The sequence below is a fragment of the Ramlibacter sp. genome (assembly GCF_013697775.1).
GTDB lineage: Bacteria > Pseudomonadota > Gammaproteobacteria > Burkholderiales > Burkholderiaceae_C > Ramlibacter.
Window position 1 is genome coordinate 1 of the sequence record NZ_JACCWG010000435.1, and the last position, 47,082, is coordinate 47,082.

The window sequence follows — 47,082 nt, forward strand, 5'->3', positions numbered from 1 at the left end:
GGTCCAGGCCGCGCAGCCGGCCGGGTCCAGCGTGCTGGAGCCCAGCTTGCCGCCGCGCGTGCACACCTGCCCGTCGCGGTACTGGCGCGCGTCCAGCAACACCAGGCGCGCCAGCCGGCCGTAGGCCTGGCGCGTGTAGATGCGCATCTCGGCGCCCGCCGCGAGCCCGGCCAGCGCGCGCGTCAGCACCGACGCGCGCAGCGGCATGTGCTCGTAGTAGGCCTGGTAGGCGCCAGCGCGGCGCGCGGCGAAGTCGGCGACCTCGGGGCCCGAGTTGCCGGCCTGCAGGCCGGCATAGTCGTTCTGCACCTCGTGGTCGTCCCAGGTGAACAGCCAGGGGCAGGCGTGGTGCATGGCCTGCAGGTCGGGATCGGTCTTGTACAGCGCGTAGCGGCGGCGGTAGTCGTCCAGCGTCAGCACGTCGTTGCCGCCGGGCGAGCGCACCTGGCTGGTGGCGCCGGGGTATTCGTAGATGTAGTCGCCCAGGAACAGCACGGCGTCCGGGTCGTCCTGGCGCATCTGGCGATAGGCGTTGAAGTAGCCGTGCTCCCAGCGCTGGCAGGAGGCATAGGCCAGCCGCAGCCGCTGGGGCATGGCGTCGGCCGCGGGGAAGGTGCGTGTGCGGCCGACCGGGCTGGTCCACTCGCCCGCGATGAAGCGGTAGAAGTAGCCGCGCTCCGGCTCCAGGCCGGCCACCTCCACGTGCACGGAATGCGCAAGCGCCGCCACGGCGCGCGCTTCGCCGCGCTGCGCGATGCGCGCGAAGCGCTCGTCGTGCGCCACTTCCCAGCGCAGGCCGACATCGCCGCCTTCCAGCGCCTGCGCACCGGCGCCGACCAGGCGCGTCCACAGGACGACGGAGTCGTGCGCCGGCGAGCCGCTGGCCACGCCCAGCGCGAACGGGTTGTCGGCGAGCCTGGGTTGCGCGCCGGCGGGCAGCACGAGGCCGCAAGACACGGCGGCGGCCAGCTGCAGCATGCGGCGGCGCGACAAGGAGAGATGGGGAGGATTGGAAGCGGCCATGAGCCGGCCAATATAGGGCATGCTGTCAGGTGGGACACAACACAAAGGATCAGGTATGCAGCCCAGCGCGCGGCCCCGTCATTTTTCCATGCTCCGGGAATTCCACCTGGCCGATTTCTTCACCCTCGGCAACGCCGCCTGCGGCACCGCCGCGGTGCTGCTGGCCATGCTGTACATGGCCAGCGGCAGCCGCACGCATTTCCTGTGGGCCGCGGCGCTGGCACCGGCGGCGTTCCTGTTCGACGTGCTGGATGGACGCATCGCGCGGGCGCGGCACGAGCATTCGGCGCTCGGGCGCGAGCTGGACTCGTTGTCGGACGTGATTTCCTTCGGCGTCGCCCCGGCCGCACTCGGCTTCGCGGCCGGCATGCAGGGCGGCTGGGACGCTGGCGCCCTGATCTATTTCGTCTGCTGCGGCGTCAGCCGGCTGGCGCGCTTCAACGTCACCGCCGAGAGCATGGCGGACGACGGGGGCAAGGTGAAGTATTTCGAAGGAACGCCAATTCCCACCAGCGTCGTGCTGACCGGCGTGCTGGCATTCGCCGCCTGGCAAGGGCGGCTGGGGGACGCACTCTACGGCGGCACGCTGGTGCTGGGTCCATGGCAGCTGCATCCGCTGGCTGGGCTGTTCGTGCTCTCCGGCAGCCTGATGATCAGCAAGACGCTGCGAATCCCCAAGTTCTAAGTCCAGGCTCCGAGTTCCTTCCGCTGCACCCGCGTTTTCCCTCTCACGAAACCGGGGCCGGCGCACTACATTGACTTGGTGTGGGAACGGCATTGTCCAGACCCTCCACGAGCGATTCGAGCCCTTCGGGGCTCGTTTTTTTTCGCTCCGCCATTTGCGCCATCGCTTTTGCAACCCGCAGGAGTAGCGAAAAGGGCTGCGTCCAGCGCATAATCCCCGCCACACGCAGTGTTGGGCTGCGTTGTACGATGTCTGAAGTTTTGAACAACAGCGATCCCGTCGGCGATTTCATGCAGCAACGGCTGACCTGGGCCCAGGCGGCCTGCGCACGCGCCATGCGCCCCCTGATCCGCTTGGCGCTGTGGGTCGGCCTGAAGCACCCGCAATTGGAAGAACTGCTGCGCGAGCTGTTGATCGCTGAAGCGCAGCGGCTGTGGCGCGCCAAGGGCGTCGCCGAGCCCAACATCAGCCAGCTGGCCGTCACCACCGGCCTGAACCGCAAGCAGGTCACGGCGCGTGTGCGCGGTAGCGGCCCCGATCCCCTGCTGCACACCGAAATGTCCGCCGCGGCCAAAACCTTCACCCGCTGGCTGCAGCTTGCGCAGGAGCAGCCGGCCTTGCGCCGCTTGCCGGTGGCATCCCAGGCGGACGCGCTGTCCTTCGAAGAAGTGGCCCGCCAGGCCAGCCGGGGCGACGTGCACCACCGCTCGGTCCTGGATGAGCTTGTCCGCCTGGGCATGTGCGACGAGGATCGCGGCTGGGTCGAGCTGCAGGCCGACAGCTTCGTGCCCAGCGCCGACCTGCAGAACACATTGGCCTTCCTGGGCGACAACCTGCGCGACCATGCGGCGGCGGCGGTGTCCAACACGGCCGCGGCGGCTGCGCCTTTCCTGGAACGCGCCGTGTTTGCCGATGGGCTGTCGGCGGACGATTGTGCGGCTGTGCACCAATTGGCACGTGAGCGCTGGAACGACCTCCACCGCGAATTCGTGCATACACTCACGGATGCCGTGGAACGTTCGCGCGGCAGCGGGTCCAAGCGGATGCGGCTGGGCATGTACGTGTATTTCGAAGACCAGGAAGGAACCGGCGAATGAATCGGATGCGCCGCCGCCTTGGGGCCTGTGCACTGCTGCTGGCCCTCACCGCCTGTGGCGGTGGATTGGGCTCGGGCGGCACCGGCATCGACTCCGGTGTCGGCTCGGGCGGCACCGGCCACGCCATGGGCTTCACCATAGGCACGATCACCGGCACCGACGGCCTGGTGGTCAACGGCACGCGCTTCAACACCAGCCAGGCCAGCTTTCAGCTGGAGGACGCCACCTCGCTGCAACCGGGCATGACGGTGCGGGTGATCGGCGAGATCTCCGACGACCGCAGCCAGGGCACCGCCACCAACGTGATATCGGCCGCCGACCTGCGCGGGCCCGTCGGCGCGCTCGACGCGGCTGCTGGCCGCTTCAGCGTGCTGGGCGTCGCTGTGGGCGTGGACAGCGAAACCGTCTACGCCGGCTTCGCCACGCTTGCCGAGCTGAACAACGGCGGCAACGTGATCGTCTATGGCCTGCCGGGCGCCCAGGGCACGCTGCGCGCCACCCGTGTCGAGCGGACCGCCGACGCCGGCGTGGCCGTCGTGAGCGGCGTGGTGCAGGATCTGGATCCGGTGGGACGCACCTTCCGCGTCGGCGCCGCGACGGTGCTGTATGCCACCGCCGCCGCCGTGCAGGTCGACCTGGCCAACGGCGTTGCGGTGCGTGTGCGCGGCGGTGCAACCGTCCAGGGCGTGCTGGTCGCCACGAAGGTGCAGGCCTGGTACGACCTGCCGCGGGCGCAGACACCGAACGTCACGCTCGCCGGGCTGGTGGCCAACTTCACCGCCCCGGCGTCGTTCACGCTGGCCGGCGTGACGGTGCAGGCCGGAGCTGCCGTGCTCACTGGCGGCACGCTCGGCAACGGCGTGCGCGTCGAGGCCACTGGCACCCTGACCGGCGGCGTGCTGGTCGCGACCAGCATCCGTGTGTCGCCCGCGCACACCGACGGACCGCAGAACGACGGCAACAACGGCGGCACGGGCAACAGCGGCAACAGTGGCACGGGCAATAACGGCAACGACAACGGCGGCTCGGGCAACAACGGCAACGGTAACGGCGGCTCGGGCAACAACGGCAACGGCAACGGCGGCTCGGGCAACAACGGCAATGGCAACGGTAACGGCGGCTCGGGCGGAAACGGAAATGGCGGCAACGGCAACGGCCATCTGCAGGCTTCCGCCAGCATTTCGGCTCCGTCGCAGCGCGGCGCTGTCGTCAATCCGGGCGTGGATACCGCCTGAGCGGGGGGAGCCACCGCCTCAGAGCGGCGTGCCAGGCTTTCTTCCGAGCGCTTCACTCGGCTGCAGCAGCGCCGCGTCGCGGATGGCGAACAGCGCTTCCAAATCCTGCTTTAGTTCTTCGTCCTCCAGCGGCGCAGGCAGGGTGTCCGGCGCGTCCGGGGTTGCGGCGCCGGCTGCCTGGCTCCACACGCCCGGGTCGGGCATGGCGGCAGGGCCGGCAGGCGCGTCGCCGCTGAACTGCCACGACAGGCTGAGGATCCAGCCCAGCGCGCGCGGCTCGAATTCGCGCATCTTGCGGATGAAGCTTTCCTCGAAGGCATGCACGTACGTGAGCAGCGTGTCCTCGCCCTGGCGCACGACGAAGGTCACATGCACGCCGGAGCTGCCGCCGGTGCCGGTGCTGACCACCGAGAGCACGCGGCAGTCGATCCACCCCGTGGGAATGCCGTGCTGGCGCATGGTTTCGCGCAGCACCACTTGCACCAGTTCGCGTCGCCGCGCGGTCTTCGACGGCGGGCCGGAATGCGCTTCGCTTTCCTGGAACTGCGCGCTCAGCGGCGGCGGTGTCGTCGAGGGTGCACCGTCCTTGTGGCGAAACAGTTTGCCGATCAAGCTCATGCGGACATTGTGCGGCAAAACCCGCGCAGCCCGGCTTTATGCATACAGCGCAGTGCATGCCGCGCAACAGCGGCCGTGCGGTGTGCACGCGAGCGCCGAGCTTCCTAACGTGCCGCTTGCGGCGCCGCCTGCCGCAATGCGGCGTACGGGTTGACCGGCTCGCCCTTCCACCAAAGCTTTTCCGGCCCGAGACGGAACACCGCGAAGTGCAGGTGCGGGCCGTCGGGTGCGGCATTGCCGGTGCTGCCGACGTAGCCGATCACCTGCCCACGCTTGAGCATCGTGCCTTCCTTCAAACCGTCTGCATAGTGGTCCAGGTGGGCGTAGTAGTAGGCCAGCTGGCCCGAAGGATCGAACTGGTAGATGGTGAGGCCACCCGGCACGCTCCTGAACAGCTTGACCAGCTTGCCGTCGTCCACCGCCACCACCGGCGTGCCGCGTGCCGCCATGATGTCCATGGCCTCGTGCTGGCGCCCGCCGCGCGCCTGCGTGTAGGTGTCGGCCAGCGCCTGCGGCGCGATGCCCTGCACCGGGACCAGCAGCGGGCGAGCCGCCAGCAGCGCGGCGCCGTCGGATGTGGCAGCGATGGCGCCCGCGGCGCCCAGCACCGCGAGCACGCCCAGGAACCGGTTGCGCATCCGCATCGCCTGCTTACCCCTGCACGTCGACCACGGTGCCGGCCTTGACGATGCGCGACAACCGCTCCACGTCCCAGTTGGTCAGCCGCACGCAGCCGTTGGTGTCCACCTTGGCCATCTGCGACGGCTCGCTGGTGCCGTGGATACCCCAGTGCGGCTTGGTCAGCGCCAGCCACATCACGCCCACCGGGCTGTTGGGCCCTGGCGGCAGCCTGAGCTTGGTGTCGGCCTTGGGATTGCGCAGCAGCGCGGGGTTGTAGGTGTAGTTCGGGTTGGCCTGCTTGCCGGTGATCTTCATGCGCCCGAGCGGCAGCGGGTCCTGCTGGCCGCCGAAGCTCACCGGGAACGCGCCCATCACCTTGTTGTCCTGGCCCAGGATGTAGAGCACCTTGTCGGACTTGTCGATGCGCAGCGACGTGGCTTCGGGCAGCTGCGTGCTCTTGGTCGTATCGGCCAGCACCAGCTGCGCGCCCGCTTCCAGCTTGCGGCCCTTGTTCATCTGCTCGATCAGCTTGGGGCTCATGTGGTAGCGCTCGCCCAGCGCTTCCAGCAGCGTGCGGAAGGCCAGCGCCGGCAGCTTCGACTGCGCCACCGGATCGGGCGGGATGTCCGCGTACGGGCCGGCGACGTCCTGTTCGGTGACGGTATAGGTGCCGAAGGCCGGGGCGGGTGCCTGCTGGCCCTGCAGCGCCTGCCAGGTGGCGGCGTCGATCTTGCCGGTGTCGGACAGCCCCCGCGCGAGCTGGAAGGCCGCCACCGCGCGCACCATGTTGCTGCCATAGCCGGCGTCGATCTCGCCCACCGAGAACCAGGCGCGGTCCAGCAGCACCTGCGCGCGCATCACGGCGACGCCCTTGGCGCCGCGCGAAAGCTCCGGCGTGCCGGTGTCGGCATTGAGCTGGTTCATGTGCGCCGTTGCGTCGGCCGGTGCGGCGGGCATGGCCGGCGCACCGGCGGCGTGTGCCGAATGGCCCTTGGCGTGGGCGGACTTCGCGATGGCGGCTGGCGCGACGCCAGTGGACAGGGCAGCGACGAGCAGCGCGGCGGCGCTGGAGAGAGGAAAACGCAAACGGCTCACGGGCATGGAAAGGCCTCCAGACAGGATGGGTTCCACGTTAGGGCCGGGGCGCGCCCCGCCCTGTCGGCCTGCGCCGATGGCGCGGGTCAGCCGCCCCGGTCAGTCCCGCCCGCCGGAGCGGCCGCGGCGCTCAGCCTGCCTGCACTTCGATGTGGTACAGGCCCCAGGGGCACAGGGCGAAGCGCTGGTCGATCGGCTTGGCCATCATCTCGGGGAAGCGGTCGGCGTCGTACACCGCCCACAGCGGGCCCAGGCCGCCCAGCGGCATCGGCTTGCCATCGAGCTGGGTGGCGACGATGTAGCGGTACTTGCGCGCGTCGGCGATGCTGATGGCGGGCGCATAGCCGTCGACCGCGCACATCGCCAGCTTGCCGTTCTCGGGCGCGCCGGCGGCCTTGAGCACGTCGGCCAGCAAGGGGCCGGCGAGCGTGTGGACCTTCTTGTCGTATTCCACCGTGGGCTTGATGGTGGTGGCCGGCATCGCGGTCAGCGCGGCGTAGTCGAACGCGTAGGCCTTGTCGAAGGCGAGCTTCTGCTTGGCCATCATCTGGTCCAGCACCGGGTCGAGAGCGCCCCGGTTGGTCCTGGAGAGGGCGCCGGTGACCGTCAGCAGCGCCGGGCCGTGCAGGCCCTTGGCCGCGTTGTCGGCGCGCGCCAGCATCGGCAGGGACACGCCGCCGGCGACGGCGGCGGCTAGGAAATCGCGCTTGTTCATGGGTTCTCCCTGAGTGCAAAGCTGCCGATGATAGCCAGCGCGCAGCGGCCCCTTCGCCCGTCAGGTGAAGCGCACGGCCAGCGGCGCCAGCGGCGCGTCGAAGCGCGCGGTCCAGGTTTCGCCGGCGCGCACCGGCCACGCATCGGTCCAGGTGCCGGTGGTCACCACGTCGCCGGGCAGCAGCTGCGGCGCGCCGGGGCAGGCATGCAGCGCCTGCACGAAGTGATGCAGCGCGTGCAGCGGGCCATCGAGCACGTTGGCGCCCACGCCCTGCTCCACCGCTTCGCCGTCGCGCAGCAGCGTGACGTGGGCCGTGGCCAGGCGCTGTTCGAACGCGCCAGCGTCGCCGGCAACCTGCGCCACGGGTACCGGCCGCCCGACCAGCAGGCGCGCGTGCAGGCCGCCATCGGCCACCGTGTCGGCGGCGCTGAACTTCCAGTCGGGCATGTGCGACTGCACCACCTCGAAGCCGGGCGCCACCCAGTCCAGGCAGGCGAACAGCGCCTCCAGCGAGGCGCCGGCCGGCGGCGTGGCGCGGATGCCGAACACCGCCTCCGGCTCCAGCCGCGGCTGGCAGGCCTGCGCCAGCGAGAGCTCGCCCTCGCCGTCGCAGTGCCGCAGCCCGGTGTCCCAGACCGTGCCCCAGATCGGCGCGAACACCTGGTAGCGCGGCCAGATGTTGCGATTGGTGAAGCCCACCTTGTAGCCGCGCGGCTGCTCGCCGCGTGCCTGGCGCAGGCTGCGCACTTCCAGGGCCAGCGCATAGGCCGCTGCCAGGTTCAGGCCGCTGGCAGCGGGCCAGAGCTTGCCGCCGTCGTGGTGGCCGAGCAGCAGATCGGGAGCGGGGAACCGTGTGGTCATGACAGAGCGGTAACCAGTGGTAATCGATGGCTTCACATCTTGGCATGCTTCCTACAATCCCGGCACTTTTCGCCGCTCGACCATGCCCAGCCACCACACCAGCGACTCCCCCTCCGGCCGGCCCGCCCGCGCCGGCTGGACCAGCTGGCTGGGCCTGCGCAAGCCGCAATCCGGTCCGGCCTCCATCCCCGCCACCGAGCCGATGCAGCGCCTGCCGGGCATGGACGGCGTGCGCCTGTGCTTCTGGGACGCCTTCAAGCCGATCTTTCCGCCGCACGCGATGGCGGCGCAGACGGCCGGCGGCTCGCTGGTGATTTCCTGGTCGACCCAGGGCGACCCGCATGCCACCTACCGCCACGCCACGCCGGTGGTGCTGCGCTTCGAAGCCGAACTGGTGGAGATGATGCTGCGCGCCGATGCCGAGCAGCGCCGCCGCGTCGCCGCCCAGCAGGAGCAGGTGCTGCGCGCCGGGCTGGTCGGCTACGACCCCTACGCCACGGTGCCGAACGCGCGGGTGGTGGTGCTGGGCTGATGATGGATTTCGATCCCGAAGTGCTGGTCCTCTTCGACGCCTACGTGCACGGCCGCATCGACCGGCGCGGTTTTCTCGACCGGGCGCAGAAATTCGCCACCGCCGGCATCACCGCCACCGGCCTGCTGGCTGCGCTCAGCCCCAATTTCGCTGCCGCCCAACAGGTCAAGCCCGAAGACGCCCGGCTGCGCGCGCAGCGCGTGGACGTGCCCTCGCCCGCCGGCTCCGGCAGCGTCAAGGGCTACCTGGTGCGCCCGGCCTCCGCCGCGGCCACGGCGAAGCTGCCGGCCATTCTGGTGATCCACGAGAACCGCGGGCTGAACCCGCACATCGAGGACATCGCGCGCCGCCTCGCGCTGGACGGCTTCATGGCCTTCGCGCCCGACGCGCTGACGCCGCTGGGCGGCTACCCGGGCGACGAGGACCGCGCCCGCGCACTGTTCGCCCAGTTGGACCGCGCGAAGTCCGAAGAGGATTTCATCGCCGCCGGCAAATGGCTGCAGGCCCGCGCCGACGGCAATGGCAAGCTGGGCGCGGTCGGCTTCTGCTGGGGCGGCGGCACCACGCACACGCTGGCCACGCGCATGCCCGAACTCACCGCCGCCGTGCCGTTCTACGGCCCGGCGCCGGCGCCGGCCGAAGCGGCCAAGGTCAAGGCCGCGCTGCTGGCGCACTTCGCCGAGAAGGACGACGGCGTCAATTCCACCTGGCCGCCCTACGAGGCCGCGCTGAAGCAGGCCGGCGTGCGCCACACCGCCTACACCTATCCCGGCACGCTGCACGGCTTCAACAACGACACCACGCCGCGCTTCGCCGACGCGGCGGCAAGGGAAGCCTGGGGCCGCACCGTGGCGTTCTTCAGGCAGCAGCTGGCCTGAGCGGCCGGCACCGCGGCGGCGCCTGCATCACTGCAGGATCTTGAACAGCCGCCCGATCAGGTCGTTGATGACGTTGTCCACCGCGCGCGGCAGGCTGTCGCCCGGCTCCTCGCGCGGCTTGGGCCGTGGGCGCGGAATGTCGAACTCCGCCTGGGCGTCGATCCAGCGCGCGCGCAGCGACTGCTGGAACACGTCGCCCACGATCGGCAGCGCGCTGCGCGCGCCCGGCCCCCAGGTGTCGCCCATGGTGATGCGGTTGTCGTCGAAGCCGACCCAGGCCCCCGCCACCAGCTGCGGGTGCATCAGGATGAACCAGCCGTCGGTGTTGTCCTGGGTGGTGCCGGTCTTGCCGGCCACGTCGGCCTGGATGCCGTAGCGCGCGCGGATCGCCGTGCCCGTTCCCTGGTCGATCACGCCGCGCATCACGTCGGTGAGCCGCAGCGCCTGCGCGCGCGACATGGCGCGGTCCTGCGGCGGGTCCTGGGGCGCAACCACCTGCAGCACCTGGCCCTTGCGGTTCTCCACCTGCGTCACCAGTACCGGCTCGATGAAGCGCCCACCGTTGGCGATGCTGCCGTAGGCGGCCACCATCTCCTTGAGCGTCACCGGGCTGGTGCCCAGCGCCAGCGACGGCACCTCGTCCAGCTTGCTCTGGCGAATTCCGAGCCCGCGCGCCAACTGCGCCACGCGCTGCGCGCCCACGCGCTGCATCAGCTGCGCGGTGATGCGGTTGCGCGAATGGGCCAAGCCGTCGCGCAGCGTCACCGGCTGGCCGGTCGGCGGCTCGGGGTCGGACGGGCTCCAGACGCCGCCGCCGCGCTCGCGGATTTCCACCTGCTGGTCGATGAAGGTGTCCTCGGGGCCGAACCCCATCTCGAACGCGGCGCCATAGACAAATGGCTTGAAGGTCGAGCCCGGCTGGCGCCGCGCCTGGTTCACGTGGTCGAACGGCTCGGAGGCGAAATCGGGGCTGCCGACCCAGGCCTTCACGTGCCCGTTGCGCGGGTCCAGCGCCAGGAAGCCAGCCTGCAGCGGCGTGCGCTCCTCGCCGCGCTGGCGCCTGCGGTCGGCGTGCGGCTGCAGCTGCGCCACCTGCCGCGCCACCGCCTGGTTGGCCACCTTCTGCAGGCGCGACTGCACGGTGGTGCGCACCACCAGGCCGTCGGAGTGGATGTCGTAGCCGCGCCGGTCGGCCCAGTCGATCAGCCACTTGCGCACCTGCTGCGCCACGTGCGGCGCGATGCCGGGCGACGCGACCTGGCGCTCGAAGTCCAGCCGCAGCGGCCGCTGCGCCAGGGTGTGCATGCGCGCGTCGTCGAGCTTGCCGGCCTTGACCATCTGCGCCAGCACGACATTGCGGCGCGCCAGGGCGCGCTCGGGGTTCAACACCGGGTTGTAGTAGCTGGTCCCCTTGAGCATGCCGATCAGCGTGGCCGCCTGCAGCACGTCCAGCTTGTCGGCCGAGGTGTCGAAATAGGTGCGCGCCGCCATCTCGATGCCGAAGGCGTTGTAGAGGAACGGCACCGTGTTGAGGTAGATCTCCAGGATCTCCTGCTTGGAATAGATCGCCTCGATCTTCAGCGCGGTGATCGCCTCCTTCATCTTGCGGTTGACCGTGGGCGCGCGGCCGATGTCCTCGGGGTACATGTTGCGCGCCAGCTGCTGCGTGATGGTGGAGCCGCCCTGGCGGTCGCCCTTCAGCGTGGCCAGCACCGCGGCCGCGGTGCGGCGCAGGTCGATCCCGTGGTGCTCGTAGAAGCGCCGGTCTTCGGTGGAGATCAGCGCGTCCACCACCTTGGGCGAGATGCGCGCGAGCGTGACCCACTGGCGGTTCAGGCGCTTGAATTCGGCCAGCACCACGCCGTCGGCGGACATCACAACCGAAGGCACTTCCGATTTGGCCTTGCGCAGGTCGGTGGTGCTGGGCGTGAACGGCAGCAGCACCAGCGCATAGGCCAGGAACAGCGCGGGCGGCAGCAGGGCCGTGCGCACGGGATGCCGCCGCGCCAGCGCCCAGAGGCTGCGCAGCCGCTCTGCGGCCCACGCGCGGGCATGGGCGATGGCCGGTGTCATGAGCGCCAATCTAGGGCCGGGCAGCTCAGCGGACTGTAGGACGGCGGCTCGTCAGTCCCATCAGGCTGCCAACTTCTCGGCCGCCTCGCGCTTGCCCATGTTGCGCAGCGTGGCGATGGCTTCGAGCTGCTTGGCGCGCGGGCGCGTCTTGCCGCTTTCCCATTTGTAGACCGACAGCGCCGACACGCCCAGCAGCTTGGCCACCGCGGCGGCCGACAGGCCCAGGCGGCGGCGCTGCGCGGCCAGGCCCTTGGCGCTGAAGCGCAAGCGGGCCTGGGCATCGTCGTCGGACTCCTCCACCGGTGCGGCGCTGCGTGTTCCCGGGCGGCCCTGGCGCTTGATCTGGCGCTCCAGCGTCTGCAGGCGGCGCTTGAGTTGCGCGATCTGGCGGCGGTACTGGGTGACTGATTTTTTGAGCGCCTGGGTTTCTCCGCGCAGCTCCCTGCGGGCGATGCGAGCAATCTCGCTTTTCAGGATGGAGCCAATGTTCGGCATGCAGTCTCAACCTTCGATGGTGCGCGTTTCTCCGACGCGATTCGCTTGTGCTTTGGTTGCTCCCAGCGCACATCTTATCCGCAAGCCGTCCACGCCCCGTCGGGTTGCATAGAAACCGCCGCGCCTTATCCGCCATTGCGGCACGTCGGCAGCTGCGGCGAAGACGGTTGCATTTATTTGTTTGCAACCCCGCTGCGCCCGGACGCTGGCTACACTTCGAATTCCCCAGGAGCCCCAATGATGCGCACACTGGCGCTGCTGTTGCTGCTTGCCGCCCTCCCCGCCGCCGCCGCCCCCGAAGAAGACGACGCAGCGCTGTTCGACGCCTGGGTCAAGACCCACAGCGTTGCCGATTTCGAGGAAGACCTGGCCAAGAGCGAACTCAACGGCGTGGTGCCCACGCGCCAGCTGCTGCGCACCGCGACCGACTGGAAGAAATGCGGCGCCGAACGTTTCGAGATCCCGCCGCGGGCGCAGTGGGCGGACGTCAAGAAGGTGCTGAAGCTCGTGGCCGAGCTGAAGAAGCGCAAGGTGCTGGAGGACTTCGAGGGCGCCTCGGGCTACCGCAACCCGGCGCTCAACCGCTGCGCCGCCGGCGCTCCCAAGAGTTCGCACACCATCAGCTTCGCCCTGGACATTGTTCCCAAGGGCGCGGGCGGCGCCGACGAGCAGCGCTTGTGCGAGTTCTGGCGCAAGGAAGGCCAAGCCTGGAACATGGGCCTGAGCAAATACCCGAGCGGGCGCATCCACCTGGACGTGAGCGGCTGGCGCAGCTGGGGCGCCGACCACACCCGGGCGACCTCGTTCTGCGCGGTGCGGCGCTAGCCGTACGCGCTGCGCGCCTACAAGGCGCACCGTCCAGCCTGCCTAGACTCTGCCATTCTCACTAGGAGGAGAAGACGATGGGTGGGCCTTTTTGGGGCGGGTTGCTGCTGGCGCTGGTGATCGTGCTGGGCATCGTGGTCTGGTCGATCCGGCGCCACCGCGACCCCGACCTGCACATTGAATGCGATGCGCCGATCGACGAGCTGATCGACTCGCTGGCCGGGCTCACGCTCAACACCGCCGTCGCCGGCAACCGCTGGGAGGTGCACGAGAACGGCGCCTTCTTCGACGTGCTGCTGGAGCGCATTCGCGCCGCGCGCAAAACCGTGCACTTCGAAACCTTCCTGTGGAAGGACGGCACGCTGGGCCGCCGCGTCGCCGCCGCGCTGTCCGAACGGGCGCGCGCCGGCCTGAAGGTGCGCGTGCTGCTGGACGCGCAGGGCTCGCAAAAAGCCGGCAAGGAAGTGGTGCAGCAGATGCGCGACGCCGGCTGCCGGGTGGAGTTCTTCCACAAGCGCGCGCTGCGCAACCTGGGCGTGCTCAACGACCGCGACCACCGCAAGATCGTCGTCATCGACGGCAGCGAAGCCTTCGTCGGCGGCCACTGCGTCACCGACGAGTGGCTTGGCAACGCGGAGGACGGCAAGCATTTTTCCGACGTCAGCCTGCACCTGCACGGCCCGATCGTGCACAGCCTGCAGGGCGCATTCAGCGAGAACTGGGGCGGCGAGACCGGCGAGCTGTTCGTCGGCAATGACGTGTTCCCCAGGCTGGAGCCGGCCGGCGACGTGCTGATGCACGCGGTGTTCGCCAAGCCGGAGAACTCCGCGCCCGCGGTGAAGATCCTGCACCACACGGCGATCTGCATGGCGCGCAAGCGCATCTGGATCCAGAACCCCTATTTCATTCCCGAGCCCGACGCCATCGACGCCTTCGGCTGCGCGGTGAAAAAAGGCGTCGACGTGCGCGTGCTGATGCCGGCCATCGCCGGCTCGGACAACCCCATGGTGCAGCACGCGGGCCACCGCAACTTCGAGAAGCTGCTGCGCTGCGGCGTGCGTCTGTTCGAATACCCGCACACGCTCTTGCACCAGAAGATCATGACGGTGGACAGCGTGTGGTGCGCCGTCGGCTCCAGCAACTTCGACGACCGCTCATTCGAGACCAACGACGAGATCAGCATGGGCATCCGCGACCCCGCGCTGGCCGAGCGGCTGGACGGCATCTGGGAAAAGTACGCGGCGCGCGCGCAGGAAATCAAGCTGGAGGAATGGGTGCGCCGCAGTCCCTGGGAAAAGCTGAAGGACAACGCCACCTACCTGATCAACGAGCTGCTCTGAGCCATGGCGCGGCCGCGCCCTCGGCTACATTGCGGGCGATGTCCGACGTTCCCGCGCCGCCGCCCTCTTCTTCCTCCCTGCCCCGCGCGCTGCTGGTGATCTTCGCCGGCGTCTGCGGCGCGGTCCACGTGGCCAAGCTGCCGCCGGCCATCCATGCGCTGCAGCAGCAGATGGGCCTGTCGCTGGTGGATGCCGGCTTCCTGCTGTCGATGGTGCAGCTGGCCGGCATGACGACCGCCATCGCCATGGGCGCCTGGGCCGACAGCCTGGGCGGCAAGTGCAGCATGGTGCTCGGCCTGCTGGTGCTGGCCGCCGCCAGCACGGCGGGCGGCTTCGCCGGTTCGGCATCCATGCTGCTGGCGCTGCGCGCGCTGGAGGGCTTCGGCTTCCTGCTGGTGGTGGTGCCGGCACCGGCGCTGGTGCGCCAGCCGCCCGGGCGCGTCAGCCGGATGCTGGGGCTGTGGGGTTCCTACATGCCGCTAGGCACGGCGATAGCGCTGCTGGCCGGCCCGCTGTGGATCGACCACTGGGGCTGGCGCCACTGGTGGTGGAGCGCGGCGGCGCTGTCGGCCGCCATGGCCGTGGTGCTGATGCTGGCGCTGCCGGCGCGGCCGAACGACGTGCCGGCGCAGGCGTCCGCCGGGCTGCTCGCTCGTCTGCACGGGACGCTGTCGCGCGGCGGCCCCTGGCTGCTGGCCGTGGCCTTCGCCACCTACTCCAGCCAGTGGCTGGCCGTCGTCGGCTTCCTGCCGACCATCTACCAGCAGGCCGGCGTGGAGTCCAGCGCGCGCGGCGTGCTGACGGCGCTGGCAGCGGCGGTGAACATCATCGGCAATGTCGGCGCCGGCCGGCTGCTGCACCGTGGCACGGCACCGGTGCGGCTGCTGTCCATCGGCTTCGTCGCCATGGGCCTGAGCGCGGTGGTGGCCTTCGCCGGCGCCGAGGGCGCGGGCGCGCCGCCGGCGGTGCGCTACATCGCGGTGCTGTGCTTTTCCATGGTGGGCGGCCTGGTGCCGGCCACGCTGTTCGCGCTGGCCATGCGCCTGGCGCCGGACGAACGCACCATCTCCACCACCATCGGCTGGATGCAGCAGTGGTCCGCCTTCGGGCAGTTCGCCGGCCCGCCGGTGGTGGCCTGGGTGGCAAGCCACGCCGGCGGCTGGCACTGGACCTGGGCGGCCACTGGCACGGCGGCGCTGGTGGGCCTGGGGCTGGCCCAGCGCATCGGCCGGCTCGCGCGCTGAAAAAGAATTTCGCGGTGCGCGAATCCTTTTGCCCCACCCGGCCCTCCTTGCCTGCGATGCCGCATATTGCGCGGCAGCCAGGAGAAACGGTGATGTGGTATCGCAAGAACATGGGTCCCAAGGAACGCGCGCTGCGCATCGCGGCAGGCGCCGGTGCGGTGGCGATCGGTTTCACGCAGTTCGGCTTCACGCCGCTGGGCTGGCTGGTTGCCGGCAGCGGCGTCGTGGGCGTGCTCACCGGCATGGTCGGCTTCTGCCCGGCCTGCGCCATGGTGGGCCGCAAGCCGGTGGAAGGCGGCTAGCCGTGGCGGCGCTGGACGCGGCGGTGTTCCGCGCGGCGCAGGCCGGCGACCCGGCCGCGCTGGACCGCATGCTGCGCGAGCTGCAGCCGGACATCCGCCGCTACGCGCGCCGCCAGTGCCACCGCGGCTCCGCGCTGGAGGACGTGGTGCAGGAGGCGCTGATCGTGCTGTACCGCCGCGTGGGCACGGTGCGCGACGGCGCGGCGCTCGCCGGCTGGCTGCTGAAGGTGGTGGCGCGCCTGTGCATGCTGCCGGTGCTGGGCCTGCTGCGCGGCGCCGACGCGCTGACCGAGGCGCACGAAGCGAAGCATTTCGCCGCAATGCCCACGCACGAACTGCGCATCGACGTGGTCCGGGCGCTGGAGTCGCTGCCGGCCATGTACCGCGACATCCTGCTGCTGCGCGACATGGAGCAGCTGACCATCGGCGAGGCGGCCGCGCGCCTGGGCATCACGCGCGAGGCCGCCAAGAGCCGGCTGCACCGCGCCCGCACGCTGGTGCGCGAGTACCTGCAGCCTACTTCTTCTGCCCCAGCAGGCTGAAGCCGTGGGTCCAGTGGTTGTTGCGTACGCCGTATTCGATCCACACCATGGCCAGCGGCTCCAGCAGCCGGCTGGCCGCGATGCCGCCCATGTCGATGGCGCGGCGCCAGCCGAAGGCTTCCAGGATGCGGCCGGTCTCGAGCTTGGCGTCTTCGTCGTCGCCGGCGATGAACATGTCCGGCGTGCCGTCCGGCAGGCTGGGATGCACCATGTGCGCCGCGGTGATGGTGTTGAACGCTTTCACCACCTTCGCTTCGGGCAGCAGCCGCTGCACGATCTCGCCCGCCGAATCCGAAAAGCCCAGCACCATTTGCGGCGCACCGGAGGAGAAATCCAGCGGATTGCTGGTGTCGATCACCAGCTTGCCCGCCAGGTTGCCGGCGCCCGCGGCCTCCACGCCTTCGCGCAGGCCGGCATAGGGCAAGGCGACGACCGCCAGGTCGCCCGCCTGTGCGGCGTCGCGGAACGAAGCCGCCCGCGCGCCCGGGACCGCGGCCAGCGCCTCGCGCGCCTTGGCGCCGTTCACGTCGCGGGTGCCGAACACCACGCGAAAGCCGTGGGCGACGAAGCCCTTGGCCAGCGCGATGCCGACGGCGCCGTTGCCCAGAATGGCGACGGTGCGCTGCGGGTTGGATGGATTGCTGCTCATGGTGTTGTCCTGTCTTCAGGTGGTTGCGATGGAATGGATTCTGGCCGCGGCACCTCGCGAAGGGAACGCCACCAATGGTCCTGGCATTCACAACCTGGTGTTTAGAATCCGGCCATGGATGCCACCCATCGCGTACGCGCCATGCTCTCCTTCGTGCAGGCCGCCGACCACGGCAGCTTCGCGGCCGCCGCGCGCAGCCTGGGCATCTCCGCCGCCGCGGTGGGAAAGAACGTGGCGGGCCTGGAAGGCGCGCTGGGCGTGCGGCTGATGAACCGCAGCACGCGCTCGCTGCAGCTCACCGGCGAAGGCCAGGCCTTCCTGGAGCGCGCCCGCGACGCCATCCAGGCGCTGGACCTGGCCATCGACACCGTCGCCGCGCAGCGCGCCGCCCCCGCCGGGCGCGTGCGCATCTCGGTCAGCAACGCGTTCGGCCACCGCTACGTGCTGCCGCTGCTGCCCGGGCTGGTCAAGCGCCATCCCGCGCTGGTGCCCGAACTGGATTTCGACGACCGGCAGGTGGACATCGTGCGCGGCGGCTACGACATCGCCATCCGCGGCGGCCGCATCGCGGACTCCAGCCTGGTGTCGCGCCGCATCTGCGACCTGCACACGGTGCTGGTCGCCTCGCCCGCCTACCTCAAGGCGCACGGCACGCCCGCGCGGCCGGACGAACTGCGGCAGCACCGCCTGATCGCCGTGCGCTACCTCAACGGAACAACGTCTCCGTGGAGCCTGCGCAAGGCGCCGGGCGCGCCGGTGGACGACTGGCTGCCCGAGCCCCCAGCGCTGGTGGTGAGCGATCCCTGGGCCGTGGTGGAAGCGGCCGCCGCCGGCATGGGCATCGCCCAGTCCGGCGCGCACCACGCCTGGCCCTACCTGCAGGCCGGCAAGCTGAAGGTGCTGCTGCCGCGCCACCACGATTCCGGCCGCCGCGCCATGGTGCTGCAGTATCCGCACCGCGCCCTGGTGGCGCCGCGGGTGAAGGCCACGGTGGATTACCTGCTGGAGCAGCTGCAGCGGCACCCGGCGCTGTGCCTCACACTGGCGCAGCTGCGCGGCCTGTCGGCGTGAGGGCGTGACGGTGCGAGCGGCCTTTCTTCAACCTTGACCAGGGCATTGCGAATGAAGCAGATCCTCGTGTACAGCGACAGCGTGGGCTGGGGCATGGTTCCCGGCACCCGAGAACGTTTCCCCTTCGACCAGCGCTGGCCCGGTGTGCTGGAGAACGCGCTCGACGGCCTGGGCGCCGGCGTCCGGGTGATCGAGAACAGCCTGGCCGGGCGCAAGACCGTCTGGGACGACCCGTGGCGTCCCGGCCGCAACGGCGCCGTCGGCCTGGCCGAGGTGATCGAAATCAATTCGCCGCTGGCGCTGGTGGTGATCCAGCTGGGCACCAACGACTTCCAGGCGCCGCACGACATCCCGGCGTGGGCCTCCGCCGCCGGCGTCGGCCGGCTGGTCGACATCATCCGGCAGGCGCCCATCGAACCGGGCATGCCCCGGCCCGGGATCCTGGTGCTGGTGCCGCCCGACATCGTGGAGCCCAAGGGCGCCAATGTCCTGAAGTTCCAGGGAGCACCGGCACGCAGCAAGGGTTTCGGCGACGCGCTGAAGGCCATGGCTGAGCAGAAGCAGGTCGGCCTTTTCGACCTCAACCGGGTGACCGCCGCCAGCACACTGGACGGCATTCATCTGGACCGGGACCAGCACGCCGCCATCGGCCAGGCACTCGCGCCCGTGGTGGCCCGCATGCTGGCCGCAGCCTGACCGCGCCGAAGGCCCCTAGCAGAACACCTGGCGCGCCAGGTCCCAGCGGTCCAGCCGGTCCTGCATGCCGTTGTTGCCGCCGTTGATGATGCGGCTGATCTGGCGGAAGGTGTCCTCGTCGTCCTTGTCGGCCAGCGGGTTCAGGCCCTTGGAGTTCCAGAACCAGGCCGCCGACAGCGTCGCGCCGACCGGTGTGATGAGCCCGCCGGGGTTCTGCACCACGGTCCCATCGCTGATCCCCTTGCCGTAGGCCGTGTAGTTGCTCCTGCCGGTCACCTGGATCAGGCCGCGCCCGCGGAAGTTCCAGCCGTCGCCCGAGGCGGTGTTGCCGTTGCCGTTGCGGCTGGCATACACGTAGTTGGCGATCTTCTGCGGCTGGCGGTCGTAGGGCTGGGCGAAGGCGTCGCTGGTGAAGCGCGAAGGCCAGGTCTTGCGCAGGCCCTGCCACGAATAATTCAGGTTTTCCTCGACGGCGCGAAAGCTGCCCGACTCGTGCGCGATCTGCGCCACGAAGGCGGCGACCCGCACGCCGCTGTTGATGCCGAAGCGCACCATGGCGGCATTGAGCGCATCGACGTACATGGCGGCGACGTCCGGCTTGGCGTCGGGCACTGCGTCTTGCAGCTGGCTGGCTGTGATCGGTTGCATGGCGGTCTCCCCTATTTCGGCGTGTTCAGCACGCGTTGTAAGCAAAGACCGGCCCGGCCGCAAGCCCCGCGTGCGCGCAGGCGGCGAATGCGTCACGCAGGCCGCGCCTGGCGTTGTTCGCGCGCCGCGCCGATCGTCATGGCGCCCGACGAAGACGCTACGGCACGTTCCTGACCAGCGCCGCCGCCATGTCGATCACCACCACCTGATGCGGCTGCAGCCGCTGCGTGGGCTTGTGGATGTGGAAACCGAACGGGTCGCCCACCTCGGTCTTGATGCCAGAGAGTTCTTCCATCACGGCCAGCCCGCAGTACGGCGCATAGAAATCGGAATAGCCGCCCTCGTGCGTCATCAGCAGCCGCCCGCCGCACAGGCGTTCGGCGGCGTCCTTCAGCGCGCGCGTCATCAGCCGGTAGGTTTCGGCCATCGCCATCTGCCGGCCCAGCGGATCGTAGAGGCAGCTGTCGAAACCCGAGGCCACGAAGACCATCTCGGGCCTGAATTTCTCCAGCGCCGGAAGCACCACGCGCTCGACCACCGCCAGGTAGGTGTCGTGCCCCGACCCCGGCGGCAGCGGCACGTTGATGTTGCCGCCGCGGCCTGCGCCTTCGCCGGTTTCGGTCAGCGTGCCGGAATTCACCGGGTAGTTGCTCTCCTCGTGCACGGACATGGTCAGCACGTCCGGGTCGTGGAAGTACAGGCCCTGCACGCCGTTGCCGTGGTGCACGTCCCAGTCGAACACCGCGATGCGCTTCATGCCATGCACCGCGCGCAGGTGCTCGATGGCGATGGCCGTGTTGGCCAGCAGGCAGAAGCCGCGCCCGCGGTCGCGCTCGGCATGGTGGCCGGGCGGACGCACCAGCGCGTAGGCGTTGCGGATTTCGCCGTTCACGATGGCGTCCGCGGCGGCGATGCAGCCGCCGGCCGACAGCTGCGCGATCGGCCACGAATCGGGGCCGACCGGCGCGCGCTCGCCGGCGTCGCCGTGGCCCTGCCTGCTCATCGCCTTCAGCCGCTCGACATAGCCCGGCGTGTGGATGCGCAGGACCTCTTCCTCCGTCGCGGGACGCGGGCGCACCAGGGCCAGTTCGTCCAGCAGGCCCGACACCTCCAGCAGGTTGCGGATGCGCCGTTTGCTGGTCGGCTCCTCGATGTGGAACAGGCCGGGCTCGATGAAGCCGCCCGCCGGCATGGCACCGGCGGCGATGCCGGTGATGTGCCACATGTAGCGTTCATGCCAGACCAGGCCGGTCTTCGCAGCCATGCTCAATCGCAGGACAGTTCGAGCGCCAGCAGTTCGTCCATGCGCTGGCGGCGGCGGATCAGCCGGCGGCTGCCGCCGTCCAGCAGCACCTCGGGCGCCAGCGTGCGGCTGTTGTAGTTGGAGGACATGCTCGCGCAGTACGCGCCGGCGTCGTTGAACACCGCTAGGTCGCCCACCTCGGGCTCGGGCATGTCCTGCGTGACGATGCCGCCGCCCGCCTCCTGCGTGAACAGGTCGCCGGCCTCGCACAGCGGCCCGCCCACGATGGTGGGGCGCACGTTGCCGCGCGCCGGCGCGCCGGCCTGCGGCACGATTTCGATCTGGTGGAAGCTGCCGTACATGGACGGGCGCATCAGGTCGTTGAAGCCGGCGTCCACCAGCACGAACTGGTTGGCCCCTACGCTCTTCTTGGCACGCACCTCCGACACCAGGCAGCCCGAATTCGCCACCACGTAGCGGCCCGGCTCGATCTCCAGCGAGACCGGATGCCCCAGGTGCGCCTCGATGGTGGCGCGCGCCGCGCTCCACACGTCGAAAATTTCGCCGACGTCGAGCTCCTTGTCGCCCTCGCGGTAAGTGGCCGGCAGGCCGCCGCCGGCCGACACCGCCTGGATGTCGATCGGGCACTTGCGCACCTCGTTGACCATCGCGTCGCACACGCGCCGCAGGTGGCCGACGTCGGCGCCGGAGCCGATGTGCATGTGCAGCCCGACCAGCTGCAACTCGTGCCTGCGGATGAGGCCGTAGCACTCCTGCACGTTCTCGTGCCAGATGCCGTGCTTGCTGAACTCGCCGCCGGTGTTGGTCTTGCGGTTGAAGCCGCTGCCGAAACCGGGGTTGATGCGCAGCCACACCGCATGGCCAGGGCTGGCCTGCGCCAGCTGCTCCAGCATCTGCGGCGAGCCGATGTTCACCGGGATCTTCAACTGCGCGATGCGTTGCAGCACCGTGCGGTCGAGGATGTCCGACGCATAGACGATGCCGGCCGGCTCGCCCGAGCCAACGAAGCCGGCCGCCACCGCGCGCTCGATCTCGCCCAGCGACACCGCATCGACCACCACGCCCAGCTCGCGCAGCAGCCGCAGCACGTGCACGTTGGAATTTGCCTTCTGTGCGTAGCGGACCACGCCGAACTTCTTCAGCCGCTCGATCCGCCCGCGGATCGCCGCCGCGTCGTAGACCCAGCACGGCGTGCCGTGCTGCTGCGCGACCTCCCGCAGCGTGTCGTCGGGGATGGTATGCCTGGTTGTGGGTGCGTTCATCGGTGTCTCCTGGGTGTTCGGAAAATCTGTTTTTCAGGCCCGCGCACCGGCCGGCGCGATCTCGACGATCACGTAGGCCAGGTCGTTGAAGCCCTGCGCGATGAAGCGGTCGCTCAGCGCCGCGTAGCGGGTGCGCGCGGCCACCGGGTCGGGGTGGTACAGCCGGCAGCCGCCGGCCATGTCCAGCGCGGGCCGCAGCGGCGACGGGTTGGCCATGGTCCGGCGGCCGTCCACGCGCAGCAGGCCCTCGTGGGCCGGCACGTCGAACACCACGCTGTCGGCGCCGACGATGGACTTCGCGAGATCCACCAGCTCCCACTGCTTGGTGGCGGCGTTGCCGAGCGAATAGCCCAGCAGCACCGCATGCGCATGCGCGCCCTGCGGCGTCTGCCGGAACGCCGCGATGGCGCGGAACGCGGCGCCTTGCAGCTGCAGCCCGTTGTCGCCGCCGTTGGAGGTCAGCGCCAGCATGTCGCGCGTGGACGCCAGGCCGAACGGCAGGTTGCCCAGCACCAGCGTGCGGCTGCCGGCCGCGCCGCCGACGACGCCGGCGAAACCGTCGCGGATGTCGTTCAGCATGCCCACGCGATCCGTCTGTTCGTTCAGCACATGGTTGCAATGGAAGTACGCCAGCGCGCGCGGATTGATGTCCATGCCGATGCGGCGCACGCCGTTGCCGAAAAAGGCCAGGTTGTGGCCGCTGCCGGTCGCCAGGTCGATCACCGTGTCGGCCCAGTGCACCAGCCCGCGCCGGCGGCAGTACGCGAGGATCGCCTCGCTCTCGTCCGCGAACGGGAACACGCGGATGCGCGCATCGACCCACACGCCGTCCGTCAGCACGGTTGACTGCCCGATCAGGTTGACGCGCACGCCCAGGGCGCCGTCCTGCACCAGGCCCAGTGTGTTGAGCGCGTCCACCGTGAACGAAGCCGGCAGCTTGAACGGCCGCAGCTGCGACGGGCTGGACTGCCAGTCCCGGTATGCCGGGCTGCCGCAGACGGCCTTCAGTTGCGCGACGGCGGCGGCGCGCAGAGCCCCATCTTCCGCGAGCCTGGAGGTCGCCAGGAAGATGCTGTCGGTGTCGATCATGGCGCCCTGCCCAGCATCAGGCCCAGCAACGCGCAGCGCAGCCACACGCAGTCGCGCGCCTGCTTGAAGTAGTGCGCCTGCGGCATGGGGTCCAGCGCGCGGTCGATGTGGTCGGCGATCGGCCCGATGTGCAGCACGGCGATCGGCCGCCCGAGCTGCGCCACCGCCTGCGCGGTGATGCGGTAGTTGTCCGGCGTGGGCGTACTCTGCTTGGACGCTACGTTGGCCTTGTCGTCGAAGTCGGCGTGGAAGTTCGAGTGGTACACGCCCAGCGTGGTGACCAGGTCGGCCCGCGCCAGGATCTCGCCGATGCCACCGCACATCTCCACCGCCGTGCCGCGCTGCCGCAGCAGCTGCGCCACGTCGTCGGGCATGCTGGAGCCCGGCGGTTCCAGGACCAGCAGGCGCACGCCGAACAGCGACAGGCCCATCACCAGCGACCGGTGCGCGCGCCAGCCCAGGTGGCCGACGATGCCGACGGTCAGCCCGTCCACCCGGCCGAAGTGCTTGTGGATGCGGTACAGGTCGCCCATGGCCTGCGTCGGGTGCTCGCCGTAGCCGTCGCCGGCGTTGACCACCGGCACCGGCGAACATTGCGCGGCGCGCGCGGCGGAGCCGGTCTCGGGGTGCCGCAGCACCAGCAGGTCGGACATCTGCGCGGTGAAGCGCACCACGTCCTCCAGCGTCTCTTCGTAGAAGCCGACGGCGCGGGTGGTGGCCGGGTCGGCGAAGCCGATCACGTGGCCGCCCACGCGCAGCATCGCCGCCTCGAAACTCATGCGGGTGCGCGTGCTCTGCTGGTAGAACATCACGGCCATGGTGCGGCCCGCGATCACGCCGGCGCAGGAGGTGCGCGGCGCCTGTTCCAGCAGGGCCGCCATGCGAAAGCAGTGCTCCAGCATCGGCCGCGTCACGTCCAGCATCGAGACGATGCTGCGCGGCAGCGCCGGCCCGTCGGCCAGGGCGCCGCGCAGGTCGCCGGCGGTCATCTGCGCTTCGGACATGGAGGTCACTTCGCGCCGGGCGAACCCTCGGCCAGTGCGCCGACCGCCTCCCGCGTCATGCGAAAGACATGCCAGCCCTCCATGGGCGCCGCGCCCAGCGATTTGTAGAAGTCGATGGACGGCGTGTTCCAGTCCAGCACCGACCATTCCATGCGCGCGCAGTCGCGCTGCACCGCGATCTGCGCCAGGCCGCGCAGCAGCCCCTTGCCCAGGCCGTGGCCGCGCGCCTCGGGCTTGACGAACAGGTCTTCCAGGTAGATGCCCTTCTTGCCGAGGAAGGTGGAGTAGTTGTGGAAGAACAGCGCGAAACCCACGCCCTTGCCGTCGAGTTCCGCGATCAGCACCTCGGCGGGCGGCCGCTCGGACGCGAACAGCGCCTCGCGGATCACCGCCGGCGTCGCGACGAACATGTCCTCCAGCTTCTCGTAGACGGCCAGGTCGCGGACCAGCTCAACGATCAGGTCGGTGTCGGCCGCGGTGGCGGGGCGGATGTGGGTCGAAGATGCCATGTGCTTGTTGCCTTGCTGAAATGTTGTCGTGCCGGATCAGGACAGCGCGGCGGACGGCGCTGGTGCGCGCGCGGACCAGAAGTCCTCGAAGCGCTTGGGGTGGTACAGCGTGTGCATGGGATGCTGCCGCCCCTGCAGCGCATCGAGCGTGGCACGGGCCACGCCCGTGGCCTGCGAGAAGCCGCCGGTGTTGTGGCCCGAGGCGACCACCAGCATGCCGTTGCGCGCCTTCTTCATCTCGAACACGCCCAGGCTGCTGGCCGTCCAGGGCCGCACGCAGTAGCGCCGGCTGGCGCGCAGCTGGCCGGTGTCCATGGCCTGGCGGTACGCGGCAGGGAACAGGTGCTCGATGTAGTCCTCCATCGAGGCGAAGAGTGCTTCCATCTGCGCCTCGTCGATGTTGGACAGGTCGCGCCCGACGTAGCCGAAGCCGGAGCCGAAGATCAGCACGTGCTCGCCCTCGCGGTTCTTCGCGGGAATGATGTTGCCGCTGTTGGCCAGGTGGCCCGGGCGCGAGATCTTCAGCGAGCGCTGCAGCCGTGGTTCCAGGTTCGGGAAACTCATCCAAGCACCCAGCACGCCGTGCACCTTGTTGTCCGACAGCGTGCCGCTGAGCAGGTCGGCGCCGTACACGCCCGGCGACAGGAAGTAATGGTCGCTTTGCATCAGCTCGCCGTTGACCGCCACGCCGGTGACGGTGCCGCCCTCAGTGGCGATGCGCTGCGCGTCGGCGCCCCAGTGGAACGCCACGCCATTGGCATCCAGGTAGGCCACCAGGTTGCTGACGAAGCTGTGCACGTTGACCGAGAAGCCCGCCACCTCGATGCCGCCGACGATTTCGCCGTTGCGGCAGCCGTCGGCCAGCGCGGGGTAGCCGGCCATCACCGCGGCCTGGTCCAGCTCGCGCTGGTAGGAGCCCACCCATTTCTGCCGCTTGAGCTGCTTGTGGTGGTAGGCGCCGGTGGAAGCGATGCGCAGCAGGCCCTGCTTGAACTCCACCTTGTCGAACAGGGCGGGCCGCGCCTCGATCAGCTGGTTCCAGTACTTGAAGCTCTCGTGGTTGAGCGCGAAGATGTCCTCGTTGTACTTGTTGGCCAGGAAGATCGGCACGTCGGCGAACTCGCGCATCCACGCTTCCTCGCGCGGGGCGTAGCGCGCGCGGTGTCCCACCTGCCAGCCGCCCTGGTCGATCGGCGTGCGGATGTGCCCGTGCAGCTGCGCGCCGGGCGCGGCTTCGCGGTCGTGGTAGTTGTCGCACTCGGTCAGCGAGAACATGCGCGCGTTCTCGCCGCCGTGGGTGCACCCGAGCGAGCTCCAGTCCGGTCGCGCGCGCGGATCGGCGGTTTTCTCGACGATCTCCACGCGCAAGCCGCTGTCCGCCAGGTGCATGGCCGTCATCAGGCCGACGATGCCCGAGCCGACCACCAGCACCCGCTGCGCCTTCTTGCCGGACGCCGTGCGCAGCAGGTCCAGCGCCTGGCGGCCGGTGACCTCGCGCGCATGGATGCCCTCTGCGGCGGCCAGCGCCTTCTCCACCGGCGTGGTGCCGCGGGAAAAGAACACCACGATGGCGCCGTCGCCGTGGCTGGCCATGCACTCCGCGGCGCCGAAGGTTTCGGCCACCAGGATCACGACGGTGGCCCCGCGCGCCTCCCGCCAGGCCCGCACCAGGTGGGCGGGCGGCATGCGTTCGGCCACCAGGATGTCGGCGCCCGCGTCCACCAGCAGCTCCAGCAGCAGCGCGTCGTCCCGGGCCGCCGCGCCGGGCACGGGCACCAGCGTGGCCGGCATCAGCTGCTCGGCCTCCCGCGCGGACAGTTCAAGGGTCGATGCGATTCTCATTGTTGTCTCCCTGCCTGCAATCGGACGCGCCCGCCTACGGCTGCAGCCGCCGCCGCGCGATGAGCGGGTAGCCCCGGTACTCGGTCATGCGGCGGTGCAGGGTCTCGCGGTCCTCGACCGAGATGTAGCCCAGCCGGCCGTTGCCGTGCAGCACACGCTCCTGGTCCAGCGCCATCACGCAGTGCGCGGAATAGAAAAGGAAATCGCCGCGGCGCAGCGGCTCGTCCGGCTCCAGCTTGCGGCCCAGGTGCTCGCTCATGTCGCTCATGGCGCGCGGCGACTCCAGGCCGCACAGCGACAAGGCCAGCTGGATCATTCCGGAGCAGTCCTGCCCCAGCGTGGAACGGCCGCCCCAGATGTAGGGCGTGCCGGCGAACGAAGCCATGGTGTCGACGAAGTCCGCTTCCTTGTGCGCCAGGTCGCCCGCGTGCTCCTTGAACACCCAGCCGCGCGGCCACACGCGGAAATGCTCCTCGGTTTCGCCGATCACGCGCAGCAGGCTGCCGCGGCTGAGCATCTCCACGTGCAGCGCCTTGAGCGATGGTGCGGAAACGATCTGCGCGACGTGGGCCTGCACGCGGTGCGTGGCCTCGCCCGGCGGTTCGGCGACGTCTTCGATGCGGACGTAGCCGGTGTGGCAGAAGCCGGAGAACTCCACGCTGGCCTGGTACCAGGCGCCGACCTGCGCGCGGATGCCCAGCGTTTCGCCGTAGAGCACCTGCGTCTCCAGCGGCGCCGACTCGGCCGGCTCCTCGCGCAGCGGCGTGATGCCCTTGATGGCAACCACCCGCTTCAGGCCGGCGGGCAACGGTTCGATGGTTCTGTTGGTCACGGCGGCCTCAGCTGTACAAAGTTTCGATGTGCTGCCGGCGCAGCGCGCGGAAGCGTTTGAGGTGGATGGTTCCCTTGTCGGTCAGCTCGCCCTCGGCGGCGGACGGCGGGTCGGCGAGGACGCACCAGCGCGCCAGGCGCTCGCTGCTGCCCAGGCACTGGCCGTTGTAGCGCCCGAGCAGGTTGGCCAGATGCGTGTGCAGCAGCGCGGCGCGCGCATCGTCCCAGGCAAGGTCGTGGGTCCAGCCGAAGTCGCGCAGCGCGATCTCGTCGTTCAACCAGACCAGCGCCGCCAGGTGCGGCCGGTCCGGGCCTTCGAGCACCACGTCGCGCACCAGCGGCCCGGTGATGGCGAACAGCGCGCGCTTGATGCGGTTGGGGATCACCCAGGTGCCGGTGGCCAGCTTGAACTGCTCGGCGAAGCGGCCTTCGAAGCGCAGCCCGCGGTCCGGGTTGGCAGCATCGGCGAAGGACACCGCGTCGCCGGTAATGAAGAAGCCCTCGCCGTCGAACGCGGCGGCCGTCGCGGCGTCGTCGCCCAGGTAGCCCGGCGTGACGTTGGGCCCCTGCACCGCGATGGCATACAGGCCGTCGCGCTCCGTCAGCCTGCAGCGCATGCCCGGCAGCGGCGTGCCGATGTGGCCCGCTGCAGCCACCGGGAAATGCGTGATGGTGGTGGTGGAGGTGGTCTCGGTCAGGCCCCAGCCGCTGGCCCAGGGCGCGGGTGCCCCGGTGGCCACGCGGGCCATCTCGTCGATGCCGGTCCACACCTCGGCCGACAGCACGGCGCCGCCGTACACCAGCAGGTCCAGCCGGGAGAAGAAGCGTTCGGCCAGCGCCCGGTCCTGCTGCAGCAGCGGCAGCAGCGCCGAATAGCCGAGCGGCACGTTGGTGTACCAGGTCGGCCGCACCTCGGCCAGGTTGCGCGCCGTGGCGGCGATGCCCTCCAGCGAGGGTCGGCCATCGTCGATGTAAAGCGTGCCGCCGTTGCGCAGCGTCATGTTGAAGCTGTTGTTGCCGCCCGAGGTATGGCTCCACGGCAGCCATTCGCACAGAACCGGTGGATGGTCGTTCAAAAACTGCCACAACTGCGCCATCTGCTGCTGCTGCGCGCACAGCATGCGCTGCGTGTTGATCACGCCCTTGGGCGTTCCCGTGGTGCCGGAGGTGAACAGGATCTTGGCAACCGTGTTGCCGTCGACCGCACGGCGGCGGTCTTCAAGCGCCGCCGTCAGCGCGAGCGGCGTGTCGGCCTCGGTTTCGGCGCGGCAGGCCTGCAGGTCAGGCGTAAGAATCTCCCGGGCGTCCTCGGCCCGCACCGGCCCGGCCGCGGCGGACAGCGACAGCGGGCTGACGTACAGGAAGGCCGGCCGCGCGATGCGCACCACGTCGCCGACCCTCTCCAGGCCAGTGGCGCTGCCCAGGTACGTGGGCGACAACGGCACCACTGCCACGCCGACCGACATGGCGGCCAGCGACAGCACGCCATGCGCGATGCTGTTCTCGCTGATCAGCAGCAGGCGGTCGCCGTGCGTGCATTGCAGCCGCAGCAGGTGGCGCGCCACCGCGTCCACCCACTGCCTGGCTTCACCATAGGTCAGCGTCGCCCAGTCGCCGTCCGCCGCGCGCTCGGCAAGGAACACGCTGGACGGCGTGGCCGCAGCCCAGTGCGTGAGATGCGCCAGCAGCGACGCGGGGAACGACCGCAGCGGGTCGTCGCAGGAATACAGCAGGTCGCCCGCGCGCCGCACCAGCGTTGTGGCCGGCCTGGCGAGGCGCGTGCGGGCGGGTGCGGCGGCGCGAGACATGGCCACGCGTTCCTAGACCGCCGCCCGGGACGCGCGGCCCGGTACGTGCCAGGCCGCCAGCGCCAGGCAGGCAAGCAGATTGGCGGCGCCCAGCACGCCCACGAATGCCGAGGCCCTGAAACCCTCGCTGCCCGTGCCCAGCGCCGCCACATGCGCGCCGAACACCGCACCCGAGAGGTGCAGGCAGCCCACGATGGCACCGGCCGCACCGGTGGACCGGTCAGCCAGCGACAGCGCCAGGCTGGTCGAATACGCCGTCAGCACGCCGTTGCACATGGAGCACAGCGTGGCGGCAAGGTAGAACAGCACCAGCGTCAGCAACCCATGCGACCACGCGGCATACAGCGCCGCGCCGACGGCTGCCTGCACCGCCGCCGCGACGCTGGTGAGCGCGGGCAAGTGCAGCTTGCCGGCGAAGCGGCGCACCGTGAGCGCCACCAGCACCGTTGCCACCGATGGGATCGCGCTCACCGTGCCGTAGAACGCGGCCGAGCGGCCCCAGTCGCGCATCACCAGGAAAGGCGCGGCATTGATGAAGATATAAGCCGCGCCGAGACCTGCCGCGCCGACCAGCGACGCCAGCCACAGCCGCGGCAGCAGCAGGTTGGCGCCCAGCCCGCGCACGCTGCCCGCGAGCGAGCTGCGCGCGCGCAAGGTCTCGGGCACGAAGCGCCAGCACAGGTAGAGCGCGGCACAGGCCAGCACCGCGATCCACACGGCGCCGGCACGCCAGCCCAGGCTCGATTCGAACAGCGCACCGGTGGGCGCACCCAGGGTGGGCCCGAGCGCTGTGCAGATGCCGACCAGTAAATTCCCCCGCGCCAGCGCCACGAAGTCATCGGGGTACAGGTCGCGAAAGATCGGGCCGATGAGGATCAGCGACGCGCCGCCCGCGGCGGCCTGCAATATGCGCAGCCGCAGGAAGGTTTCGAAGTCTGCCACCGCGGCCTGCAGCAGCGACGCAATCGCGAACACCGCCAGGCCGCCCAGCAGGATGCGCCTGCGCCCGAACCGGTCCGACACCGTGCCGGCCAGCAGGTAACCCACGCCGATGCCGGCGAGGCTGGCCGACACCAGCCAGCCGACCGGCCGGCCACCCGTGTCCAGTTCGCGCTGGATGGTGGGCAGCGACGCGGTCAGCACCAGCACCGCGTAGAACGGCAAAAAGGCGGTCAGGCCGAGCGCGAACGGCAGGCGCATGGGTCAGGCCCCGATGCGCGCGATCGGCCGCGGCATGACGGCCACGCCGGGCGGCATGGCGCTTTCCTGCCGCGCACGGCGGCAGGAGCAAACATGGCTGCTCATTTTTATCGACTCCCTGCTCTACCACTGGCTCACACCGGCAACGCACGGAATCTCTGCGCCCAAGAAGATAGTGACAGCTACCTTCCTGGCGTTATGACGATATTCCGCCAAGCAAAGTTAAGCGATGGACTTTGCGCTGTCAATCGCGTGCGCGTCTCAGTTTGAGACAGCTGCCAAAGTGGGGAGAAGTAACCTGGCGTCACTCTTTTCTTGCTGCGGAGAGTGCGGGTTCGTGCTTTCGCCTCATGCAGACGCACCGCTACCTGGCCTTGTAGACACCAGCTGACAATTCGATGTCGTTAGCCTTATGAAGATGGTCGATTTGCATCTCAATCGTTTCGCGCAACTGGCTGCTCACCACCGCGAATCCAAGCGTCTTTGCGACTGCCGGAGGGATCTCCCCGCGATCTCCTCCCAAGTTCTGTTTCAGCAATAAGCGAATTGCCTCCTGGATTTCAACAGGCGACAGGTACTCGGGTTTCCTCAACGCCGGAGACGACACCGCGGCGCGATTGCGAACACGAACTTTCCGGGTTGGAATGTCGATGAACGATTCCCTTTTCTCGATACTCTTGTCGCGGATGAGGTGACCGAGGCTGGCCTCGACTGCATCGCGGATGCGATTCCCGGCTCGCTGCAGCCCCCACAGCGTCCGCAAACGAGTGACAAGTTCGTCTGTGTGGATCGGCCCTTCCTCCTGGACGATCTTGTAGACAAACTCGGCAAGCCGGTAGGCAGGAACTTCGTGCAGTTCCTTGTGCTTCGGCACGTCGAAACTCGCCTCCGAATACGTTTCGCCGGGGCGGTTGCCGAACCCCACCTGCATCTCCGACGTGTTGTCTTCGCGATCGAGAAACCCGAACTGCATAACCGGCGTGGCGGCATTCGCACGCAATTCCTCGCGAGCCGCCAATTCGCCGCGCGCGGCCGCTACCGCCGCGAGCAGTTTGTCCAGCTCGATCTGCGGTTGCCTGAACCAGTCGCTTGCCCAAACCCTGTGAAGGATCCAGCCGTGATCTTCCAGGACAGCCTGCCGAAGACGATCTCGGTCACGCGCGGAACGCGAAGAGTGATACGAGTCACCGTCGAGTTCGATCCCCAACAGGTAGCGGCCAGGATTGTCCTTGTCGAGTACGGCGAGATCGATGAAAAACCCCGCAATCCCCACTTGCTGGTGGACAGTCAATCCTGTTTTCTCGACAGCACCCTTTAGATCGGTTTCCAGCGCGGAGCCTGCCTCCTTGCTGGTGCTCGTGGCAATCGACAGCTTTCCTGTCTCCGCGTACTTGAGAAATACCTTGAGCGCCGCGACTCCCTTGCCCTTCGCGCGCTCCAGGTCAATGTCGTCGGCCGTGATCGACGAGAACACCTCGCACCGCAACTTGGCACGGGAAATCAGGACGTTCAGCCGGCGTTCTCCACCATCAGCGCCTATGGGGCCGAATCGCATTGCGAGGTAGCCGCTTGCGTTTCGCGCGTAGGCAACCGAGATGAAGATGACGTCCCGCTCGTCGCCCTGCACGTTTTCCAGGTTCTTGATGAAGAACGGTTCGTTGGGATGCGCCGTGAAGAAGGATTCCGTTTCCGGAAACTTGCGCCGCAGTACTTCAAGTTCGTCCTGGATGGCGATCTTCTGCTGGAGCGAGAACGATGCCACGCCCAGCGAGAGTGCGGGTGACTGCACCGCGTGTTCCATAATCGCGTGCGCGATGGCCTTCGCCTCTTCCCGGTTGACGCGCGTCCCACCCGTGTCGAAGACACCGTCCTTGACATAGTTGAATCGCAGCCCCTGTCCGCCAGCAGCAGTTGTGGGGCTCGGCACGACAAACAGCCTGCTTTCGTAGAACTGCTGGTTGGACACGGCGATCAGGGATTGATGGCGGCTGCGGTAGTGCCACCGGAGCATCTTTTGAGGCATGCCCTTGGAGACGCACAGGCTCAGGATGCTCTCGACATCCGCAGTTCCCGCAATGTGCGCCTCGTCGTCCTCGTCGTCACGTTCCGCGTCGCTTGTCATTCTCGAAAAGAATCGGGTCGGCGGCAATTGCTTGTCGTCTCCCACGACGACGATCTGCTTGCAACGCGCGACCGCACCCAGTGCATCCACCGGCTCAATCTGGCTCGCCTCGTCGATGACCAGCAAGTCGAACTCGATCGCTCCCGGCTCGAGGAACTGCGCCACGGAGAGCGGGCTCATCATGAAGACGGGCTTGATCGCTTGCACCGCCGGCGCCGCATGCCGAAACAAGCGGCGCAGCGGCATATGACCGCGTTTGCGCGCAATCTCTCCGTTCAACACGCCCATGGGGCCGATACCAGTCGCAGCGCGTGGAATGCCTTCGAAGTGGCGCAGCGCGGCCTCGGCACGCGCGATTTCGATCCGCTTTTTGTCAAGGCTTCGGAACTGCTCCACGTGCCGCGAGTGCTGGCCGCCGTCGAATTCGACCAGTTGCGGCATCTGTCGGCACAGATCGCGCAGCACGGTTTCGTAGCTTGCCTTGAGGAACGCGGGAACAAGCTGGGCTACAGTCAAGCGCGCCTCTTCGATCTGCGTCACCAGGCCGGTGAGCCCAAGACCCTTTGCCTGTTCCCTGACGCTGAAATAGTGTGTCCACGCGAACAGGCCAACAGGCTCGCTTTGCCACCGCTCCAGCCGCGACGCAATTTCCCTCAGCGCGATCGCTTCAGATGAAGGAACACCGAAGGCCTCCGGAACATTCAGCGCGTAGTTGGCGGCGATCTTGCTCCAACTGACCTCGAACGACTGAAGCTTCACGCTGCAGTCCCGCGTGGTCGATCCGCATTCAGAAGGATCGGCAACACGCGAGTAGAGCTGCCTGAATCGTTCCGGGACCACATTTCCGTCCGAACCCCGCATCCATTCGATCACGGCCTGCAGGTGCGACCAGTTGCTTCCCTCTCCTTGCCACGCGGCCCCGAAAGCGCTGCGCGCGAAATCGGCCTGGGCTGCCACTTCCTTGCGCAGCCGTATGGATTCCGAGATCGTATCGAGGAGCGCCAGTTGCTCGTTCCGGGTTTTGGGCAAGGCTGTGCGCAATTGGCCCTTCAATGATCTGACCGCCGCCCGGTATTCCCCTGAGAAGATCCGAAACAGCGAGTCGCCCCGCTCCGCGATGGCACGGCGTGCAAGTGCGAAGTCCTGGTCCCATGCGCTTTCCAGGAATGCCTTCTCCAGTTTTTCCCGGCTCAGCGCATAGCTCAACCCTTTGTCGACGATCTGGGTCAGGGCGCCGAATCCTGCTGACCACACGGCGTGCGCAACGGCGCCTCTGTCCAGGTGCGGCGCATTCGCAATCTTCTCGCCCACACGCAGCTGCTTCTTGAGTTCGTGCAGCGTGGGTGCTTCGGGAAGTCCCAGGCTTTGTGCCACGCAAGCCGATGCAAGCTCGGTCGCTTGCAACAGCTCCAGCGTAATTGCAACCTCCTCCTGCCACCGATCGGCGTCAAGTTTGAGGACGGCACGGTGCGAAACGCCGCGCCATGAGTGGCCGGCGATGTCACCGATCTCGTCCGCCTTTCTTGCCAGCTCCTGCAGGAGCTGGCGACGCTTGGCGAACTCATCCGGCGTCCACGTCGCCGCCTCTGGCACTAACTCGGACACCCCGCCGATCGCGTGTGCGTTCAAGCACGAGAGCATGCCGAGCACCTCGTAAGGTTTTAGGCGGTGCGGCTCGAGCCGCCTGTGCATCGCATCAGCATGCGCATTGAGATGCACGCGCACGGCATCGAGCCGAGAAACGACCTCGTCGCGTAGCTCGAGCTTCGGCCTGCCAAGATCCTTGGTGGCCTTCAATTCTTCCAGCACGCGTCGCTTGTTCGATCGGTTGCTGTGCAGCTCAAGGCATGCCTCACCCAGACCGATCGCGTTCAGCCGCCGGAACACCACCTCGAGGGCCGCCATCTTCTCGGATACGAAAAGCACTTTCTTTCCGTCCGCCACGGCTGCGGCGATCACGTTGGTGATCGTCTGTGACTTGCCTGTCCCGGGCGGCCCCTGGATGACCAGATGCGCGCCGTTGCGGACCGCCTCCATGGCCAGGGTCTGCGAGCTGTCCGCGTCGACAACGTGTCGTTGCGCATCAACCGTCACCACCGCATCAATGCGGTCCGGCTCCTCCAACAGGTCTTCACGCGATGCGAAGCCGTCCTGCATGACGGCGCGGATCAGAGGCTGTTCATCAATGCGCTTGTCGACAGGCCAGTTCGCCGGATCGAGATCCCGGTACATGAGGAATTTTGCAAAGCTGAAGAACCCGAGCGCAATCGCGTCCGGAAAGACCTCCCACCCTTTCTGTGCTTTGGCGACTTCTGCAACCTGGGAGATATAACCCATCGGCTCGAAGTCGTCGCCAGAGTGGAACTCGGGAAGCAGCAGGCCGAAATCCGCCTTGAGCTTGGCGGCGAGCGACAGGTTTTCGGCTGCGTCTTCCTGCATCCACGACAGGTGGAACCGGTCTGCCGCACTCTTGCGCGACAACATCACCGGGACAAGAACCAGCGGCGCCAAGCGGTCCTTCTCGACTCCCTTTGGATCAATCCATTTCAGCTGGCCCAGGGCGAGGTAAAGGATGTTGACGCCCTGCTCCTCGATGAAAGTTCTCGCGTCGTAGAACATCTCGAGCAAGCGGTGTTGCAACGTATCCGACGCGAGCTTCGTCTGAAGCTTGAGATCGCGGTGCCTCGTTGCGGTGCCACCCAGCTGTTCGTCATCGTCATCGGGCTGCGACAACAGCACTCCGGCTTCGTCGTCGCCGGTTTTTTCATTCGACTTCTCGCCTTCGATCTCGCGGCCGGGCAGGAATGTCATGGATTTTTCTGTTTTGACGAGCGCTTCGTAAACGTACTGCGTCTTCTCGTCATAGATATTGATGAGCTTGCTCGACGCTCGCTTGGGGATGCTGAGGAGCCTATTGCGCGTCGAGAGATCGAGAAGCGATAGCCTGCTTTGCTCCAGTTTTTGCGCAATCGTGACCATCCCCATCCCCTAAGAGTCCAACGCGGCATCTTTAGCCAAGAGATTGAGCTTACGATTGGTAACTTCCCTAACTAGACCTTAGAAAGACCTTTGACTAAGGCCCTGCCCCTCACTTCGTCGTTTCAGCCTACGCCGCCCTCATGCTTGCCCTTTTCGCGCCTTAATCACCCAGCAAGCAGCAATCAGGCGAACCTCTTCCGCATGCACATAGGCATCGAATGCCGCGCGCACGGTGTCGGTGACTTGCGCGCGCGTCTGCGCATCCAGCGTATGGAGCATCTGGCCGAGCGGGCCGAGCCGGGTGACGTAGCGGACCAGGTCTTTTGCCGGAAACGTGCAGGCGATGTCGATCGGCCGGATGTCGATCTCATTCCATCCGCTGTCCTGCAGGATGCCGCGCACGCGGCGCGCATTGGCGAACGCGAACTGGCCGGGCGCATCGGGGCGGCGCGCAGGCATGTCCGGCAGGAACGGCGCCGCCGCGCGCTCGGCGGCCGTCATGAACGGGTTGTCTTCGGGGCTGCGCCATGCAAGGCAACGCAGGTCCGCGCCGGCCGCGGCCGCGTGCCGCAGGTTGGCGAAGGCCTGCACCGGATCGTCGAAGAACATCACACCGAAGCGCGAGACGACCATGTCGAAGCCATCGGCCGCGAAGGCATGCCGCTGCGCATCGGCGCGGAGGAAGGTTGCCGGTGTTCCATCGCGCAGCGCGCGCGCACGCGCTGCAGCGATCAGCGGTTCGGAAATGTCGATGCCGGTGCAATGCCCTTGCGCGCCGAGCAGCCGCGCGGCGGCCAGCGTGGTGGCGCCGGCGCCGCAGCCCACGTCGAGCACGCTGCGCGGCGCGCGCGCGGCGACGGCCTGCGCGAGCAGGTCCTCCATCGGCTGGAACAAACCATCGAGCAGGTCCTGCGTGTCCACCCAGGCCTGCCCGGCAAGGCCGTTCCACATCCGCGCCTGCGGGCTGTCGTCATCAAGCGTGCCGCTCATAATCATTCTCCTGTGCATGGATGAAACATCGAAAGCAGCACTGTGCCAATTCAAGTCGGCTTGAGGTCAAGAGGTGGGTGAGCTGGACATCGCGGCCGTGGCGCGGCACGCGGGCATTCCCGCGTCGACGCTGCGCTACTACGAAGAGAAGGGCCTGATCGCCTCGATTGGCCGGCGCGGGCTGCGCCGGGTGTTCGACGGCAGCGTGTTCCAGCGGCTGGCGCTGATCGCGCTCGGGCGCGCCGCCGGCTTCTCGCTGGACGAGATCGCGCGCATGTTCGGGCCCGATGGGCAGCCGCGCATCGAGCGGCCCCTGCTCGACGCCAAGGCGGACGAGCTGGACCGGACGATTCGGCAGTTGAGCGCCGTGCGCGACGGCCTGCGCCATGCGGCCGTGTGCCCCGCGCCGAGCCACATGGAATGCCCCACGTTCCGCCGCATCCTCGGCGTTGCCGCGGCTGCGAACGGGCGCGGCGCCAGGGGTGCGAGGAAGCCTCCGACCGGCTGACGGCGCCGGCGAAAGCGCTGGCTCATGTGGGGTCGCGGACGATGAAGAAGCGTACGATCATGCCGCCCCTCCATTGCGTCTTCACAGGCTATCTTTGGCCAGGAATACTCCATGCATCTCCGCCTTGTTTTGCCGCGCCGCACGCTTCTTGCTGCAACCCTCGTCGCCTGCTTGCTGTCTGCCTGGGCGTCGGCGCAAACCACCGCCGCGCCCATCCGCCTGCGCGGCACCATCGAGAGCATCGCGGCCGACCGGCTGGTGATGAAGGAACGCAGTGGCGAGCGCGTGGAACTCGCCCTGGCGCCCAACCTGACAGTGACCGAGATCTTTCCGGTGGGCATGGACACGGTCACGCCCAACAGTTTCGTCGGCGTGGGCGCGACGCCGCAGGCGGATGGCACGCAGCGCGCCATCGCCGTGCTGGTGTTTCCCGAAGCGATGCGCGGCACCGGTGAAGGCCACCGGCCGTTCGATTTCCTGCCGCAAAGCACGATGACCAATGCAACGGTCGCGGGCCAAGCCACCGCCGCGGACGGCAACCGGCTGACCCTGGCCTATCCCGGCGGCGAAAAGACCGTCGTGGTCGCGCCCGGCACGCCCATCGTGAGCCTGCGCCCCGGCAGCCGCGAACTGCTGGTGCCGGGTGCCGGCGTGTCGGTGACGGCGCAGGTGGTTGGGGAGAAGGCGACGGCCACGCGCATCAGCACGGGGCGCAACGGGTTCGCACCGCCGTACTGACGGCTGCCCGGCTCATTTGCCTTCCCGGCGTTCCCTGGCCCGCCGAACCTGGCGGGTCTCGGCGGCGCGGGCTGCGTGCGCGGTGCGCTCGCGGCGGCGCGCACGCCAGCGCGCTCCGAGGATGCGCGCGCTGATGAAAGCGAGCACAAAACCGAAAAGGACAACGAGCAATTTGCCGGAATCGATGGGCATGGAACGCGGACGCCGAGTGCGCAGGGGCGTCCATTCTCGCCTTCAGCCGATCTTCGGTGGAAGCAGCTCCCACACCTCCAGGCAGTCAGTCCCTCAAATCGCCCGCCCCAAGCGCCCCACCCCCTCCTCGATCTTTCCCACATCCGCAGTCGCAAAACTCAAGCGCAGCGTAGACGGATCAGGCTCCGTCGCATAGAACGGCGTGCCCGGCACGAACGCCACGCCCTGCTCGATGGCCCGCTTCGCGAGCTCCGCGGCGTCCTTCACCTTGCCGCCCGCGCCGGTCAGCTTCGCCCAGAAGAACATGCCGCCTTGCGGCTGCGTGAATTCGATGGCGTCGCCCAGCTCCCGCTTCAGCGCCTTGCCCATCGCCAGCGCGCGCTCGGCATACGCCGTGCGCACGGTCTGCAGGGCGGCGGGCATGCGGCCGCTTTTCAGGTACTGCGCGGCGGTGGCCTGCGCGAAGGTGCTGGTGTGCGCGTCGCTGAACTGCTTGCACATCACCGCTTTGGCCAGCAGCTCCGGCGGCGCGATCATCCAGCCCACGCGCAGGCCGGGGCTCAGCACCTTGCTCAGGCTGCCGCAGTACGCCAGCCACTCGCGGCTGCCAGGCACGTCCTTGCTCAGGGCCAGCATGGAAGGCGGCGGCGGCTCGCTGCCGAAGTACAGCTCGCCGTAGGGGTCGTCCTCCACCACCAGCGTCTTGTACTTGGCGGCGATCTCCAGCACCTTCATGCGGCGCTCGCGCGTGAGCAGCGCGCCGCTCGGGTTGCCGAAGCTGGGGATCAGGTACACCAGCTTGGGCTTGTGCTCGGCCACCAGCTGCTCCAGCCTGTCGGTGTCCACGCCGTGCGCGTCCACCGGCGCGCTGACCAGATCGGCGCCGTACAGGCGAAAGCACTGGATGGTGGCCAGGAAGGTCGGGCCTTCCACGATCACCTTGTCGCCCGGGCCGATCATGGTCTTGCCCAGCAGGTCCAGCGCCTGCTGGCTGCCGGTGGTCACCATCAGCTGCTGCGGCTCGATGTCGCCCACGCCCTTGCGGCGCATGAACTCCGCCAGCTGCGTGCGCAGCGGCTCATGGCCTTCGGTGGCGCCGTACTGCAAGGCGGCGCCCGGCTCCTCGGCCAGTGCAGCGTTCACGGCCTGCTGGATGCCCGCCACGTCGAACATCGCGCTGTCCGGAAAGCCACCGGCAAAGCTGATGATGCCGGGCTTGCCCAGCAGCTTGAACAGCTCGCGGATGGCGGAGGTTTCGACGTTGTTGAGGCGATCGGCAAACGGCAGGGACATGGCGGTTCTCTGGACTTCAAGAAAGGGAAATGCACGAATTCAGGCATTGTGGCGCCGTGCCGCGCAGGATTAAAGCGTCTTGCGGTACACGATGAAGCCCGAGCGCTCGGCCAGCTGGTTGTACAGGTGCTGCGCCGTGCCGTTGCTCTCGTGCGTCTGCCAGTACACGCGCGCGCACTGCGCGGCCTGGGCGCGGCCGTACACCGCCTCGATCAGCTCGCGGCCGATGCCGCGTCCGCGCGCCGCTTCCACGGTGAACAGGTCCGACAGGTAGCAGCTGGGCGCCACCGCGATGGTGCTGGGGTGGAACAGGTAGTGGGCCAGCCCAAGCAGCCGGCCATCGGCTTCGGCCACCAGCGCGTGCATCGGTTGTTCGGCATCGAGAAAGCGCGCCCAGGTAACGCGCGTCACGTCCTCCGGCAAGGCAGTGGCGCCATCGCGCTCGTAGAAGGCGTTGTAGCCGTCCCAAAGGACTTTCCACTGCGCATAGTCGTCCGGCTGGACGAAGCGGATGACGACGGGCGACGACGGATCGGATGGCATGGTGCGGCCTCTCGGGAGCTTCGCGCCATTATCGGCGCGGCCCCGCGCGGCTCACTGCGTGGCGGTGGCGCCGCTGCCGCGCCGCCAGGCGCCCGGGCCCATGCCGCGTTCGCGCTTGAAGGCCTTGCTGAAGGCGGCTTCGGATTCATAGCCGACTTGCGAGGCCACCTGCCCGAGCGACAGGCCGTCCTGCCGCAGGAGGTTCGCCGCCTTGAACATGCGCCAGCGCGTCAGGTACTCCAGCGGGCTCTGGCCCACGCGCTGGCGAAAGCGCAGCGCGAAGGCCGACCGCGAAAGCAGCGCCGCGGACGCCAGCGTGTCCACCGTCCACGGCCGCGCCATGTCCTTGTGCATGGCGCGCAGCGCCGGGCCGATGCGCGCGTCGGCCAGCGCGCCCAGCCAGCCCGATTCCTCCTCGCCCGCCGAGGCCACGTGTGCGCGCACCGCCTGCACAAAGAGGATGTCGGCCAGCCGGCTCACCACCAGGCCCGAGCCCAGCCCCGGCTCGCCGGTTTCCATGGCCAGCAGCTGCAGCGTGCCCTGAAGGGCGTGCGCGCGGGCCTGGTCCATGCGCACGTGCAGCAGCGTGGGCAGCAGGTCCAGCAGCGGCGTTGCGGCCGTGCGGTCGAACAGGAACCAGCCGCACAGCACGGTGGCCGCCGTGCCGCTGCCGCCCAATTCCACCGTGCCGCCGATGCGGTCGCGCACGGCGGAGGCGCAGCTCACCGTGGGCGTGAGCGGGTGGTCGCGCAGCACGTGCGCGCTGCCGTGCGCCAGCACGAAGCAGTCGCCGGCGGCCAGCGGCACCGGGTCGTCGAAGCCCTCCACCTCCAGCAGGCAGCTGCCGCGCACCACCAGGCCGAAGCGCGCGGAGGTGCCGCCGTTGAGGCTCAGGCCCCAGGGCGCGCGCGCCTCCAGGCGGGCGTAGAGGGCGCTTTGCACGCGCATGGCGGCGAAGATGTCGTCGAGCGGGTCCATGGATGGCTGTTCGGTGGATCGGACGGTGGGATTGGACGAACGGACAGGAATCATGGTGCATTGCGCATTCACCGTCCGGGCTGCCGGGGCAAAGATACACGCATGAACCCAATTGCCGCAACCACCCCGGTCCCGATGCTGTCCCCGGAAGCACTCGCCGCCCTCGCCGGGCGCTACATCGAGATGTGGAACATCGCCGATGCCGCCGAGCGCCGCCGGGCCGTCGAATCCGTCTGGGTGCCCGAGGGCTGCCACTCGGTGCGCACGCTGCAGGCCCGCGGGTATGAGGAACTGGTGCAGCGCGTGGCGTCTTCGCACGAGAAGAACGTGCGCGACAAGGGCTTCCGCTTTCGCCTGAGCGGCCAGCCGCAGCAGCTGCAGGGCGCCGTGCTGCTGCACTGGGACATGATGTGCCCGCCCTCGCCCGCGCTGGAAGCCTACGGCCTGGTGTTCGCGCACCTGGCGCCCGATGGGCGCATCGCCGCCGACTACCAGTTCGTGCTGCCGACACCGCAGGCCTGAAGCAGGGCCCTTACCTCCCACGTCATTGTCCGGCCGCAGGTGGCGCGGCCACACTGCGGGGGCACCGCTCGCACTCTCGCTTTTTGGATCCGCCATGAGCAACCCAATCGCATCCGCTTCCCTCGCTGGCGCACCGGCGCACGCCACGCAGCAGCAGCCCGGCCGCCTGGCGCTGCTGGTCATGCTGTCCGGCACTTTCATGGTGGTGCTGGATTTCTTCATCGTGAACGTCGCCCTGCCCGCGCTGCAGGCCGACCTGCGCGCGAGCACGGGCACCGTGCAGATGGTGGTGGCCGGCTACGGCCTGGCCAATGCCGCCGGCCTCATCACCGGCGGGCGCCTGGGCGACATCTTCGGGCGGCGCCGCATGTTCATGCTGGGGCTGCTGCTGTTCACGCTGGCGTCGCTGGCCTGCGGCCTGGCGCCCAATGGCGACGTCCTGGTGGCGGCGCGCGTGCTGCAGGGCATGGCCGGCGCGGTGCTGCAGCCGCAAGTGCTGGCGATGATCGCGCTGGTCTACACCGGCGAGTCGCGCGCCAAAGCCTTCGGTGCCTACGGGCTCGCGCTGGGCCTGGGCGCGGCGCTGGGCCAGCTCATCGGCGGCGTGCTGATCCACCTGGACATCGCGCACCTCGGCTGGCGCAGCTGCTTTCTCATCAACATTCCCATCGGCGTCGCCGGCCTGCTGCTGGCGCCGCGCTTCATTCCACCGCTGGCCAACACCGGCGCGAGCCGGCTCGACTTGGTGGGCATGCTGCTCGCCGCGGCCGGTTCGGTGGCCGTGGTGCTGCCGCTGGTGGAAGGCCGGCAGCAAGGCTGGCCCGTGTGGAGCATCGCGATGCTGGTGGCCGCGCTGCCCCTGCTGGCGCTGTTCGCCTGGTACCAGCGGTGGCTGGCCGCGCGCGGCGGCGCGCCGCTGGTGGCGCCCGCGCTGCTCGCGCACCGGCGTTTCGTGCGGGGGCTGCTGGCCACGCTGGCGTTCTACGTGGGCAACGCGTCGCTGTATCTCGTGCTGGCGCTCTATCTGCAGCAAGGCCTGCACATCGCGCCGATGCATTCGGGCCTGGTGTTCACGGCCATGGCCGTGGGCTTTTTCCTGGCGTCGATGGGCTCGGCGCGGCTGGCCAAACGCTTCGGCGGCGCGCCCATCGCGCGCGGCGCGCTGCTGCTGGCCGCCGGCCACGTGCTGCAGCTTGGCAACGTGCTGTGGGGTGGCCAGCACATGCTGGCATTGATGGTGCCGATCCTGTTCGTGCAGGGCCTGGGCCTGGGCGTGGTGATGGCGCCGCTGGTCTCGGCCGTTCTCGCCGGCCTGCCGCCGCAGCACGCGGGCGTGGCATCGGGCGTGCTGGCCATGGTGCAGCAGACCGGCAACGCGCTGGGTGTGGCGCTGATCGGCCTGCTGTTCTACGGGCAGCTGCACGGGGCGGTAACACCGGCTGCGTATGCCGATGCGTTCGCGGCGTCGCTTGTGTACCTGACGGTGTCGGCGCTGGGGGTGGCACTGCTGTATCGGCGGCTGGTGCGCGTGGGGGCGTGATTGCGTTGCTTGGGTGGCAGCGACCGGCGGTCGGGGTGGGCCAGGCTCCGGGATCACGCTCGCGGGCGTCTGCCTTGGTACGCACAGATCACGTCGTCAACACCGCTGTGCCGTGCTGCCTCTGTGGCGACCGCGAATGGACCCTGCGCCTGGCCCACCCCGACCGCCGGCCGCACGTGTCGCTTTCACTTTCGAACGCCCCCTCACCCCGGCCCTCTCCCCCTGGGGGGAGAGAGAGGAAGTCCGGTCCCGGGCGGAACGCTCCGGTGCAACGTGGAGGGCAGTGGTTGGGGTACCCGGGCGCAGGGTCCATTCGCGGCCGCTACAGAGGCTGCACGGCACCGCGGTGTTGACGACGGGCCGGCAGCATGCCGGGGCAGTCGCCCGCGAGCGTGATCCCGGAGCCCGGGTACCCCGGCCACTGCCCGATGCCACCCAAGCCAAAGCGTCAAAACCCCGCCGCCAGCCCGTCCCTTCGCGAATCGCTGGCCGCCACATACCCTTCCACCTTCGGATCCCCCAGCCGCCAGATGAACTGCCCCGCGCCGAAGTCCTGGTAGCTGTCGTTGATGACTTCCATGTGGTGGCCGCGGTTGGCCAGCTCCTGCACGGTAGCCGGGTCCATCTGCGCTTCCACGTTGATCTCCAGGCCCTGGTTGAAGCGCCAGCGCGGCGCGTCGCACGCGGCCTGCGGGCTCTGGCCGTAATCCAGCATGCGCACCAGCGTCTGCATGTGGCCCTGCGGCTGCATGTTGGCGCCCATCACGCCGTAGCTCATGACCGGCTGGCCATTCTTGGTGAGGAAGGCCGGGATGATGGTGTGGAACGGCCGCTTGCCGGGCGCCACCTGGTTCGGCCCGGGCGACACGCTGAAGCCGTGGCCGCGGTTCTGCAGGCTGACGCCGTACTGCGGCTCCACGCAGCCCGAGCCGAAGCCCATGTAGTTGCTCTGGATGAAGCTCACCATCATGCCGTTCTCGTCCGCCGCGGTCAGGTAGATGGTGCCGCCCTTGGCCACGTTGCCGGCGCCGAAGTCCTGCGCGCGCTTCATGTCGATCAGCTTCGCGCGGCTGGCCAGGTAGGCGTCGTCCAGCATCTGTTCGGGCGTGACCTCCATCGCCGAGGGTTCGGCCACGTACTTGTAGATGTCGGCGAAGGCCAGCTTCATGGCCTCGATCTGCAGGTGCTGCGAATCGGCGCCGTCCACCGGCATGCCGGCCACGTCGAACTTGTCCAGGATGCCGATGGCGATGAGCGCGGCGATGCCCTGTCCGTTGGGCGGGATCTCGTGCAGCGTGTGGCCGCGGTAGTTCTTGGCGATGGGTGCCACCCACTCCGGCTTGTAGGCCGCGAGGTCTGCCGCCGTGATGGCGCCGCCGTGCTCGCCAGCAAAACGCGCGATGGCCTGCGCGATCTCGCCGCGGTAGTAGGCCTCGCCCTTCGTCTGCGCGACCAGCCGCAGCGCGCGCGCCGCCGCCTTGAACTGGAACAGCTCGCCCGCGCGCGGCGCGCGGCCCCAGGGCAAAAAGCTCTGCGCGAAGCCGGGCATGGAGCCCAGCTCCGGCGTGGCCGCGGCCCACTTCTGCTGCACCACCGGCGGCAGCATGTAGCCGCGCTCGGCGATGTCGATGGCCGGCTCCATCAGGTCGGCGAAAGGCAGCTTGCCGAAGCGCTCCGACAGCGCCGCCCAGCCCGCCACCGCGCCCGGCACGGTGACGGAGTCCAGGCCCCGCTTGGGCGGCTTGCGCACGTCGGCGCCGTACTTGCCGCGGAAGTAGTCGGGCGTCCAGGCCGCCGGTGCCTGGCCGGACGCGTTCAGGCCGTGCAGTTCCTTGCCGTCCCACAGGATCGCGAAGGCGTCGCTGCCCAGGCCGTTGCTGACCGGCTCGCACAGGGTCATGACGGCCGCGGCGGCGATGGCCGCATCGACCGCGTTGCCGCCCTTCCACAGCATGCGCAGGCCGGCCTGTGCGCCCAGCGGGTGCGAGGTGGACACCACATTGCGCGCGAACACCGGCAGGCGCGTGGTCGGATAGGGGTTCTGGTAGTTGAAAGTCATGTTCCGTTCCTGCGGCCGGCGCCCGGGCAGCGATTCAATCTGCGGTGAGCTTGCGCTCGGTGATGATCTTCTTCCACTTGGCGCGGTCGGCTTCGGCCATGCCAGCGAACTGCTGCGGCGTGCCGCCCACCGGCTCGATGCCCAGGCGCGCCAGCCGGTCCTTCACGGCCTGCTCCTGCAGCGCCTGGTTCAGCGCCGTGTTGAGCCGCATCACGACGTCGGCCGGCAGGCCCTTGGGGCCGTACAGGCCGGACTACGACTTGAACGCTTCGGCCGTGAGGTGCACGATGGTGGCGTTGCCGCTGCTGGCGTAGTTCAGCTTGCCGGGGTTCTTGCGCGCGTAATCGATCCATTCCTTCACGGTTTTGGCGGGCGCGCTGTTGGGCACCAGCATGATGCTGGGCGCGTTGCCCACATGGGCGACCGGCGTGAAGTCGGCCACCGCGTCGTAGGGCAGCTTGTTGCCGAAGCTCGGGCCGATGCTGTGCGTGCTGCTGGTAGCCAGCAGCAGCGTGTAGCCGTCGGGGGCTGCCTTGGCAACGACGTCCGAGCCGATGGTGCCGCCCGCGCCGGGCCGGTTCTCCGCCACCACCGCCTGCCCCAGCCGCTCCGACAGGCGCTGCGAGATCGCGCGCGCGAAGATGTCGGTGGCGCCGCCCGCGGGGAACGGCACGATCCAGCGCACCGGCTTGGCCGGCCAGGGCCAGGGCGGTGAGCACGCGTCTGTTCATGGCACCCATTATCGAAACCGACATGGAAAAGCCAAAGCAAATATTCGTTTAGCCACGCTAAAGGCTGGAGGCCGAGCTGCGCCGGCCGCTGTTCGAGCGCCAGGGCAAGTCGGTCACGCTCAGCAGCACGGGACGCGCGCTGGTGCCGGGCGTGCGCAAGCTGGTCGCCACCTACGAGCAGACGCTGCAGGCGCCCGCCGCCGGCATCATGTCGGGCACGGTGCACCTGGGCGCGGTGGTGTCGGCGGTGCGCCCGCTGATCCAGGCCACGCTGGCGCTCAAGCGCAGGCACCCGCTGCTGGAACTGCACGTGTCGGCGGCCAAGTCGATGGAGCTGGTGGCGCGCGTGGCCGGCGGCGAGCTGGACGCCGCCATCGCCGTGCGCGAGCCGGGGCCGCACCATCCGGACCTCGGCTGGACCGCGCTGTACGGCGAGCCGATGGTGCTGGTCGCGCCGCGCAAGGCCGAGGAGGCGCCGCTGCGCACGCTGCTGCAGCGCCACCCGTTCATCCGCTTCGACCACACGCAGCACACCGGCCAGCTGGTGGAGCGGGCGCTGCGCAAACTGCGCGCCGCGCCGCAGGAGTTCCTGGAGCTCAACGCCATCGAGAGCATCGTCGAGCTGGTGCGCTCGGGCCTGGGCGTGACGGTGCTGCCGCAGCTGCGCGAGAGCCGCTGGAGCGCCGACGCGCGGCTGCGCGTGCTGGAGATCCCCAACACCGAGGAGCGCCGCATCGCGCTGGTGCAGCGGCGCGACGGCGCCAACGCGCCGGTGGTGGGCGCGCTGGTCCAGGCCCTTACACTCGCCGGCCATGAAGGATGAGGACGTCGCCCCGTTTTTCGCCACGCTGCGCGCGGCCAACCCGATGCCGGCCACCGAGCTGGAGTTCAGCACGGTGTTCGAGCTGCTGGCGGCCGTGCTGCTGTCGGCGCAGGCCACCGACGTGGGCGTGAACAAGGCGACGCGCAGGCTGTTTCCGGTGGCGAACACGCCCGAGGCCATCCTGGCGCTGGGGCGCGACGGGCTGGAGAGCTACATCAAGACCATCGGCCTGTACCGCATGAAGGCCAAGCACCTGATGGAAACCTGCCGCATGCTGGTGGAGCGGCACGGCGGCGAGGTGCCGCGCAGCCGCGAGGAACTGCAAGCCCTGCCCGGCGTGGGCCGCAAGACCGCCAACGTGGTGCTCAACGTGGCTTTCGGCGAAGAGACCATGGCGGTGGACACGCACATCTTCCGCGTGGGCAACCGCACCGGCCTGGCGCCGGGGCGCAATCCGCTGGAAGTCGAGCAGGTGCTGCTGCGCCGCATCCCCCGGGAGTTCATGGTGGACGCGCACCACTGGCTCATCCTGCACGGCCGCTACGTCTGCGTGGCGCGCACGCCGAAATGCTGGCAGTGCGCCGTCGTGCAGTACTGCGATTACCAGCCCAAGACGCCGACGCCGCCCGGCTGAGGCATGCGCGGTGCATCGCCGCGTCCTACCGCGCGAAGTCCTGCCGCCCACGCAGCACGTAGGTGCTCTCCGACGCGGCACGTGCGGAAATCATTGCAAGGTGGCCTCAACGACTTCTGAAGGCGTTGCTTTCCACTTTCCAAGAGACAAGGATCCCAAGCATGAACAAGCTCCTCATGACGCTGCTGTCGGCGTTTCTCGCAGCCGGCGTGTCCGCGCAGACGACCGGCACCACCGGGACCACCGCGGGCAGCACCACGCCGTCGTCGACGGCCTCGGGCAGCGCGTCCCCGCGCACCGGCACCGGCACCCGCACCGCGCCCCGTGCCGGCACGGACACGGGCACCACCGCCGGCACCGGCACGAGCACCACCAC

45 protein-coding genes and 2 pseudogenes are annotated in these 47,082 nt (G+C 69.0%); 20 read left to right on the forward strand and 27 right to left on the reverse strand.

Translation table 11 applies throughout. The annotated features are described in order from the left end of the window. On the reverse strand, positions 1-1,044 hold a 1,044-nt coding region (locus tag H0U68_RS21910), incomplete at its 3' end, for an alkaline phosphatase D family protein (protein ID WP_296359020.1). A 67-nt stretch (positions 1,045-1,111) separates the two neighbouring features. On the opposite strand from H0U68_RS21910, the gene H0U68_RS21915 reads away from it, so the two are divergent. The 3 genes from H0U68_RS21915 to H0U68_RS21925 all read left to right on the forward strand — a co-directional run bounded on the left by H0U68_RS21915 (position 1,112) and on the right by H0U68_RS21925 (position 4,040). Continuing rightward, a complete protein-coding gene (locus H0U68_RS21915; RefSeq protein ID WP_296359021.1) occupies positions 1,112-1,708 on the forward strand; it encodes a CDP-alcohol phosphatidyltransferase family protein in 597 nt (198 codons plus the stop codon). 80 nt (positions 1,709-1,788) lie between these two features. Continuing rightward, positions 1,789-2,805 carry a DUF6502 family protein gene (locus H0U68_RS21920; RefSeq protein WP_365732284.1) on the forward strand — a complete coding sequence of 339 codons (1,017 nt, stop codon included), beginning with the start codon at positions 1,789-1,791 and terminating at the stop codon, positions 2,803-2,805. Beyond that, positions 2,802-4,040 (forward strand): DUF5666 domain-containing protein, encoded by a 1,239-nt coding sequence (locus H0U68_RS21925; RefSeq protein WP_296359022.1) that lies wholly within the window; start codon positions 2,802-2,804, stop codon positions 4,038-4,040. Before H0U68_RS21920 ends, H0U68_RS21925 begins: the two co-directional genes overlap by 4 nt. A gap of 18 nt (positions 4,041-4,058) precedes the next feature. On the opposite strand, the gene H0U68_RS21930 is transcribed toward H0U68_RS21925, so the two are convergent. From H0U68_RS21930 to H0U68_RS21950, 5 genes are all read right to left on the reverse strand, one after another. Continuing rightward, the gene (locus H0U68_RS21930; RefSeq protein ID WP_296359023.1) at positions 4,059-4,658 is read right to left on the reverse strand and encodes a hypothetical protein; all 600 of its coding nucleotides are present in this window, start codon (positions 4,656-4,658) and stop codon (positions 4,059-4,061) included. A 104-nt stretch (positions 4,659-4,762) separates the two neighbouring features. After that, a complete protein-coding gene (locus H0U68_RS21935; RefSeq protein ID WP_296359024.1) occupies positions 4,763-5,296 on the reverse strand; it encodes a M23 family metallopeptidase in 534 nt (177 codons plus the stop codon). A 13-nt stretch (positions 5,297-5,309) separates the two neighbouring features. After that, a complete protein-coding gene (locus H0U68_RS21940; RefSeq protein ID WP_296359025.1) occupies positions 5,310-6,380 on the reverse strand; it encodes a L,D-transpeptidase in 1,071 nt (356 codons plus the stop codon). A 124-nt stretch (positions 6,381-6,504) separates the two neighbouring features. Then, positions 6,505-7,089: a molybdopterin-dependent oxidoreductase gene (locus H0U68_RS21945; RefSeq protein WP_296359026.1), complete on the reverse strand. Its 585-nt coding sequence runs from the start codon at positions 7,087-7,089 to the stop codon at positions 6,505-6,507. A 60-nt stretch (positions 7,090-7,149) separates the two neighbouring features. Next, positions 7,150-7,950: a hydratase gene (locus H0U68_RS21950; protein WP_296359027.1), complete on the reverse strand. Its 801-nt coding sequence runs from the start codon at positions 7,948-7,950 to the stop codon at positions 7,150-7,152. Positions 7,951-8,032: 82 nt separating this feature from the next. Here H0U68_RS21950 and H0U68_RS21955 point away from each other — a divergent pair, with 82 nt between their 5' ends. Continuing rightward, positions 8,033-8,482, forward strand: coding sequence for a hypothetical protein (locus H0U68_RS21955; RefSeq protein WP_296359028.1), 450 nt, complete (start codon positions 8,033-8,035; stop codon positions 8,480-8,482). Further along, on the forward strand, positions 8,482-9,360 hold the full coding sequence (locus H0U68_RS21960; protein WP_296359029.1) for a dienelactone hydrolase family protein: 879 nt from the start codon (positions 8,482-8,484) through the stop codon (positions 9,358-9,360). The genes H0U68_RS21955 and H0U68_RS21960 overlap by 1 nt, the downstream gene beginning before the upstream one ends. A 27-nt stretch (positions 9,361-9,387) precedes the next feature. On the opposite strand, the gene H0U68_RS21965 is transcribed toward H0U68_RS21960, so the two are convergent. Together H0U68_RS21965 and H0U68_RS21970 are read right to left on the reverse strand one after the other, a co-directional pair. After that, the gene (locus H0U68_RS21965) at positions 9,388-11,433 is read right to left on the reverse strand and encodes a transglycosylase domain-containing protein (protein ID WP_296359030.1); all 2,046 of its coding nucleotides are present in this window, start codon (positions 11,431-11,433) and stop codon (positions 9,388-9,390) included. A 60-nt stretch (positions 11,434-11,493) separates the two neighbouring features. Then, positions 11,494-11,928 (reverse strand): helix-turn-helix domain-containing protein, encoded by a 435-nt coding sequence (locus H0U68_RS21970; RefSeq protein WP_296359031.1) that lies wholly within the window; start codon positions 11,926-11,928, stop codon positions 11,494-11,496. A 237-nt stretch (positions 11,929-12,165) separates the two neighbouring features. Here H0U68_RS21970 and H0U68_RS21975 point away from each other — a divergent pair, with 237 nt between their 5' ends. The 5 genes from H0U68_RS21975 to H0U68_RS21995 all read left to right on the forward strand — a co-directional run bounded on the left by H0U68_RS21975 (position 12,166) and on the right by H0U68_RS21995 (position 16,181). After that, a complete protein-coding gene (locus tag H0U68_RS21975; protein ID WP_296359032.1) occupies positions 12,166-12,753 on the forward strand; it encodes a D-Ala-D-Ala carboxypeptidase family metallohydrolase in 588 nt (195 codons plus the stop codon). Positions 12,754-12,830: 77 nt separating this feature from the next. After that, positions 12,831-14,093, forward strand: coding sequence for a phospholipase D-like domain-containing protein (locus H0U68_RS21980; protein ID WP_296359033.1), 1,263 nt, complete (start codon positions 12,831-12,833; stop codon positions 14,091-14,093). A gap of 38 nt (positions 14,094-14,131) precedes the next feature. Next, a complete protein-coding gene (locus tag H0U68_RS21985) occupies positions 14,132-15,337 on the forward strand; it encodes an MFS transporter (RefSeq protein ID WP_296359034.1) in 1,206 nt (401 codons plus the stop codon). 92 nt (positions 15,338-15,429) lie between these two features. Then, positions 15,430-15,639, forward strand: a complete 210-nt coding sequence (locus H0U68_RS21990) for a DUF2892 domain-containing protein (protein WP_296359035.1) — start codon at positions 15,430-15,432, stop codon at positions 15,637-15,639. Between the two features lie 2 nt (positions 15,640-15,641). Then, positions 15,642-16,181 carry a sigma-70 family RNA polymerase sigma factor gene (locus tag H0U68_RS21995; RefSeq protein ID WP_296359036.1) on the forward strand — a complete coding sequence of 180 codons (540 nt, stop codon included), beginning with the start codon at positions 15,642-15,644 and terminating at the stop codon, positions 16,179-16,181. Here the strand turns inward: H0U68_RS21995 and H0U68_RS22000 are convergent. After that, on the reverse strand, positions 16,156-16,830 hold the full coding sequence (locus H0U68_RS22000) for an NAD(P)-binding domain-containing protein (RefSeq protein ID WP_296359037.1): 675 nt from the start codon (positions 16,828-16,830) through the stop codon (positions 16,156-16,158). The genes H0U68_RS21995 and H0U68_RS22000 overlap by 26 nt on opposite strands. 114 nt (positions 16,831-16,944) lie before the next feature. Between H0U68_RS22000 and H0U68_RS22005 the strand changes: the two genes are divergently transcribed. Next, positions 16,945-17,901 carry a LysR family transcriptional regulator gene (locus H0U68_RS22005; RefSeq protein ID WP_296359038.1) on the forward strand — a complete coding sequence of 319 codons (957 nt, stop codon included), beginning with the start codon at positions 16,945-16,947 and terminating at the stop codon, positions 17,899-17,901. Positions 17,902-17,952: 51 nt separating this feature from the next. Further along, on the forward strand, positions 17,953-18,597 hold the full coding sequence (locus H0U68_RS22010) for an SGNH/GDSL hydrolase family protein (protein ID WP_296359039.1): 645 nt from the start codon (positions 17,953-17,955) through the stop codon (positions 18,595-18,597). A 15-nt stretch (positions 18,598-18,612) separates the two neighbouring features. Here the strand turns inward: H0U68_RS22010 and H0U68_RS22015 are convergent, their stop codons facing one another. The 10 genes from H0U68_RS22015 to H0U68_RS22060 form a co-directional block, all read right to left on the reverse strand. Then, positions 18,613-19,245, reverse strand: coding sequence for a glycoside hydrolase family 19 protein (locus H0U68_RS22015; RefSeq protein WP_296359040.1), 633 nt, complete (start codon positions 19,243-19,245; stop codon positions 18,613-18,615). Between the two features lie 157 nt (positions 19,246-19,402). After that, positions 19,403-20,509: a class II histone deacetylase gene (locus H0U68_RS22020; protein WP_296359041.1), complete on the reverse strand. Its 1,107-nt coding sequence runs from the start codon at positions 20,507-20,509 to the stop codon at positions 19,403-19,405. Between the two features lie 2 nt (positions 20,510-20,511). After that, positions 20,512-21,771 carry a diaminopimelate decarboxylase gene (gene lysA / locus H0U68_RS22025; RefSeq protein WP_296359042.1) on the reverse strand — a complete coding sequence of 420 codons (1,260 nt, stop codon included), beginning with the start codon at positions 21,769-21,771 and terminating at the stop codon, positions 20,512-20,514. Between the two features lie 33 nt (positions 21,772-21,804). Then, on the reverse strand, positions 21,805-22,860 hold the full coding sequence (locus H0U68_RS22030) for a hypothetical protein (RefSeq protein ID WP_296359043.1): 1,056 nt from the start codon (positions 22,858-22,860) through the stop codon (positions 21,805-21,807). Continuing rightward, on the reverse strand, positions 22,857-23,864 hold the full coding sequence (locus H0U68_RS22035) for a hypothetical protein (protein WP_296359044.1): 1,008 nt from the start codon (positions 23,862-23,864) through the stop codon (positions 22,857-22,859). Before H0U68_RS22035 ends, H0U68_RS22030 begins: the two co-directional genes overlap by 4 nt. 5 nt (positions 23,865-23,869) lie before the next feature. After that, positions 23,870-24,373 carry a GNAT family N-acetyltransferase gene (locus tag H0U68_RS22040; protein WP_296359045.1) on the reverse strand — a complete coding sequence of 168 codons (504 nt, stop codon included), beginning with the start codon at positions 24,371-24,373 and terminating at the stop codon, positions 23,870-23,872. Positions 24,374-24,409: 36 nt separating this feature from the next. Continuing rightward, positions 24,410-26,215, reverse strand: a complete 1,806-nt coding sequence (locus tag H0U68_RS22045; protein WP_296359046.1) for an FAD-dependent oxidoreductase — start codon at positions 26,213-26,215, stop codon at positions 24,410-24,412. Between the two features lie 34 nt (positions 26,216-26,249). After that, positions 26,250-27,047 carry an NlpC/P60 family protein gene (locus tag H0U68_RS22050; protein ID WP_296359047.1) on the reverse strand — a complete coding sequence of 266 codons (798 nt, stop codon included), beginning with the start codon at positions 27,045-27,047 and terminating at the stop codon, positions 26,250-26,252. Between the two features lie 7 nt (positions 27,048-27,054). After that, positions 27,055-28,854, reverse strand: coding sequence for an AMP-binding protein (locus tag H0U68_RS22055; RefSeq protein WP_296359048.1), 1,800 nt, complete (start codon positions 28,852-28,854; stop codon positions 27,055-27,057). Between the two features lie 12 nt (positions 28,855-28,866). After that, positions 28,867-30,054 (reverse strand): MFS transporter, encoded by a 1,188-nt coding sequence (locus tag H0U68_RS22060; protein WP_296359049.1) that lies wholly within the window; start codon positions 30,052-30,054, stop codon positions 28,867-28,869. Here H0U68_RS22060 and H0U68_RS22065 point away from each other — a divergent pair. Next, positions 30,053-30,256: a hypothetical protein gene (locus H0U68_RS22065; protein ID WP_296359050.1), complete on the forward strand. Its 204-nt coding sequence runs from the start codon at positions 30,053-30,055 to the stop codon at positions 30,254-30,256. The two genes, H0U68_RS22060 and H0U68_RS22065, sit on opposite strands and share 2 nt — an antisense overlap. A 162-nt stretch (positions 30,257-30,418) precedes the next feature. Here the strand turns inward: H0U68_RS22065 and H0U68_RS22070 are convergent, their stop codons facing one another. Together H0U68_RS22070 and H0U68_RS22075 are read right to left on the reverse strand one after the other, a co-directional pair. Continuing rightward, positions 30,419-35,155: a DUF3320 domain-containing protein gene (locus H0U68_RS22070; RefSeq protein WP_296359051.1), complete on the reverse strand. Its 4,737-nt coding sequence runs from the start codon at positions 35,153-35,155 to the stop codon at positions 30,419-30,421. 138 nt (positions 35,156-35,293) lie between these two features. After that, positions 35,294-36,145, reverse strand: a complete 852-nt coding sequence (locus tag H0U68_RS22075; protein ID WP_296359052.1) for a class I SAM-dependent methyltransferase — start codon at positions 36,143-36,145, stop codon at positions 35,294-35,296. Between the two features lie 73 nt (positions 36,146-36,218). On the opposite strand from H0U68_RS22075, the gene H0U68_RS22080 reads away from it, so the two are divergent. Further along, on the forward strand, positions 36,219-36,653 hold the full coding sequence (locus tag H0U68_RS22080) for a helix-turn-helix domain-containing protein (RefSeq protein ID WP_296359053.1): 435 nt from the start codon (positions 36,219-36,221) through the stop codon (positions 36,651-36,653). Between the two features lie 171 nt (positions 36,654-36,824). Continuing rightward, the gene (locus tag H0U68_RS22085) at positions 36,825-37,391 is read left to right on the forward strand and encodes a hypothetical protein (RefSeq protein WP_296359054.1); all 567 of its coding nucleotides are present in this window, start codon (positions 36,825-36,827) and stop codon (positions 37,389-37,391) included. Between the two features lie 12 nt (positions 37,392-37,403). On the opposite strand, the gene H0U68_RS22090 is transcribed toward H0U68_RS22085, so the two are convergent. The 4 genes from H0U68_RS22090 to H0U68_RS22105 form a co-directional block, all read right to left on the reverse strand. Continuing rightward, positions 37,404-37,583 carry a hypothetical protein gene (locus H0U68_RS22090; protein WP_296359055.1) on the reverse strand — a complete coding sequence of 60 codons (180 nt, stop codon included), beginning with the start codon at positions 37,581-37,583 and terminating at the stop codon, positions 37,404-37,406. A gap of 93 nt (positions 37,584-37,676) precedes the next feature. Further along, positions 37,677-38,870, reverse strand: a complete 1,194-nt coding sequence (locus H0U68_RS22095) for a PLP-dependent aminotransferase family protein (protein ID WP_296359064.1) — start codon at positions 38,868-38,870, stop codon at positions 37,677-37,679. 75 nt (positions 38,871-38,945) lie between these two features. After that, a complete protein-coding gene (locus tag H0U68_RS22100; RefSeq protein WP_296359056.1) occupies positions 38,946-39,419 on the reverse strand; it encodes a GNAT family N-acetyltransferase in 474 nt (157 codons plus the stop codon). A gap of 51 nt (positions 39,420-39,470) precedes the next feature. Beyond that, entirely contained in the window at positions 39,471-40,397 is a 927-nt protein-coding gene (locus H0U68_RS22105) for an AraC family transcriptional regulator (RefSeq protein ID WP_296359057.1), read from the reverse strand. Positions 40,398-40,499: 102 nt separating this feature from the next. Here H0U68_RS22105 and H0U68_RS22110 point away from each other — a divergent pair, with 102 nt between their 5' ends. Together H0U68_RS22110 and H0U68_RS22115 are read left to right on the forward strand one after the other, a co-directional pair. Continuing rightward, on the forward strand, positions 40,500-40,919 hold the full coding sequence (locus H0U68_RS22110) for a hypothetical protein (protein WP_296359058.1): 420 nt from the start codon (positions 40,500-40,502) through the stop codon (positions 40,917-40,919). A 94-nt stretch (positions 40,920-41,013) separates the two neighbouring features. Then, positions 41,014-42,459, forward strand: a complete 1,446-nt coding sequence (locus tag H0U68_RS22115; RefSeq protein WP_296359059.1) for an MFS transporter — start codon at positions 41,014-41,016, stop codon at positions 42,457-42,459. 448 nt (positions 42,460-42,907) lie between these two features. Here the strand turns inward: H0U68_RS22115 and H0U68_RS22120 are convergent, their stop codons facing one another. Both H0U68_RS22120 and H0U68_RS22125 read right to left on the reverse strand, forming a co-directional pair. Next, complete coding sequence (locus H0U68_RS22120) at positions 42,908-44,518, reverse strand: gamma-glutamyltransferase family protein (protein WP_296359060.1); 1,611 nt, start codon at positions 44,516-44,518, stop codon at positions 42,908-42,910. Positions 44,519-44,552: 34 nt separating this feature from the next. Continuing rightward, positions 44,553-45,218 (reverse strand): annotated as a pseudogene (locus tag H0U68_RS22125) (tripartite tricarboxylate transporter substrate-binding protein); the annotation flags it as partial. A 182-nt stretch (positions 45,219-45,400) separates the two neighbouring features. Between H0U68_RS22125 and H0U68_RS22130 the strand changes: the two are divergent. The 3 genes and pseudogenes from H0U68_RS22130 to H0U68_RS22140 all read left to right on the forward strand — a co-directional run. Then, a complete protein-coding gene (locus tag H0U68_RS22130; protein WP_296359061.1) occupies positions 45,401-46,072 on the forward strand; it encodes a LysR substrate-binding domain-containing protein in 672 nt (223 codons plus the stop codon). After that, positions 46,062-46,706 carry an endonuclease III gene (nth, locus tag H0U68_RS22135; RefSeq protein ID WP_296359062.1) on the forward strand — a complete coding sequence of 215 codons (645 nt, stop codon included), beginning with the start codon at positions 46,062-46,064 and terminating at the stop codon, positions 46,704-46,706. Before H0U68_RS22130 ends, nth begins: the two co-directional genes overlap by 11 nt. Positions 46,707-46,867: 161 nt before the next feature. Further along, positions 46,868-47,082 (forward strand): annotated as a pseudogene (locus H0U68_RS22140) (hypothetical protein); the annotation flags it as partial.

Bases quoted from the DNA above. Each gene is read 5' to 3' on its own strand.
- H0U68_RS21915 (WP_296359021.1), top strand. From the start codon at position 1,112: ATGCTCCGGGAATTCCACCTGGCCGATTTCTTCACCCTCGGCAACGCC.
- H0U68_RS21925 (WP_296359022.1), top strand. From the start codon at position 2,802: ATGAATCGGATGCGCCGCCGCCTTGGGGCCTGTGCACTGCTGCTGGCC.
- H0U68_RS21930 (WP_296359023.1), bottom strand. From the start codon at position 4,658: ATGAGCTTGATCGGCAAACTGTTTCGCCACAAGGACGGTGCACCCTCG.
- H0U68_RS21935 (WP_296359024.1), bottom strand. From the start codon at position 5,296: ATGCGCAACCGGTTCCTGGGCGTGCTCGCGGTGCTGGGCGCCGCGGGC.
- H0U68_RS21940 (WP_296359025.1), bottom strand. From the start codon at position 6,380: ATGCCCGTGAGCCGTTTGCGTTTTCCTCTCTCCAGCGCCGCCGCGCTG.
- H0U68_RS21945 (WP_296359026.1), bottom strand. From the start codon at position 7,089: ATGAACAAGCGCGATTTCCTAGCCGCCGCCGTCGCCGGCGGCGTGTCC.
- H0U68_RS21950 (WP_296359027.1), bottom strand. From the start codon at position 7,950: ATGACCACACGGTTCCCCGCTCCCGATCTGCTGCTCGGCCACCACGAC.
- H0U68_RS21955 (WP_296359028.1), top strand. From the start codon at position 8,033: ATGCCCAGCCACCACACCAGCGACTCCCCCTCCGGCCGGCCCGCCCGC.
- H0U68_RS21960 (WP_296359029.1), top strand. From the start codon at position 8,482: ATGATGGATTTCGATCCCGAAGTGCTGGTCCTCTTCGACGCCTACGTG.
- H0U68_RS21965 (WP_296359030.1), bottom strand. From the start codon at position 11,433: ATGACACCGGCCATCGCCCATGCCCGCGCGTGGGCCGCAGAGCGGCTG.
- H0U68_RS21970 (WP_296359031.1), bottom strand. From the start codon at position 11,928: ATGCCGAACATTGGCTCCATCCTGAAAAGCGAGATTGCTCGCATCGCC.
- H0U68_RS21975 (WP_296359032.1), top strand. From the start codon at position 12,166: ATGATGCGCACACTGGCGCTGCTGTTGCTGCTTGCCGCCCTCCCCGCC.
- H0U68_RS21980 (WP_296359033.1), top strand. From the start codon at position 12,831: ATGGGTGGGCCTTTTTGGGGCGGGTTGCTGCTGGCGCTGGTGATCGTG.
- H0U68_RS21985 (WP_296359034.1), top strand. From the start codon at position 14,132: ATGTCCGACGTTCCCGCGCCGCCGCCCTCTTCTTCCTCCCTGCCCCGC.
- H0U68_RS21990 (WP_296359035.1), top strand. From the start codon at position 15,430: ATGTGGTATCGCAAGAACATGGGTCCCAAGGAACGCGCGCTGCGCATC.
- H0U68_RS22000 (WP_296359037.1), bottom strand. From the start codon at position 16,830: ATGAGCAGCAATCCATCCAACCCGCAGCGCACCGTCGCCATTCTGGGC.
- H0U68_RS22005 (WP_296359038.1), top strand. From the start codon at position 16,945: ATGGATGCCACCCATCGCGTACGCGCCATGCTCTCCTTCGTGCAGGCC.
- H0U68_RS22010 (WP_296359039.1), top strand. From the start codon at position 17,953: ATGAAGCAGATCCTCGTGTACAGCGACAGCGTGGGCTGGGGCATGGTT.
- H0U68_RS22015 (WP_296359040.1), bottom strand. From the start codon at position 19,245: ATGCAACCGATCACAGCCAGCCAGCTGCAAGACGCAGTGCCCGACGCC.
- H0U68_RS22020 (WP_296359041.1), bottom strand. From the start codon at position 20,509: ATGGCTGCGAAGACCGGCCTGGTCTGGCATGAACGCTACATGTGGCAC.
- lysA (WP_296359042.1), bottom strand. From the start codon at position 21,771: ATGAACGCACCCACAACCAGGCATACCATCCCCGACGACACGCTGCGG.
- H0U68_RS22030 (WP_296359043.1), bottom strand. From the start codon at position 22,860: ATGATCGACACCGACAGCATCTTCCTGGCGACCTCCAGGCTCGCGGAA.
- H0U68_RS22035 (WP_296359044.1), bottom strand. From the start codon at position 23,864: ATGTCCGAAGCGCAGATGACCGCCGGCGACCTGCGCGGCGCCCTGGCC.
- H0U68_RS22040 (WP_296359045.1), bottom strand. From the start codon at position 24,373: ATGGCATCTTCGACCCACATCCGCCCCGCCACCGCGGCCGACACCGAC.
- H0U68_RS22045 (WP_296359046.1), bottom strand. From the start codon at position 26,215: ATGAGAATCGCATCGACCCTTGAACTGTCCGCGCGGGAGGCCGAGCAG.
- H0U68_RS22055 (WP_296359048.1), bottom strand. From the start codon at position 28,854: ATGTCTCGCGCCGCCGCACCCGCCCGCACGCGCCTCGCCAGGCCGGCC.
- H0U68_RS22065 (WP_296359050.1), top strand. From the start codon at position 30,053: ATGGGTCAGGCCCCGATGCGCGCGATCGGCCGCGGCATGACGGCCACG.
- H0U68_RS22060 (WP_296359049.1), bottom strand. From the start codon at position 30,054: ATGCGCCTGCCGTTCGCGCTCGGCCTGACCGCCTTTTTGCCGTTCTAC.
- H0U68_RS22070 (WP_296359051.1), bottom strand. From the start codon at position 35,155: ATGGTCACGATTGCGCAAAAACTGGAGCAAAGCAGGCTATCGCTTCTC.
- H0U68_RS22075 (WP_296359052.1), bottom strand. From the start codon at position 36,145: ATGAGCGGCACGCTTGATGACGACAGCCCGCAGGCGCGGATGTGGAAC.
- H0U68_RS22090 (WP_296359055.1), bottom strand. From the start codon at position 37,583: ATGCCCATCGATTCCGGCAAATTGCTCGTTGTCCTTTTCGGTTTTGTG.
- H0U68_RS22100 (WP_296359056.1), bottom strand. From the start codon at position 39,419: ATGCCATCCGATCCGTCGTCGCCCGTCGTCATCCGCTTCGTCCAGCCG.
- H0U68_RS22105 (WP_296359057.1), bottom strand. From the start codon at position 40,397: ATGGACCCGCTCGACGACATCTTCGCCGCCATGCGCGTGCAAAGCGCC.
- H0U68_RS22110 (WP_296359058.1), top strand. From the start codon at position 40,500: ATGAACCCAATTGCCGCAACCACCCCGGTCCCGATGCTGTCCCCGGAA.
- H0U68_RS22115 (WP_296359059.1), top strand. From the start codon at position 41,014: ATGAGCAACCCAATCGCATCCGCTTCCCTCGCTGGCGCACCGGCGCAC.
- H0U68_RS22120 (WP_296359060.1), bottom strand. From the start codon at position 44,518: ATGACTTTCAACTACCAGAACCCCTATCCGACCACGCGCCTGCCGGTG.
- nth (WP_296359062.1), top strand. From the start codon at position 46,062: ATGAAGGATGAGGACGTCGCCCCGTTTTTCGCCACGCTGCGCGCGGCC.